Annotated in this window: 45 protein-coding genes, 8 pseudogenes and 1 riboswitch (2 of these 54 running past the window's edge); of the genes and pseudogenes, 32 read left to right on the top strand and 21 right to left on the bottom strand. The window is 59.9% G+C overall.

From position 1 onward, the window contains the following. The 3 genes in view from AC1RZR_RS34945 to AC1RZR_RS34955 are tightly spaced (each overlapping or abutting the next) and all read right to left on the bottom strand, a layout consistent with a single transcriptional unit that may run on beyond the window. Positions 1 to 300: the start of a tyrosine-type recombinase/integrase gene (locus AC1RZR_RS34945; protein ID WP_481829240.1), read on the bottom strand. Its footprint begins 702 nt before the window's first position; only the first 300 of its 1,002 coding nucleotides appear in the window; it begins with the start codon at positions 298 to 300; the stop codon falls past the left edge of the window. Beyond that, on the bottom strand, positions 297 to 1,220 hold the full coding sequence (locus AC1RZR_RS34950) for a tyrosine-type recombinase/integrase (RefSeq protein ID WP_481829241.1): 924 nt from the start codon (positions 1,218 to 1,220) through the stop codon (positions 297 to 299). The genes AC1RZR_RS34945 and AC1RZR_RS34950 overlap by 4 nt, the downstream gene beginning before the upstream one ends. Beyond that, a complete protein-coding gene (locus AC1RZR_RS34955) occupies positions 1,217 to 2,458 on the bottom strand; it encodes a site-specific integrase (RefSeq protein ID WP_481829242.1) in 1,242 nt (413 codons plus the stop codon). The genes AC1RZR_RS34950 and AC1RZR_RS34955 overlap by 4 nt, the downstream gene beginning before the upstream one ends. Positions 2,459 to 2,582: 124 nt before the next feature. Between AC1RZR_RS34955 and AC1RZR_RS34960 the strand changes: the two are divergent. Then, positions 2,583 to 2,723: pseudogene (locus tag AC1RZR_RS34960) on the top strand (transposase domain-containing protein); the annotation flags it as partial. 84 nt (positions 2,724 to 2,807) lie between these two features. On the opposite strand, the gene AC1RZR_RS34965 reads toward AC1RZR_RS34960, so the two are convergent. The 4 genes from AC1RZR_RS34965 to AC1RZR_RS34980 form a co-directional block, all read right to left on the bottom strand. Continuing rightward, entirely contained in the window at positions 2,808 to 3,233 is a 426-nt protein-coding gene (locus AC1RZR_RS34965; protein ID WP_481829243.1) for a hypothetical protein, read from the bottom strand. Between the two features lie 395 nt (positions 3,234 to 3,628). Beyond that, a complete protein-coding gene (locus AC1RZR_RS34970) occupies positions 3,629 to 4,597 on the bottom strand; it encodes a GDP-L-fucose synthase family protein (protein WP_027033168.1) in 969 nt (322 codons plus the stop codon). A gap of 72 nt (positions 4,598 to 4,669) precedes the next feature. Continuing rightward, complete coding sequence (gene gmd, locus AC1RZR_RS34975) at positions 4,670 to 5,770, bottom strand: GDP-mannose 4,6-dehydratase (protein ID WP_069091038.1); 1,101 nt, start codon at positions 5,768 to 5,770, stop codon at positions 4,670 to 4,672. Positions 5,771 to 5,912: 142 nt separating this feature from the next. Further along, positions 5,913 to 6,902, bottom strand: a complete 990-nt coding sequence (locus tag AC1RZR_RS34980; RefSeq protein WP_096453585.1) for a nodulation protein NodZ — start codon at positions 6,900 to 6,902, stop codon at positions 5,913 to 5,915. A 461-nt stretch (positions 6,903 to 7,363) separates the two neighbouring features. Here AC1RZR_RS34980 and AC1RZR_RS34985 point away from each other — a divergent pair. Then, positions 7,364 to 7,758: pseudogene (locus AC1RZR_RS34985) on the top strand (transposase family protein); the annotation flags it as partial. A 73-nt stretch (positions 7,759 to 7,831) separates the two neighbouring features. On the opposite strand, the gene AC1RZR_RS34990 reads toward AC1RZR_RS34985, so the two are convergent. From AC1RZR_RS34990 to AC1RZR_RS35010, 5 genes and pseudogenes are all read right to left on the bottom strand, one after another. Next, positions 7,832 to 8,998: an NAD(P)/FAD-dependent oxidoreductase gene (locus tag AC1RZR_RS34990; RefSeq protein ID WP_477344073.1), complete on the bottom strand. Its 1,167-nt coding sequence runs from the start codon at positions 8,996 to 8,998 to the stop codon at positions 7,832 to 7,834. Positions 8,999 to 9,130: 132 nt separating this feature from the next. Then, positions 9,131 to 9,323 (bottom strand): annotated as a pseudogene (locus AC1RZR_RS34995) (methionine adenosyltransferase domain-containing protein); the annotation flags it as partial. Between the two features lie 469 nt (positions 9,324 to 9,792). Next, a pseudogene (locus AC1RZR_RS35000) lies at positions 9,793 to 10,336 on the bottom strand (IS3 family transposase); the annotation flags it as partial. A gap of 83 nt (positions 10,337 to 10,419) precedes the next feature. After that, the gene (locus AC1RZR_RS35005) at positions 10,420 to 11,787 is read right to left on the bottom strand and encodes a sigma-54-dependent transcriptional regulator (protein WP_481829244.1); all 1,368 of its coding nucleotides are present in this window, start codon (positions 11,785 to 11,787) and stop codon (positions 10,420 to 10,422) included. Continuing rightward, a complete protein-coding gene (locus AC1RZR_RS35010; RefSeq protein WP_481829592.1) occupies positions 11,784 to 13,637 on the bottom strand; it encodes a sensor histidine kinase in 1,854 nt (617 codons plus the stop codon). The genes AC1RZR_RS35005 and AC1RZR_RS35010 overlap by 4 nt, the downstream gene beginning before the upstream one ends. Positions 13,638 to 13,911: 274 nt before the next feature. Between AC1RZR_RS35010 and AC1RZR_RS35015 the strand changes: the two genes are divergently transcribed. The 14 genes from AC1RZR_RS35015 (at position 13,912) to panD (ending at position 30,096) form a co-directional block, all read left to right on the top strand. Continuing rightward, a complete protein-coding gene (locus tag AC1RZR_RS35015) occupies positions 13,912 to 15,345 on the top strand; it encodes a dicarboxylate/amino acid:cation symporter (RefSeq protein WP_481829593.1) in 1,434 nt (477 codons plus the stop codon). A 315-nt stretch (positions 15,346 to 15,660) separates the two neighbouring features. Continuing rightward, on the top strand, positions 15,661 to 16,692 hold the full coding sequence (locus tag AC1RZR_RS35020) for a LacI family DNA-binding transcriptional regulator (protein ID WP_010913552.1): 1,032 nt from the start codon (positions 15,661 to 15,663) through the stop codon (positions 16,690 to 16,692). 654 nt (positions 16,693 to 17,346) lie between these two features. Next, entirely contained in the window at positions 17,347 to 19,062 is a 1,716-nt protein-coding gene (nifA, locus tag AC1RZR_RS35025; protein ID WP_481829594.1) for a nif-specific transcriptional activator NifA, read from the top strand. A 576-nt stretch (positions 19,063 to 19,638) separates the two neighbouring features. Continuing rightward, on the top strand, positions 19,639 to 20,598 hold the full coding sequence (locus tag AC1RZR_RS35030) for an NUDIX hydrolase (protein ID WP_481829245.1): 960 nt from the start codon (positions 19,639 to 19,641) through the stop codon (positions 20,596 to 20,598). Between the two features lie 64 nt (positions 20,599 to 20,662). Further along, positions 20,663 to 21,637, top strand: a complete 975-nt coding sequence (nadA, locus tag AC1RZR_RS35035) for a quinolinate synthase NadA (RefSeq protein ID WP_481829246.1) — start codon at positions 20,663 to 20,665, stop codon at positions 21,635 to 21,637. Next, positions 21,634 to 23,175, top strand: a complete 1,542-nt coding sequence (locus tag AC1RZR_RS35040; RefSeq protein WP_481829247.1) for an L-aspartate oxidase — start codon at positions 21,634 to 21,636, stop codon at positions 23,173 to 23,175. The genes nadA and AC1RZR_RS35040 overlap by 4 nt, the downstream gene beginning before the upstream one ends. A gap of 1 nt (position 23,176) precedes the next feature. Beyond that, positions 23,177 to 24,058 (top strand): carboxylating nicotinate-nucleotide diphosphorylase, encoded by an 882-nt coding sequence (gene nadC, locus AC1RZR_RS35045; protein ID WP_006333929.1) that lies wholly within the window; start codon positions 23,177 to 23,179, stop codon positions 24,056 to 24,058. A 10-nt stretch (positions 24,059 to 24,068) separates the two neighbouring features. Then, positions 24,069 to 24,416, top strand: coding sequence for a hypothetical protein (locus AC1RZR_RS35050; RefSeq protein WP_481829248.1), 348 nt, complete (start codon positions 24,069 to 24,071; stop codon positions 24,414 to 24,416). Between the two features lie 145 nt (positions 24,417 to 24,561). Next, positions 24,562 to 25,557 carry a biotin synthase BioB gene (gene bioB, locus AC1RZR_RS35055; RefSeq protein ID WP_481829249.1) on the top strand — a complete coding sequence of 332 codons (996 nt, stop codon included), beginning with the start codon at positions 24,562 to 24,564 and terminating at the stop codon, positions 25,555 to 25,557. Then, the gene (locus AC1RZR_RS35060; protein WP_481829250.1) at positions 25,554 to 26,693 is read left to right on the top strand and encodes an 8-amino-7-oxononanoate synthase; all 1,140 of its coding nucleotides are present in this window, start codon (positions 25,554 to 25,556) and stop codon (positions 26,691 to 26,693) included. The genes bioB and AC1RZR_RS35060 overlap by 4 nt, the downstream gene beginning before the upstream one ends. Before the next feature lie 11 nt (positions 26,694 to 26,704). Next, positions 26,705 to 27,340: a dethiobiotin synthase gene (gene bioD, locus AC1RZR_RS35065; RefSeq protein ID WP_481829251.1), complete on the top strand. Its 636-nt coding sequence runs from the start codon at positions 26,705 to 26,707 to the stop codon at positions 27,338 to 27,340. After that, positions 27,340 to 28,605, top strand: coding sequence for an adenosylmethionine--8-amino-7-oxononanoate transaminase (locus AC1RZR_RS35070; RefSeq protein WP_481829252.1), 1,266 nt, complete (start codon positions 27,340 to 27,342; stop codon positions 28,603 to 28,605). The genes bioD and AC1RZR_RS35070 overlap by 1 nt, the downstream gene beginning before the upstream one ends. After that, positions 28,602 to 29,585: a 3-oxopimeloyl-[acyl-carrier-protein] synthase BioZ gene (locus tag AC1RZR_RS35075; protein ID WP_481829253.1), complete on the top strand. Its 984-nt coding sequence runs from the start codon at positions 28,602 to 28,604 to the stop codon at positions 29,583 to 29,585. The genes AC1RZR_RS35070 and AC1RZR_RS35075 overlap by 4 nt, the downstream gene beginning before the upstream one ends. Positions 29,586 to 29,643: 58 nt before the next feature. Then, positions 29,644 to 30,096, top strand: coding sequence for an aspartate 1-decarboxylase (panD, locus tag AC1RZR_RS35080; RefSeq protein ID WP_006333949.1), 453 nt, complete (start codon positions 29,644 to 29,646; stop codon positions 30,094 to 30,096). 183 nt (positions 30,097 to 30,279) lie between these two features. Here panD and AC1RZR_RS35085 read toward each other — a convergent pair whose 3' ends face one another. Continuing rightward, on the bottom strand, positions 30,280 to 30,459 hold the full coding sequence (locus AC1RZR_RS35085) for a hypothetical protein (RefSeq protein WP_481829254.1): 180 nt from the start codon (positions 30,457 to 30,459) through the stop codon (positions 30,280 to 30,282). A gap of 1,087 nt (positions 30,460 to 31,546) precedes the next feature. Here AC1RZR_RS35085 and groES point away from each other — a divergent pair. The 3 genes from groES (at position 31,547) to AC1RZR_RS35100 (ending at position 35,612) form a co-directional block, all read left to right on the top strand. Then, positions 31,547 to 31,843, top strand: a complete 297-nt coding sequence (groES, locus tag AC1RZR_RS35090) for a co-chaperone GroES (protein ID WP_481829255.1) — start codon at positions 31,547 to 31,549, stop codon at positions 31,841 to 31,843. Between the two features lie 65 nt (positions 31,844 to 31,908). Continuing rightward, a complete protein-coding gene (groL, locus tag AC1RZR_RS35095) occupies positions 31,909 to 33,567 on the top strand; it encodes a chaperonin GroEL (protein WP_481829256.1) in 1,659 nt (552 codons plus the stop codon). Positions 33,568 to 34,118: 551 nt separating this feature from the next. Further along, positions 34,119 to 35,612 (top strand): NAD-dependent succinate-semialdehyde dehydrogenase, encoded by a 1,494-nt coding sequence (locus AC1RZR_RS35100; RefSeq protein WP_481829257.1) that lies wholly within the window; start codon positions 34,119 to 34,121, stop codon positions 35,610 to 35,612. Positions 35,613 to 36,143: 531 nt separating this feature from the next. Next, positions 36,144 to 36,260: riboswitch (TPP riboswitch) on the top strand. A 182-nt stretch (positions 36,261 to 36,442) separates the two neighbouring features. Here the strand turns inward: AC1RZR_RS35100 and AC1RZR_RS35105 are convergent. Then, positions 36,443 to 37,129 (bottom strand): transposase, encoded by a 687-nt coding sequence (locus AC1RZR_RS35105; RefSeq protein ID WP_481829258.1) that lies wholly within the window; start codon positions 37,127 to 37,129, stop codon positions 36,443 to 36,445. A gap of 88 nt (positions 37,130 to 37,217) precedes the next feature. Between AC1RZR_RS35105 and AC1RZR_RS35110 the strand changes: the two genes are divergently transcribed. Next, entirely contained in the window at positions 37,218 to 37,385 is a 168-nt protein-coding gene (locus AC1RZR_RS35110) for a hypothetical protein (RefSeq protein ID WP_481829259.1), read from the top strand. Positions 37,386 to 37,741: 356 nt separating this feature from the next. Here AC1RZR_RS35110 and AC1RZR_RS35115 read toward each other — a convergent pair whose 3' ends face one another. Next, a complete protein-coding gene (locus AC1RZR_RS35115) occupies positions 37,742 to 38,827 on the bottom strand; it encodes a cytochrome-c peroxidase (RefSeq protein WP_136617721.1) in 1,086 nt (361 codons plus the stop codon). Between the two features lie 679 nt (positions 38,828 to 39,506). On the opposite strand from AC1RZR_RS35115, the gene AC1RZR_RS35120 reads away from it, so the two are divergent. Further along, the gene (locus tag AC1RZR_RS35120; RefSeq protein ID WP_481829260.1) at positions 39,507 to 39,878 is read left to right on the top strand and encodes a transcriptional regulator; all 372 of its coding nucleotides are present in this window, start codon (positions 39,507 to 39,509) and stop codon (positions 39,876 to 39,878) included. A gap of 59 nt (positions 39,879 to 39,937) precedes the next feature. Here AC1RZR_RS35120 and AC1RZR_RS35125 read toward each other — a convergent pair whose 3' ends face one another. Beyond that, complete coding sequence (locus tag AC1RZR_RS35125) at positions 39,938 to 40,309, bottom strand: hypothetical protein (protein ID WP_481829261.1); 372 nt, start codon at positions 40,307 to 40,309, stop codon at positions 39,938 to 39,940. A 269-nt stretch (positions 40,310 to 40,578) separates the two neighbouring features. On the opposite strand from AC1RZR_RS35125, the pseudogene AC1RZR_RS35130 reads away from it, so the two are divergent. The 6 genes and pseudogenes from AC1RZR_RS35130 to AC1RZR_RS35155 all read left to right on the top strand — a co-directional run bounded on the left by AC1RZR_RS35130 (position 40,579) and on the right by AC1RZR_RS35155 (position 44,560). Further along, positions 40,579 to 41,222: pseudogene (locus AC1RZR_RS35130) on the top strand (peroxiredoxin). A gap of 21 nt (positions 41,223 to 41,243) precedes the next feature. Continuing rightward, complete coding sequence (locus tag AC1RZR_RS35135; protein WP_136617751.1) at positions 41,244 to 41,423, top strand: glutaredoxin domain-containing protein; 180 nt, start codon at positions 41,244 to 41,246, stop codon at positions 41,421 to 41,423. Then, positions 41,344 to 42,165, top strand: coding sequence for a LysE family translocator (locus AC1RZR_RS35140; protein WP_481829595.1), 822 nt, complete (start codon positions 41,344 to 41,346; stop codon positions 42,163 to 42,165). The genes AC1RZR_RS35135 and AC1RZR_RS35140 overlap by 80 nt, the downstream gene beginning before the upstream one ends. A gap of 15 nt (positions 42,166 to 42,180) precedes the next feature. After that, positions 42,181 to 42,981, top strand: coding sequence for a YggS family pyridoxal phosphate-dependent enzyme (locus tag AC1RZR_RS35145; RefSeq protein WP_481829262.1), 801 nt, complete (start codon positions 42,181 to 42,183; stop codon positions 42,979 to 42,981). Between the two features lie 15 nt (positions 42,982 to 42,996). Continuing rightward, a pseudogene (locus tag AC1RZR_RS35150) lies at positions 42,997 to 43,161 on the top strand (dihydrodipicolinate synthase family protein); the annotation flags it as partial. A 163-nt stretch (positions 43,162 to 43,324) separates the two neighbouring features. Next, positions 43,325 to 44,560: pseudogene (locus tag AC1RZR_RS35155) on the top strand (type II toxin-antitoxin system HipA family toxin). A gap of 297 nt (positions 44,561 to 44,857) precedes the next feature. Here AC1RZR_RS35155 and AC1RZR_RS35160 read toward each other — a convergent pair. Together AC1RZR_RS35160 and AC1RZR_RS35165 are read right to left on the bottom strand one after the other, a co-directional pair. After that, positions 44,858 to 45,310, bottom strand: a complete 453-nt coding sequence (locus AC1RZR_RS35160; RefSeq protein ID WP_481829263.1) for an omptin family outer membrane protease — start codon at positions 45,308 to 45,310, stop codon at positions 44,858 to 44,860. A gap of 239 nt (positions 45,311 to 45,549) precedes the next feature. After that, complete coding sequence (locus AC1RZR_RS35165) at positions 45,550 to 47,409, bottom strand: ABC transporter ATP-binding protein (RefSeq protein ID WP_481829264.1); 1,860 nt, start codon at positions 47,407 to 47,409, stop codon at positions 45,550 to 45,552. Positions 47,410 to 48,832: 1,423 nt separating this feature from the next. On the opposite strand from AC1RZR_RS35165, the pseudogene AC1RZR_RS35170 reads away from it, so the two are divergent. Continuing rightward, positions 48,833 to 51,171 (top strand): annotated as a pseudogene (locus AC1RZR_RS35170) (S9 family peptidase). 419 nt (positions 51,172 to 51,590) lie between these two features. On the opposite strand, the gene AC1RZR_RS35175 reads toward AC1RZR_RS35170, so the two are convergent. From AC1RZR_RS35175 to AC1RZR_RS35185, 3 genes are all read right to left on the bottom strand, one after another. Next, positions 51,591 to 53,006 (bottom strand): mannose-1-phosphate guanylyltransferase/mannose-6-phosphate isomerase, encoded by a 1,416-nt coding sequence (locus AC1RZR_RS35175; protein ID WP_006334012.1) that lies wholly within the window; start codon positions 53,004 to 53,006, stop codon positions 51,591 to 51,593. Next, a complete protein-coding gene (locus tag AC1RZR_RS35180; RefSeq protein ID WP_481829265.1) occupies positions 53,006 to 54,439 on the bottom strand; it encodes a phosphomannomutase in 1,434 nt (477 codons plus the stop codon). Before AC1RZR_RS35180 ends, AC1RZR_RS35175 begins: the two co-directional genes overlap by 1 nt. Positions 54,440 to 54,961: 522 nt before the next feature. Further along, positions 54,962 to 55,132, bottom strand: a complete 171-nt coding sequence (locus tag AC1RZR_RS35185) for a hypothetical protein (RefSeq protein WP_481829266.1) — start codon at positions 55,130 to 55,132, stop codon at positions 54,962 to 54,964. Between AC1RZR_RS35185 and AC1RZR_RS35190 the strand changes: the two genes are divergently transcribed. From AC1RZR_RS35190 to queE, 4 genes are all read left to right on the top strand, one after another. Continuing rightward, positions 55,064 to 55,279 (top strand): hypothetical protein, encoded by a 216-nt coding sequence (locus AC1RZR_RS35190; protein ID WP_481829596.1) that lies wholly within the window; start codon positions 55,064 to 55,066, stop codon positions 55,277 to 55,279. The genes AC1RZR_RS35185 and AC1RZR_RS35190 overlap by 69 nt on opposite strands. Before the next feature lie 667 nt (positions 55,280 to 55,946). Further along, entirely contained in the window at positions 55,947 to 56,645 is a 699-nt protein-coding gene (gene queC / locus AC1RZR_RS35195) for a 7-cyano-7-deazaguanine synthase QueC (RefSeq protein WP_481829267.1), read from the top strand. Further along, positions 56,645 to 57,001, top strand: coding sequence for a 6-carboxytetrahydropterin synthase QueD (queD, locus tag AC1RZR_RS35200; protein ID WP_481829268.1), 357 nt, complete (start codon positions 56,645 to 56,647; stop codon positions 56,999 to 57,001). The genes queC and queD overlap by 1 nt, the downstream gene beginning before the upstream one ends. Further along, positions 56,998 to 57,671 carry the 5' portion of a 7-carboxy-7-deazaguanine synthase QueE gene (gene queE / locus AC1RZR_RS35205; RefSeq protein WP_481829269.1) on the top strand. It continues 64 nt past the right edge of the window, so only the first 674 of its 738 coding nucleotides appear in the window; the start codon lies at positions 56,998 to 57,000; its stop codon lies beyond the right edge, outside the window. The genes queD and queE overlap by 4 nt, the downstream gene beginning before the upstream one ends.

Below are 57,671 nucleotides of genomic sequence, written 5' to 3' on the forward strand. Positions count from 1 at the left end.
CTCGAATGACGCATATCTGAAGAAAGACCGAATGGCCGTGAGGCGGAGATTACGGGTCCTCACTGAGGCGGATCGCTGTGTCTCGAGGTCCTCCAGGAATGCGCCGATGAAAGGCGCGTCCAAATCCCGCAGCATCAACTGCGACGGAGACCTGCCAAGGCGTGTCTGCGCAAATGCAAACAGGAGCCGGAAGGTGTCGCGATAGGAGGCGATGGTGTTGGAGCTTACGCCTCGATGTCGCATGAGCCGATCGGTGAACCACCGCTCGATCAGCACGGCCAGATCGTTCGGGGCACTCATGAGCGAGCCTCCCACCGCTTATCCAGCAGTCGCGCGGCATGGGTCATTAGCTCCGGCGCGGCGGATAGATACCAGTAGGTGTCGCGAACATTGGCGTGGCCGAGAAAGGTCGAGAGGACCGGCAGTTCCCGCTCGACTTCTTCGCCCGCACGATACCAGTTGATCAGGGTCTGGACGGCGAAACGGTGACGAAGATCGTGAATCCGCGGACCATTGCGCTGCCCCCGCTGCCGCAGACCGATCTGTCGCGACAGCTGCCAGAACACCCGGTGCACGTATTGGTGCAGCAATCTGCCGCCCTGCTCGGCGACAAAGAAATAGGGGCTACGAGGCGCGACGAGATGCGCGTCGCGTCGCGCGGCATAGTCCGACAGCACGGCGACCGTCGTGGCATGGAGCGGAACCAGCCGCGACTTGCCGAACTTCGTCTCCCAAATGGTGAGGATACCTTGGTCGAGATCGACGTCGTCCCGGCGCAGGTCGAGCGCTTCGGAATGGCGTAGCCCGGCCACCGCTATCAATCCGAACAGGCAATGATATGTCCAGCGACGCAGGGCGTTGGCCGGCGGCAGCGACAGTGCCGCCGCCAGAAGCGCCGTGATCTCAGCATCGGTATAGATGTAGGGCTTTGCCCGCCGCGCCTGCGACACAGCGTCTTGAGGTGGCACTTCCGTCAGGGGGTCGAAATGAGCGAGGTGCTGAGCGAAGCAGCGCACATCGGTCAGGCGGATGGACCAACTCGGTTGTCGGCCGATCAACGTCACCCACTTCATTGCCAGCGCCGTGGTGATGGTCTCGGCGCCGCGAGCCTCCATGAAGGTGACGAAATCCGATAACCGTCGGGCGGGCCCGTGGTACTTGTATCCCAACCCCTGGCGCATGCCTACATAGCGCTCGAGCGCTGTTCGAAGCCGGCTCATTCGGCACCTCCCGGCCACGGCAGGCTCAGTTCGCGCAGCTTCTCGATGTCGAGCTTGGCATAGATCCTTGTGCTGTCGATGCTCCGGTGGCGAAGCAATTGGCCGATCTCGGCAAAGCTGGCCCCCGACCGCAGCAGGTCGGTCGCAAGGCTATGGCGGAAGAGGTGGGCGCCGTGGTGCGCATAGCCGTGAATACCTGCCCGCTCGAGTGCCTGCTTCGCAATCATCGTGATGGCGCAGCCGGAGGCAAAGCCGACCTGCGGAGCAAGCGTTCGCACAAACAGGCGGCGGCACGGTGAAGCTGGTCGCCCATGCCGGATGTAAGCGACGATAGCTGTGCCGACGTCGTGGCGTAGCGGCATCGTCGCTTGTCGCCGCCCCTTGCCATGGACAAGGATCTTGCCTGACCGCCAGTCGATGTCATCAAGGCTGACGGCCGCAACCTCGCTGGCGCGCAAGCCGAGCTTGGCCAGGATCATCAGAACTGCATAGTCCCGATGCCCCATTGCCGTGGTCCGATCGCAGGCATCAAGAACCTGCTGGACCTTCTGTGGCGGCAGGAAGGTTGGCAGGCCCGCGAGCCGCCAGCGGCGGATGGACGGCACGCAATCGGCCAAGGCCACCGAAATGAAGCCCTTCAGATGCAAGTAACGCAGGAGGGCGCGCACCACCCCGCACATCGCCTTGCCGCTGTCGGCGGAGCCAGCGAGAGCATGTCGCTCGACATAACCGATGACGATCTCCGGGGTAAGCGCTGCAAACCCCTCTGCGCCAGCCGGGCAGACCTCCTGCAGAAATCGGTGTGAGAGCAGCTTATGGCTTTCCACCGTCGAGGCGGCGAGCCCTCTCTCATTTGTGAGATAAGCCGCGAACACATCAACAATCTGCTCGTGCTCCGTGCGCTCAATCGGAGGCACGGCTGGTATCAAACCTTCTTGCCGTAATGAAGAAAGCAAGCGTCGGAGCGCCGATCGGTCCCCCGAGTCGAGGCTCCAGTGTTTGGAACGGTGCTCAAGAAACCGGTCAACGTGAACTTCGCTTAAATCGTGAGGATCGTGCCCGTTGCCAACATGCCAATCCATCAGCTCGCGAAACAGGCTCAGCGATCGCCAGGTGCATTGTCGACCAAAGCCTTCGTTCGACAATCTGGCCGCGTAAATGCGGGCGAACTCGCCATACGACCCGTGGATCAGCTTTCGATAAAGTGTGCTGCGTTGCAGATAATCACTTGCGTTCATGTGTCCTCTCCTTCGCATCAATTGCGACGGAGAGAGCCTAGGCTATGCCGATCCTGCTACCGCTACGTTACGGAAAGCATTGGTAAAAACTTGCTCACTCGGCATAGTTCGACGGTCGGCATAAACCGCAAAACTCAACGGCGTCGACCCGTACGCCTACCTCACCGACGTCATCACCCGCATCGTCGCCGGCCATCCGCAAAGCCAACTCGACGACCTGCTGCCCTGGGCCTACGCCCCCGCACCACTCAAGGCCGTGGCCTGAGAACAGCGGTTACGCTCGAACCAGCCGAGCAGAGCATAGTCTGGCGCCAGGGTTGTCGCGGTGAGCGGTCGCAGCTGATCGGCTTCACTTGGCGGTAAAAGCTGTGGCACGGCGCGATGACCAGGGCCGGTTGGGGTCGATGCCAATCGAGCTGAGGCCAAGCGTGCTCACCGCATAGGCGGTCACCTGCCACTGCCATCCCAGAGCGTCAGGATGATCGCGTTGCGCGACAGCTTGGCGCGCCGCAGACGCGAGCGATTCGTTCAGGGCAGCCCGCTTCGCCATCAACGAGACCCGCTGCTGCATGAGTTGTAACGCCCGCACCACGGCGCCGCGAATCCGCGCTTGTGGCGCCATGACCTTGAGGCGAGTGAGTTCGGCGCTAACAACGCAGACTGAACCAATCCGATCAGCCCGGCCCATGCCGGAGAGCACGGCGACCAATGCCGCCAGCTCCACCACGCAGGGGGACACGATCCCGCCTGCGGCTAAGCGCGAGTTGAAAAGCATACGTCGACGCCCGCCATTTCCGCATGCACCGCCTTGGATAAGGCCTGCCTCGAGGCATGATGCGGGCCTGGTTGGCTTTCCTGTCGATGCCAGCTTCGTAAGCAGCGGCTCCCGCGAGGTCGAGCAGTTCTAACTGGCGGCTTGAGTTGACGGCGCTCACGCACAGCCGTTCCAGGTGCGGCCGGTTATGCGGCCTTCCCCTTCCCATTTGGCTTGGGCAAGCTTCTGGGTGATCCTCTGCATCGCCGGTCGCAGAGAGGTCCGGTCTGCAAAGTCAGCACAGGCCACTATTGCGGCCGCCTCGAGATGTATGCGTCCCTCTCATCTGTTTGGCCGGACTGGGCGAGCTTGCACCCGGTCGGACGTGCAGTCCAACCTGGATGCGCGCTTCCACATCAAGCCGCATGTAGGCGAAGAAAATCCTCATACGTCGCTTGCAACCCGGCACCAAGAGACGTTTTGGCTTTCCAGCCAAGGTTACGCAAGCGCGTTACGTCCAGTAGCTTGCGCGGAGTACCGTCTGGCTTCGTCGTGTCGAACACCAAATTGCCCTCCCAGCAGACCGCCGCCTTGACGAGTTCCGCCACCTCGCGAATTGTGACGTCCTCACCAACGCCAACATTAATCAGGGGCGCAGTGTCGGGGGCTGTCAAGGCGTCAAAATCCGAATCTGGCAGGCCAAGCAGGAACGCAATGGCATCGCCTACATCCGACGAATACATAAACTCTCGCCGAGGATTTCCGGATCCCCAGACCCCCACAGAGGAGTCGCCGTTCATTTTAGCTTGATGAAAGCGGCGTATCAGAGCAGGCAGAACGTGACAATTTTCGGGGTGATAGTTATCGCCGGGACCATATAAATTGGTCGGCATCAACGCGAGATAGCGGGCCTTGTACTGCCGGTTGAAAGACCAGCACGATTCGACACCTGCGATTTTTGCCAAAGCGTAGGGACGATTCGTCGCTTCAAGCGGACCGGTGAGAAGGTATTCCTCCCGTATCGGCTGCGGACAGTCGCGTGGATAGATACACGAGGAGCCAAGAAAAATCATCCGTTCGACGCCGGAAGCGTAAGCGGCATCAAAAACACTGACTTGAATCGCGAGGTTGTTATGAAGGAAATCGACAGGGGAGCTAGCGTTCGCCAGTATACCACCAACCTTTGCGGCGCACATAACGACGTAATCTGGCCGCTGCGACATGAAGAACCTGCGCGTCTCGCTCCGGTCAAATAGATCCAGTTCGTCGTGAGTACGTGTTATTATCTCATAGGATCCTAGCGCCTCGAGGGCTCTCATTGTGGCGGATCCAACAAGGCCGCGATGGCCTGCCACATAGACTTTCTTCATCTTTTTGTTTTCCATTGTTAACGCTCTGGGCGCTCCTTAAGAAGGCCACCATAGCACTGACAACAACCCAGCATGGCGCCGCCGTTGTCAGCATAACTCTCGTGGACTGTGTGAATAATAACCCTGCTTCATCAGCACTGCCTCACGCTCTGCCATGCGCAAATCTTCCCGAACCATCTCCCTAACCAATTCGATGAAGGAGATTTTGGGCTCCCACCCAAGTTTTTCTTTCGCCTTGCGGGCATCGCCGAGAAGTGTCTCGACTTCTGCAGGACGAAAATAGCGGGGATCTACTTTTACGATCAGAGCTCCCGTCTTTGCATCGTACCCCTCTTCGTCGACCCCTTCCCCCACCCAACGAACATCGATGCCGAGTTCAGCGGCCGCGACGGTGACGAATTCGCGCACCGAATGTTGCTCACCGCTAGCGATCACAAAGTCTTCAGGTTGCTGCTGCTGCAGCATCAACCACTGCATCTGGACGTAGTCTCGAGCGTGCCCCCAATCGCGACGCGCATTAAGGTTGCCGAGGAATAGAGTGCGCTGCATTCCAAGCTTAATCCGAGTCAAGGCGCGCGTGATTTTGCGAGTTACAAATGTTTCTCCGCGCGCAGGTGACTCATGATTAAATAAAATGCCGTTACATGCATACAAATTGTAAGATTCTCGATAATTTACGGTGATCCAGTGAGCATACAATTTGGCAACAGCGTAGGGGGACCGGGGGTAGAACGGTGTCGTCTCGGTCTGTGGCGTTTCCCGCACCAGCCCGTAGAGCTCAGACGTCGAGGCTTGGTAGTAGCGCGTATGCTTGACGAGCCCCAGGATCCGAATTGCCTCGAGGATACGCAGCGCACCCAAGGCATCGGAGTTCGCGGTGTATTCTGGTTCTTCAAAGGAGACTGCAACGTGGCTCTGAGCTGCCAAATTGTAAATTTCGTCCGGCTGAACCAGTTGGATGACGCGCGTAAGGCTCGACGAGTCTGTCAAGTCCCCGTGGTGAAGTGTAAGATCAACGCCACTTTCATGAGGGTCATGATAGAGATGGTCTATACGGCCCGTATTAAAAAGAGACGATCGTCTCTTTATCCCATGCACAGAATAGCCCTTTTCTAAAAGCAATTCTGCGAGGTAGGAACCGTCTTGTCCCGTAACCCCGGTGATTAAAGCTACTTTTCTCTTTGACAAGCTTGAATCCTTTTGATTTTGACGCGCCCATGAAAACGCTCGCCTGCGGCGGGATTGCGTGGCGAGAAAGGGGCGTATTGGGCAGGGCGAACGGGGGCCTCTGCGCGAAGGCAAGGGAGAGTTCGATCGGGATGCCAGCCTTTCATGGAGCCGGGGAACGTTCGAAAGTGTTGTCGATCAAGATCAAACGACGCGGGTCATTCAAATCGAATTCGACAATTCGTGGCACGAAGAGGCGGGCGTAGCGGGTGAAGGCGCTAGTCGGAGGAAAGCGAATAACAGTGTCGCATCGACCGAGGAGATACATCTCAACGAGCGCGGAAAACCCCCCGTCGGTGCCCAGTGCTGCACTGTGTAAGGGGCCAGCCTGATCCGCCTGGAAGCGTTTTGGGACGGTGAAAAGTTCGGGAAATACGCCCGACAGGTGATCAACAACCTTGGCGCTGTCTGTACACAAGAACACCCTTACAGGTCTTGAATGCGGTTGCGCCTTGGCCATACGAATGGCAGTGCATACCTGCTCTAAGGCAACCTTCGGATCAGCCCAGTAAGGTGCGTGATCCATAATATCTTCGCCGTTGCCGTGGCGGACATGGACTCCAATTATGCTGTGCCCGTCAAAATGTTCCTGGTAGAGCGCTTCAATGCGATCCTCAATTTCGACCCTCGGTGTGATGCTCCTAAATATGGTTCGCTCGGCCTTTTCATCGCAGCGCCACATCAAGCAAGCATCACACACTACCGTGTTGGCTTCACAATCATCTTGGGCCTGGAAAAGATCGTTAAGCTCGTCACGTTCTTGGAAAATCTGTTCATCCGGACGGTACACGCAGTCGATGGATGGCTTGTTCCACCACGACGGGAAGAAGGGACCAGGGAATGAGACGTGGTTGATCTGGTCATCGCAAATGACCCGTACACCACCGATATCCTCAATTGGCTTGAAGAAAGCTGGAAAGGCATTCGCAAACGGGTTGTCAAGGTAACAAGATCCGCGCCAATCTATTGCTAAAGCTCGTCCCGTCCGATGTGCGTAGTCCCAAGCCGACGCGAGAGACCACAGGCAATCACCGAGACCCGTGCGCCGTCGAGAAACAACGAACCGATCGTTCCTTGAGCGATCAACAAGCATCTAAATTGCCTCTCTCCAGAACACCACAAGCCTCAGCTTTGCTGCTGCGTTTGAGGCAAGCGCCCGCGCAATTCGGGGAAGATTGTCGTGCTGTGCCAATGCGATGTAGCTTGCGTCTGTCGCGGAAGTGCCTGGCCGCGATGGACGCGCGCCTGGGCTGGTCTTCCGCGCAGACCAGAAAATGCTCTTCGGAGCCAACGCAAACATCAACCGCTTTCCTTAAGGCTGCTACATTCTTGAATTCTTTCTATGCATCGTGCCGTAACATCGGTAAAATCGTCTGTTTCGATGAAACGCATCCACGCCATGGATGGCAGTGACATGGGTTCCAGAGCGTTGGCTGTGAACCCTCTCGCTGTGCTCGACGCACCGCTAACCCCAGCGGAACCTCACGGTGACAGCACGCAGCATCGACCTAAGTGCGCCGGCCATGAGCGCGGGCCGCGGCCACGAAGCTTCGACTGGGCCAGGTTCTGCATGGGAGCGCCACAAAGAAAGAGGCGATGCGTCGAGCTGTAAGCGAGCCTGAGCTCGCTTTCGAAGCGCTATGCCATCAACCCCAAGACGGTCGCGAAGTGGAGGAGCGGAGTTCGACCGCCGATCTGCCCACCGGCCCCAGGGAGCCGAGATCGAAGGTTCTGTCTGCCGTAGCAGAGGACCGTTGTTGTGGCCTTCCGCCGCAACACACTGCTGCCGCTGGACGATTGCCTCTACGGCCTTGCAGCCGACATCCCGCTTCTGACGCGCTCTTCATTGCACCGATGTCTGCAGCGCAAGCATCGGCTTCTTCCACATTGATATTGCGGAGATCCCAACCGAACAGGGCAAGCTAAACATCAAGGCCTTTGTACCGCGGCACCGCCTATCGCGAACCTTCGCGCCCCTCTGTCCCGCCGGCACCAAAGGAGACCGTCGCGGCGCCGTTGTTGCTAGATCACATTCAATTCCCTAAACGCCCGCCCTTCGGCGACACGGATGTACCCAAACGCGGAGCAATCGACCGTTCGGTAGCCGCCATGCACGAGAAGCTCGGCCAGCGCCTTGCCGACCGCCGGGGCCTGCTGCAGACCGTGGCCTGAAAATCCGTTGGCGAAGAGGAAATTTTTCACCTTGGGGTGCGGCCCGATCACCGCGTTCTGGTCGAGCGTGTTGTAATCGTAGTGCCCGGCCCAGGCGCGGGTGGGCTTGATGGCCTCGAAGGCCGGAATGCGGGTCGCCAGCACCGGCCAAATCACCTCTTCGAACAGCGGCCAGTCGACCTCGAAATCCTGGGGATCGGCCGGGCCGTCGCCCTCTTCCGGCTCGGCGCCGCCGGTGAGATAGACCGAGCCTTCCGGCCTGACATAGATGCCGGAGGGATCGACCAGCAGCGGCATGTCGGCATATTTTTCGCGCGCCTCGAAGACGAAGACATTGCGCTTGCGCGGCTCGACCGGCAGCGCCAGCCCGGCGAGAGCGGCGACCTTGCCGGCATTCGGCCCGGCGGCATTGAGGACGGTGCCGGCTTCGATCGTCTCGCCATTGTCGAGCCTGACGCTGGTGACACGGTGGCCCTGCCGCTCGATGCCGATGACCGAGGCGGTCATAAAGTCCACGTTCTTGCCGCGCAGCGCCTTGCGGAACAGCGTCAGCATCGCATGCGCGTCGAACCAGCCTTCGCCGCTGCGGCCATAGGAGCCGGCGGATATACCTTCGGTCGACAGCCAAGGGAAGCGGCGCGTCAGCTGATCCGCGTCCTCGAGCACGATGTCGGCCCCCTCGGCGACCTGCGCTTCGTGATTGGCATTCAGGATCGGCAGCCCGTTCTCGCTAGCGAGAATGAGAAAGCCGCCCTCGCGAAAACCGATGTCGGCGTCTGCGCCGAATTCTTCCTTCAGCCGCCGGAACAGTTTCATGGTGAACTGCGACAGGCGGATGTTTTGCGGGATCGAGAATTGCTGGCGAATGGAGGCGCAGGACAACGTCGTTGCCGCGTGCGCGAACTGCGGATCGCGCTCGATCAGCGCGATCGAGCCGGAAAACCCTTCCTCGCGCAGATAGTAGGCGATCGAGGAGCCGACGATGGCTCCTCCGATGATAACGATGTCGTAACGCACTTTTTTGTCGCCTTTCCGGTAACCGCCCGTGTCGATCACACAGCCGTCAGCATGATGTCGAAGCGCGTGCCGCGGCGGGCGCGGGCCTAGCGAGTTGAAAAGGGTTGCCGCATGCGCTTGATCCAGCGGCGCTCACGCAGCTGCCGGTCCTGCCTCACGCAGCAAGTCGTCGGCTCTGTCCGTCCTCTCCCAGGTGAACTCAGGCTCTTCACGGCCGAAGTGAGTATGTCGCCGTGTTGCGGTATATCGGGCGTAAGAGATCAAGCATCTTGATGATGCCTTTCGGTCGGAGATCGAAAACATGCGAATCCAAACATGAGGCCCTGATCCCGCCCTTGCTCGAGATCCTGCCATCGTCCTTCATCAACGCCCTGGCTGATGTCGGGCGACTGCCCGGTGAGAGCAGAACGACGGCGCAATTTCGACCATCAAAGCCGATGGCATCGTCGTAGCCAATATCGAGTATCGTATCGCGGGCGACTTGGGTGTAATCGATGTGCGCATGGCTGGTACCCTCGTCCTGCTGGCTTTGTCATTTCGCGCTCTTCGCAAATGCTGTTTGGCGGCGGAACATAAAACGACACCAGATTTCTGCCGCCACTGATCTCGAAAGTTGTGATGAGCGTACCATTGACAGCGATTTGCGCTCGCAACGATTCCATGAATTTCTTTGAAGGATCTGTTGCAACGCTAAACAACAACGCAACGAGATTGGCGGGGGCCTGGTAAGACGGCAAGCTGGAACTGGTTGGCCAAGAGGGAGGCGATCGGCGCACCTTTCCCCAGGCGACGTGCTAACTTGTATCGTGCACCTCATCCGCCATTTGATAAATGTTTAGTCCCGGCATTTGCTGGAGCGGATTGAAAGTGAACGCTCGGGCTGGGAAGCCCAATGCCTTCCAGATGAACTCGCAGGGCGTGAGACCCTTGAGAGTCTTCAGCTTGCGGCCGAAATTGTAGGCCGCGACGAAGTCGGCAAGATGCCGACGCAGTTGGTCGCGATCGTCGTAGTGGAAGCGCTTGACGGTTGCGTCTTGATGGTCCGGTTCATTCTCTCGACTCTTCTCGCCGGCCTGTCGCCGTCGACATCTGGCAATCGGCCGATGCTTGCCTGCAGACAGCGGTGGGAGCGCGTCAGATGCGGGACGTCGGCTGCAACGCGTAGAGGCAATCGTCGAGCGGCAGCAGCCTGTTGCGGCGGAAGGCCACAACAACGGTTATCCTCGACAGACAGAACTGTCGACTCCCTGGAGCCGGTGGACAGATCGGCGGTCGAATTCCGCTTCTCCACTTCGCGACCGTCTTGGGGTTGATGCCATAGCGTTCCGAAAGCGACCTCGCTTCACCTAGCCCATAGTGCATCCTTTGAGTCGGACGAGAATGGCGAAATTTCTTTTCCGCGACATGCAAGCAAGAAGGCTTCAGCCAATGGCGGTTTTTCGATAATCGGCCGTGTCTATCCCATGTCGTTTCAGCTTGTCGTAGAAGGTCTTGCGGGGAACTCCCAGGACTTCGATCGTGCGCCTCACGTCGCCGCCGCATTCCTGCAAGGCATCGCGGATGACAGTCGCCTCATAAAGGCTGACCTTCTCGGACAAGGGGAGGCTTGATACCGCTTGTCCCTTTCGACCTGATGCAATGGGCGTGCCTAGCCTTTCAAGTCCCAATGCAACGCGATCGGCGAAATGCACGAGTTCACGGACATTGCCGGGCCAAATGTGGCTCACGAGGCGATCGCGCACGCCAGCGCTTATGTCCGGAACTGGCCTGCTGAAGCGTTTGGAGGCGCGTTCCAGGAAATGCCCAAAGAGCATCGGGATGTCTTCGCGCCTTTCGCGAAGCGGCGGGATGCGGAGCGTCACCACATTCAGCCGGAAATAAAGGTCTTCCCGGAAATCTCCGCGGGCGGCCGGATCGCCGAGATCGGCCTTGGTAGCCGACACGACACGAAGGTCGATGCTGCGGGTTTCGTTCGTGCCAAGCGGCGTGATCTGCCGGGTCTCAAGCACCCTCAGAAGCTTCGCCTGGAGTGCTGGCGGCATCGACTCGATTTCGTCGAGGAAGAGCGTCCCTCCGTTCGAATGCTCGATGCGACCGGTCCTGCGCCTCTGCGCGCCAGTAAAGGCGCCTGCCTCGTGCCCGAAAAGTTCGCTATCGATGACGCTTTCGGGCAGCGCTCCACAATTCAGGGCAACGAAGGGCTTCGTGCGTCGTCTGCTCCAGCGGTGAAGCAGATCCGCGACCACCTCCTTGCCCGTGCCCGTCTCGCCTTCCACAAGGACATCCACATCAGTATCGGCGATCTGGCGGAGAGTTTCGCGCAATCGAATCATGGTCGGTGCCTCCCCGATCAGCGGGATATCGCCCGCAGATCGGACAACCGCATCCCTAAGACGTCTGTTTTCCAGGACCAGGCGCCGTTTTTCCGAAGCGCGATGCAGCGTCACGAGAAGCCGGTCGTTCGCATATGGCTTCGAGATGAAGTCGTAGGCGCCATCCTTGATGGCGGCAACGGCCAGCTCGACGTCGGCATGCCCGGTGATCAGGACAACCGGAATTTCCGGGTCGATCGCCTTCACTCGCTCGAAGAGCTGAAGTCCGTTCAGCCCGGGCATACGGATGTCACTCACGACAGGGCCATCGAAGTTCCCGTCGATTCTGGCGAGTGCGGCCTCGGCCGAACCGAACACGCTCGGTGAGAACGAGGCAAGCTTCAGCATCTGCGTGGCTGCGCGAAGCACATCCTCGTCATCGTCGATAAAAATGACCGGTCCTGATTCAGCACTCATGCCGCTCGCCTCAGCTCGACCGTGAAGGAAGTCCCTCTCCCGTGGCCGGCATCATCATGCCGCAACGAGCCGCCGAGCTCACGTGCGATCTCTTGCGAAATGACCAGGCCAAGACCAAGACCCTTTTCCTTGTTGGTAACGAACGGCATGAAGAGGCTCCTGCGAATGTCGGGGGCAAGGCCGGGGCCGTTGTCCCGAACGGAAATAGCGACCATTTCCCCGTTTTCGGCGAGCGCTATCTCGACGCGGGGCTCCGGTTGATCCTTCAGAGCGTCAAGCGCGTTCTGGAGAAGGTTGACGAGTATCTGCTCCAGTCGCATGCGGCTTGCCATGACAATTGGAGACGGATCGATCCGCTTCCGTTCAATCGTCACCCCGGAATCGCGAATTCGGCCTGAAAGAAGCGACAGAGCGCCGTCGATCGCGTCGTCCGCCAGTATCGGTCCCATCGATCCGCTGGCGCGGCGGGAAAAGGACCTTAGCGTTTCAGTGATCGTGCCGATCCTGCCGGTCATGGCGACGATCGAGGTCAGATTCTCGGCGGTTTCTTGCGACCGGCCGATCCCTAGAAGACGCGCGGCATTTTCAGCATAGGTGCGGATTGCGGCGACCGGCTGGTTGATCTCGTGGGCGACCCCGGCCGTTATCTGTCCCAGGATTGACAAGCGGTTCGCCTGGGCGAGTTCGTCGCGCAGGCGACGCACTCTTGCTTCAGCGTTCTCTCGCTCGGCGATCTCACCGGCGAGCGCTGCGTTCGAGCTCTGGAGCTCCGCCGTGCGCAGTTCGACGCGATGCTCCAGTTCCGCATTCAGCAACACAAGCACTTCTTGCCGCTGCCGGGCCGCCCGCCGCCGTCGAACAATGATGAAAATGACGAATCCAACGAGAACGAGGGCAAGCAGCGTTGTCACGCGGGCTGTCATGACCGCCGAGGAGATCTCGGTGTCGGCGGGGATGAGCAACGACATGCGCCAGCCCGGAACTGCTTTGCCGAGATCCTGCGAAACCGCAACGAAACCGGCTGATCGACTCTCAGGAGTTGCGGTGACCAGGTTGTCGCCGCGGCGGGAAAGCGGCACCGGCTCGAAAGTCACGCCCGGTAGCTGCAGACGATCGCGAGCGGTTTGCTTCTCCTTTGCGGAAAGCGGTGAGAGAGCGCCAAAACGCCATTGGGGCACGCTCGTGGCAAGAACCACGCCTCGCTCATCGGTCGTGAAGACCACGAAGCCGCTCTCCAGCCAACGCGACTCGACGCGGTCGAGCTCCACCTTCACCACAACCACACCGAGCGGCCCCTCCGGCCCATCGACCCGGCTCGACAGATAGAGACCAGGGCGCGCGCTAACCGTGCCGAGCGCATATTGCATAGCCGCGCCATCCGCCATCGCCTCGGTGAAGTAGTGGCGAAAGCGGTAATCGCTGCCGACGAAACTGGTCGGCTCGCCGGCGTTGCTCGCAGCAACCGCTACGCCCTCAGGATTAATGATGTAGAGTATAGAAGAGCCGGCGTCGCGCGCGATGGCGCGAAGCTTCTCATCAAGCGCGGCTTCGTTGGCAGTGCTCGGACTGCGAAGCATCTCCTGAACGGCACCGTCGCGTGCCAGAACCAGCGGAATCATTCGCTGCTTCTCGATCTCTCCTTTCAAACTGTCGGCTGCAAGGGGGAACGCGGCAAGAGCACGGTCGCGTAGGGCATACTCTGCTCTGGTGCCGGCGATGCGTCCCGTTGCAAAGACAACGAAACAGAGCGCCGCACCAAGAATTGCAAGCAAAACCACAAGCCAGAGAGATCGACCGCCGGATCTACCAGGGAAGACCAATGGGGCGCGCTGGAAGGCGCCATTACCCATGTCTTCTTCTTCTGCCATCGTATTCTTAAAACCGATCATTGACGAACCATAGTGCGGGGTTCCGCCAGAAGGGAAGGCGATCCGTGCGGAAAACCGCACAATCTTGCTGCGCGATTTGTTGAAGATACCTGAGGCTCCGGCGATTTCCGCGCTCTCTTGGCTTGGCACGGCTATTGCGGTCAACAACGCAGCAGCGTTCGACCGGGGCGCCGCGATGGGAGAAGCCGCGGGGAGGAACGGCCCGCCCCAAACCGGTCAGGGAGAGAAAACTTACATGTTGACCCCACTGGCTCCAAGCGTAAAGCGCGCACCCCGCAAGACCCTTTTTGCCAAGCCTTACGTGCAGGTGCTTGTCGCAATCCTGCTCGGAGTCGCGGTTGGCCATTTTTATCCGCAAATCGGAGAAAACCTGAAGCCGCTCGGCGATGCCTTCATCAAGCTCGTCAAGATGATCATCGCGCCCGTTATCTTTCTGACCGTGTCGACTGGAATTGCCGGCATGAGCGATCTTCAGAAGGTCGGCCGTGTTGCCGGCAAGGCGATGGTCTATTTCTTCACCTTCTCGACGCTCGCGCTTATCGTCGGCCTCATCGTCGGCAATGTCATTCAGCCTGGCGCCGGCCTCAACATCGATCTGACCTCGCTCGACGTCCAAGCCGTCAATGGCTATGCCTCAAAGGCCCATGAGCAGTCCGTGACCGGCTTCCTCATGAACATGATCCCGACCACGATTGTCGGCGCCTTTGTGGAAGGCGACATTCTACAGGTGTTGTTCTTCTCCGTCCTCTTCGGCATCGCGCTGGCGATGGTCGGAGAATCGGGCAAATCGGTTCTTTCCTTCCTTCAGGACCTCACTGCACCCGTTTTCAAATTGGTCGGCATCCTGATGAAAGCCGCGCCGATCGGTGCTTTCGGAGCAATGGCCTTCACGATTGGCAAATATGGCATCGGTTCGGTAGCCAACCTTGCGATGCTGGTCGGGACCTTCTATCTCACGGCCTTCCTCTTCGTATTCGGGGTTCTCGGTGCAGTCTGTCGCTACAATGGCTTCTCGATCTTTTCTCTTATCCGCTACATAAAGGAAGAGCTGCTGTTGGTCCTCGGAACGTCCTCCTCCGAGGCTGCGCTGCCCTCTCTCATGGAGAAAATGGAAAAAGCCGGCGCCAAGCGCTCGGTCGTGGGCCTGGTTATCCCGACCGGATATTCCTTCAATCTGGATGGCACCAATATCTACATGACCCTCGCGGCCCTTTTCATCGCGCAGGCGACGAATACGGATTTGTCAGTTGGCGATCAGGTCCTGCTGCTGCTCGTCGCGATGCTTTCCTCCAAGGGTGCAGCAGGTGTCACAGGTGCCGGCTTCGTCACGTTGGCCGCTACGCTCTCCGTAGTGCCGGCAGTTCCCGTTGCTGGAATGGCGCTGATCCTTGGTGTCGACCGCTTCATGTCGGAATGCAGGGCTCTGACGAATTTGGTCGGTAACGCGGTGGCATCGCTCGTCGTCGCCCGCTGGGAAGGCGAACTGGATCAGGCACAATTGAAAGCTGCATTCTGCGGCCACCAGCCTGCCGAGACATCAACCGGCCAGCCACTGACAACGCCCGCGCCGAGCAACTCGGCAGCATCGCTGCCGGTTGAATCGCCTGGCTGGGCCCAAACGCCGGACGATCGGGCCGCGGGTTCCAAACAAACTCTCGCGGGCCGATGAAATCAAGAATCCCGAAATGCAGTGGGTGCAAAATCATCTGCGCCTTGCGAAGGTCTTGCACCGGTCACGACACACAAGCCATCGATGATGCGCTTAATGCCTCCGAAGTTTGCGACGGTTCGTGGAACCGGGCGTGGAGCTCGATCGGAGCCGTCGGCACGGCTGAACAATTCGCCCACGCTCTACGTCTCGGCTTCTACCTCGCACCATGCCACGACAAGAATTCGGTAGCGAACAGGATCAATGCAGGAATGACAGATTTTACTGAATCGACCTTTGCCGGGACTCTTGATGTCGTTTAATCATAGTCGAACAATGGCGAAGCGACCCATAATTGCTGATATCGCCCGGGAAGCCGGGGTTAGTGTTGCCACCGTTGACCGAGTTCTGAATGCCCGTCATCCGGTGCGGAAGGAGACTGCGCAGCGGGTCTTAGCGGCGGCACAGGCCATCGGATATCACGCCGCAGGTCTTATCAAGCAGCGCCTGCAGCCGGACCTGCCGCAATATCGGCTTGGCTTCATCTTGAGAAAACCGACTCACCACTTCTACCAGGGCTTCGCGCGTGAGGTCGAAGCGGCGGTCAACGCGGCGAAGTGCTTCCATGGCACTTCGCTCATCGAATTCGCGCCGTCGCACATGCCATGCGACCTTATTCCATTGCTCAAGGAATTCGGCGCGCGCTGCCACGCGATCGCCATGGTGGCGCCGGACCATCCGGCGATCACGGCAGCCGTCCAAGAACTCAAGGCAAAAGGCATCCCCGTTTTCTCGCTGCTTTCCGATTTCGCCGAAGGTGTTCGTGAGGGTTATATCGGCCTCGACAACCGCAAGGTCGGGCGGACGACAGCGTGGATGCTTTCTAAGGTCGCAAGACGGCCGGGCAAGGTGGCGGTTTTTGTCGGCAGCCACCGTTTTCAGGGGCAGGAGCTGCGGGAGGTCGGCTTTCGCTCCTATTTCCGTGAGAATGCACCGGCATTCGAGCTGCTCGATCCGCTCGTGAACCTTGAGGCACGGCAGATCACCTACGAGGCCACGCTGGATCTCATGCAACGGGAACCCGAACTCACCGGCTTCTATGTGGCCGGCGGAGGTATGGAGGGAGCGATCTCCGCGCTCCGTGAAGAAGGCGAAAGCCGGGGTCTCGTCGCGATCGTTAACGAGATCACGCCGGAGTCACGGGCTGCACTCGCAGATGGCATGATCACGATGTCGGTCGCCACGCCCCAGCGCCTGCTTTGCCAGGAACTGATGACGCTGATGGCCCAGGCCATCAAGGTCGGCACTTCGGAGACGCTTGGGCAGACTTTTCTGCCGTTTGAGATATATCTGCCGGAAAACATCTGAAAAACTGATAAAATACTATCATGAGAGCCTAATTTCCTTTCATTCATGAAAGAAAAGCAGCGGGAGTTTGATTGACTCACCTGCCTCATTCCGGTCTCGTTTAACAACGAATGATTGCTGCGCGGCGGAAGCCAGTCAGCCGAGAACGACGACCCGCACTTCATGAAGAGAGAGGAAAGCCATGCGTCAAGCATCGCTCCGCTTTGCGATCGACCGCATGACGCCGCCCCATCTTGCCAGGGCCGCACTTGCTCGCGGCCCGGGCCTGACTGGCATCGACATTAGCTATCATCTCGATGGCAATTTCATTGCGCGCGAAAAGCCGGCTGCAGACGCCCGTCTTGCTGACGGATCAATCGTCACGACTATCTTCATCAACGCCTTTTCGTGTTTCAATGAATCCCCGCGTGCAAGGGCGAGGCGAGCAAACTCGTCGATTGGGCAGCGGCCTGCTGAGCGAAGACGCCGACGAATGCGATTCGCCAAGGACATCCACGCGCTGGACAATAGGCGCACTTGCCTCGGGCAGCGATTTCATGGCGCGAGATGGATGATCACATGCACGATACTCGCAACTCCGAGCAAAGTGCCAGGCAGATCTCGTCACGCTGCATATCGCTTCCAAAAATGAAAAGCCCTAATTCAAAGTCCGAGATGAATAACGTGGTCCCTATTGTGCCGTTGCACGAGAGGGCGCCGGACATCTTTGAAACGTCGACAGCGCTCACCGCTCCCTCTGGGCTGGAAGCCACGTTGGCCAACGTCGTCGACCTCCTGCCATCGTTGGTGCAGGTGCGGCACGGCATCATCTCGCTCTGCGACGGTGCCGGCATACCGGACATGACCGTCGGCGTCGGCTGGAGCGAAGGCAGCGATGAGCGCTACCGCAAGCATCTGCCACGGGCGGCGGTCGACCAGATCATAACGACGGGCATGGCGCTCGTCGCCGAGAACATAGCGTTGGATCCGGCTTTCAACGCCGCCGACAAGGAGGTGCTCGGGGCGTCCGACAACATGAAAGTGTCGTTCATCGGCGTACCCATTCGCGTCGATGCGAACGTCGTGGGCACGCTGACCATCGACCGCATCCTGGACAACAAATCAGTCTCCCTCCTCGATTACGACCTGCGCCTCCTTACCACAATCGCTAATCTGGTTGGACAGACAGTGAAGCTGCATCGCCTGTTCGCCTCCGACCGCGAGCGACTGATGGCCGAAAAAATCCGGATGCAAAAGCAATTCGGCGAACTCAAGCTGCCTGGGCATGAGGGCAAAAGGGCTCATGTCAAGGGGATCATTGGCGACAGCCCGGCGCTGCGCGGGCTGCTTGAGAAGGTCGCGTTGGTAGCCAGGTCCAACAGCACCGTTTTGCTGCGCGGGGAATCGGGGACCGGCAAGGAGCTGGTCGCCAAGGCCGTTCACGAGATGTCGGGACGCGCCAAGCGGCCGTTCATCAAGCTCAATTGCGCAGCGCTCCCTGAGACAGTCCTGGAATCCGAACTGTTCGGTCACGAAAAGGGTGCCTTTACCAGTGCATTCAACTCGCGCAAGGGGCGCTTTGAGCTCGCCGACAAGGGAACGTTGTTTCTGGACGAGATCGGTGAGATTTCGGCCTCGTTCCAGGCAAAGCTGCTGCGCGTGCTGCAGGAGCAGGAGTTCGAGCGCGTCGGCAGCAACCAGACGATTAAGGTCGACGTTCGCGTGATTGCCGCCACGAACAGGAACCTGGAAGACGCGGTTGCAAGGAACGAGTTTCGCGCCGACCTTTATTATCGCATCAGCGTTGTTCCCCTGCTGGTGCCGCCACTGCGCGAAAGGCGCGGTGATATTCCGCTCCTTGCCGCTGAGTTTCTCAAGAATTTCAACAGCGAGAACGGCCGTACGATGGTCTTCGATGCGAGTGCGACTGAAGTGCTGATGAACTGTGCTTTTCCCGGAAATGTCCGCGAGCTTGAAAATTGCGTGCAGCGGACAGCGACCCTGGCAGCGGGAGCGTCAATCGGCAGAAACGACTTTGACTGCTGCCATGGCCGATGCCTTTCCGCGATGCTATGGAAGCACGCATCGAAGGAGACTGCGCCGAAATCGGAGCCGATCGCACCATCGCCACTGAACCCGGCCATGCAATCGTCAGGTGCTTTTGCTTCGGCCGCCATTGGGGTCCCGCATGACGACAGCGAGCAGGCACTGCCAGCGCCTGTTCGGCTAGGCCTCGTAAGCGACGCGAAGATGACCGATCGCGAGCGTCTCATCGCGGCCATGGAAAGATCCGGCTGGGTACAGGCAAAGGCAGCGCGCCTGCTTGGACTGACGCCGCGCCAGATTGGTTACGCGCTGAGGAAATACGGTATCGAGATCAAGAATCTCTGAACCTGCTGTCGGACTTCAAGCGGGGCCGCGAGATAGCGCGCGAGGCGAATAGCTGGGACAAATTAGCGTTGATTGGTACGGCTCGGACCTCCGTCGGTGAAGCGTTGCAGCCCTCCTGTTGGCGCCGGCCGCAATCCACGGCCCGCTCGACCGCACGGCGCTTGGTATCCCAGTCAAGTTGGCGCAAACGCAGCGCCGTCATGGTCGGTCCGATGGCCATGTCGCTCCGCCGGCCCCGTACCGGATGTCTCGCCATTGAAACGGAGAATAGTACGCCGTCAACCAACCTTACCGGAGTGGTGTAGGTCGTCAGGCAGATAAGCGCCGTGCTGCCTTTCGCGCATGGATATCCGGCGGCGTGATCGCCTTTGACGACACCTCCGACGCTCAATCGACGTCTCTCCTCACCCAGCGTCACCCACGGCGAGTGTCGCGTTTGGCATATTTTTGTGCAGGTTCGAAGAGGTAAAGTCGCCACAGCGTATGGTGTTGACGCGACGATTGGTATGATAAAGAACAGAACTAAATCGGTTTAGACAGTTCGCGCGGAGGTCTAACCCAAATGGCTCAGGAACCATGGATCAGGCCAAAGGACCAAGGAAAGGCAGAACCATAGGCAAGACCAACAATGTCAACGCCGACCTGATCGCAGTCGTGGTCGCCGTGAACGAGGCTGGACCATGTTTTCTGACCATCGAACAGGGCGCCGCTCTTCCCTCGGGCCCGTTTGAGCTCGCTCATCGTTCGCTCCAGTCGGGGCTCAGGGCATGGGTGGAACTGCAGACTGGTCAGCCTCTCGGTTATATCGAGCAGCTCTACACCTTTGCCGATCGCGATCGGGTCGGCGCCAACCAGCGCGTGATCTCGATCAGCTATCTCGCACTCACCCGCGAAGAAGATGCGGGCACCTCGGGCAGGCGCAGTTGGGCCAGCTGGTACGACTATTTCCCGTGGGAGGATCATCGCTCCGGCAGGCCCCCGATAGTGCTGGAAGAATTGCGGCCGCGCCTTATCGAATGGGCGGACGGCGCGGACGACGGCGCGACGCGCTTCGATCGCCGACGGCGAGCGGCGGTTGCCTTTGCCTTGGACGGCCGGGCATGGAACGAAGAGCTCGCGCTGCAGCGCTACGAGCTGCTCTACGAAGCCGCCCTGGTGGAGGAAGCAAAGCACGGCGGAGTTTCGGCCATCCTCGCTTCGGTGCCGGGCAGATCGATGATCGCCGATCACCGCCGCATTCTGGCAACGGCTATTGCGCGACTGCGCTCCAAAATCAAATACCGGCCTGTTGTGTTCGAACTGATGCCGCCGCTCTTCACGCTTTTGCAGCTACAGCGAACTGTGGAGGCGCTCTCCGGCAGGCTCATTAACAAGCCGAACTTTCGCAGGCTGATCGAGCAGCAGGAACTGGTTGAGAAGACCGGGGCGACGACCGCCGAGACCGGCGGCCGGCCGGCGCAGCTCTACCGCTTCCACCATACTATTCTCGACGAGAGGCCTGTGGCCGGCACAAAATTACCGCTCGCACGGGCTTGACACCCCTTATAGTCACAACGATTATATACATCTTATATTCAAGTGGACTATAACTGGAGGCTCGATGAGTGCCGTCCTGCCTTCGAGCGCCTCACTGTACGACCGCGTTCGGCGCGTTATCCCACCGATCGAGTGGCCGTTCTTCGTCGAGGATATCGACGCAATCCTGAAACTAAAGCGACAGCGCAATGCCGTCATTCTGGCGCATAACTACCAGACGCCGGAGATTTTTCACTGCGTGGCTGACATCGTCGGCGACAGCCTGGCGCTGGCCCGCAAGGCGATGACAGTCGAGGCCGATGTGATCGTGATCGCCGGCGTGCATTTCATGGCAGAAACAGCCAAGCTGCTCAATCCCGACAAGACAGTGCTCATCCCGGACCTCAACGCCGGCTGCTCGCTGGCGGACTCGATCACCGCCGAAGACGTACGCCTGATGCGGCAGCGCTATCCGTCCGTTCCGGTCGTCACTTACGTCAACACCTCCGCCGCGGTGAAAGCGGAGTCAGACATCTGCTGCACCTCGGGCAACGCGCTCGCAGTGGTGAAGTCGCTCCGGGTGCCGCGCGTGATCATGCTGCCCGACGAATATCTGGCAAGGAACATCGCGGCGCAAACCAAAGTCGAGATCATCGCCTGGAAAGGGCGCTGCGAGGTGCATGAACGCTTCACGGCGGCCGACATCCGCGAGCTGCGTGAGGCCCATCCCGGCATCAGCGTACTTGCCCATCCCGAATGTCCGCCTGAAGTGGTCGCGGAAGCCGACTTCGCCGGCTCGACGGCGGCGATGTCCGACTATGTCGCGCGGCATAAGCCGGCGCGTGTGGTGCTGGTGACGGAATGTTCCATGAGCGACAACGTCGCGGTCGAGCATCCGGAAGTAGATTTCGTGCGCCCATGCAATCTGTGCCCGCATATGAAGCGCATCACGCTCGCCAACATCCGGACCGCGCTCGAGGAGAACCGCCACGTCGTCACGATCGATCCTCATGTCGCTGAACGGGCCCGCTGGGCTGTGGAACGCATGCTCTTTGTATGACGGCGGACATCCATCACATTGGCGGAGCGCCGGTCATCATCGGCGCTGGTATCGCCGGGCTCATGACGGCGCTACACCTGGCGCCGCAACCAGTCGTCCTTCTGTCAAGGACCTCGCTCGGAACCGAAGCCTCGAGCATCCTAGCCCAGGGCGGGCTCGCAGCGAGTCTGGGGGACGACGACAGCCCCGACTTGCACCTCGCCGATACGCTTGCTGCCGGCGATGGGCTTTGCGACGAACAAATGGCCAGGAGGGTGGTAGAGGCCGCACCTCAAGCTGTCGAGAATCTCATTCGTCTTGGTGCTCCTTTCGACCGCTCGCTAGACGGGAAGCTGCAGCTGGGCCTGGAAGCGGCGCATTCGCGTCGCCGCATCGTGCACGCCGCCGGCGACGCAACCGGCCGCGAGTTGTTTCGGGCGCTACTCGGCGTGGCGCGGCGAACCCGTTCGATCACGATCATGGAAGGCATGACAGCGCTTCGCTTGGTTGTCGCGGAAGGCAGCATTGTAGGGGTGGTGGCTGCCCTGCACGGCGGCGTGTTCGCATTGCCCACACGCCGCGTGGTGCTGGCCACCGGTGGGATGGGCGGCCTGTTTTGCGACACAACCAATCCGCTCTCCTCATTCGGGCATGGCCTGGCGCTGGCCGCCTGCGCGGGCGCGGAACTCGCCGATCTCGAATTCGTGCAATTCCACCCGACGGCCCTCGACATTGCGCGCCGGCCAATGCCGCTTGTCAGCGAAGCAGTGCGTGGCGAAGGCGCGGTGCTGATCGATGAGCACGGCCATCGCTTCCTGGCAGACACGCCCGGGGCAGAACTCGCATCGCGCGATGTGGTCGCGCGGGCGATCTCGGATCAGCTCGCAGCCGGGCATGGCGTCTATCTCGATGCCCGACATTGTCTCGGGCAGAAATTCGCAAGACGCTTTCCGGCAATCGACGCTATTTGCAAGCATGCCGGCATCGATCCGGCGGTGGAACCCATTCCCGTGCGGCCCGCTGCTCACTATCACATGGGCGGCGTGGCCGTTGACGCCGAGGGGCGAACTTCCGTTAGCGGCCTGTGGGCCTGTGGCGAAGTCGCATGCACGGGACTGCATGGCGCCAACCGGCTTGCCAGCAACTCGCTGACCGAAGCGGTTGCAACCGCCGCCTGGGTGGCTGAAAGCGTCGCGGCTACCGCTGCCGGTTGGCAGTGGCCTAGGCTTCCGGCAACTGTTCCCATCCGGCCCGACCCTTCACCTATTCGCCCGATTGTGTCCAATGCGCTTGGCATTGTTCGGGATGGGAAATCATTGCGAGACACGGTCGCGACACTGCTGCCGATCTCTGTTTGCGAGACGGCCGCGGCCGATCCGGCCCTGGTGGCATTGTTGATGGCGATCGCCGCCCTTCGGCGCGAGGAGAGCCGCGGCTCCCACTATCGATCCGATTTCCCCGGGCGCGATGCCGCCGCCCTCCCCTCACGACTGACCCTCTGCACAGCTTTTGAGAATGCCGTCACGCTCAGATGGCAAGCATCCGAACGGAGCCGTTGACATGACTTCACTTGCACCACTTCCCCAGATCATCATGGAGCCCATCGTTCGTTGTGCCCTGCTTGAAGACCTGGGCAGAGCCGGCGACATCACGAGCGATGCGATCATCCCCGCCGATTGCAAAGCGACGCTGGCGTTGAATGCCCGGCAGGCAGGCGTTGTTGCCGGGCTCGACTTGGTCATGTTTGCCTTCCTGCTGGTCGATCCCGGGATCAGCATCCAGCTGCGGTGTCCTGAGGGCGGCAAGGTTTCGGCCGGCCAGACCATCGCGATCGTAAACGGGCCGGCGCGCAGCCTGCTGACGGCGGAGCGGACGGCGCTCAATTTCTTATGCAAACTCAGCGGCATCGCGACGGCAACGGCTACGCTCGTAAACGCGGTGAGGGGCCATAACGCAAAAATCGTGTGCACACGCAAAACGACGCCCGGCCTGCGTGTCCTGGAAAAGTATGCGGTACGAGCGGGCGGCGGTGCCAATCACCGCTTCGCGCTCGACGACGCCGTGCTGATCAAGGACAACCACATCGCCATTGCCGGCGATATCCGCACCGCAATCGAGCGGGCGCGTAGCGCCATAGGTCACATGGTCAAGATCGAGGTCGAGGTCGACAGGCTGGACCAGTTGGAGATCGCGCTTACAGCGGGCGTCGACGCCGTGCTCCTCGACAACATGTCGGTCGAGGACCTTGCGCAGGCTGTGGCTATGGTCGGTGGCCGCGCGATCACCGAGGCTTCGGGCCGGGTAACGCGGGCGAGCGCCCCGGCAATTGCGGCGACCGGCGTCGACCTCATATCGGTCGGCTGGCTTACCCACAGCGCGCCCATCCTCGACATTGGTCTCGACATGCCGGCCGACCGAAATTGCAACAGGCATCTGAACTGATGGAGAGGACATGAACCGGGATCGCAGGAACTCCTTTGGTCGCAGGCTAACCTGCGTCAGCACGTCCCCGGTTCCACCAACAGCCGACGCAAGCCTTCTCGGCGCCAGGCGACACGCTTCAACAACGGAGGCGGGAGGGACGGACCAGCAAGGCACAGAAAGCCGCGTCGCAGCCCTTGGCGTCATCATCTGCCAACTCGACGAGATGCGCCAGTTGGCGGCCTCTCACGGGCTGGAACTTCTGGGTTATCTGCTGGACGTCGCCTTCACCGAATCCTGCGACGCGATCAGAAAGGAGCATTCCTGTGCTCAGAGTAAAATAACGGAAACCGTAATCCCCACGGATGACGTCAGTTGAGCCTGCGGGCAGCAGTTGGAGAGTCCGCTCAAGAGCGCCACCAGTCGCGTTTCGATAGAAGACTTCCCGTTGGCATGCGCCTTGTCTTCAGCATCCACTGCAACGCTCCAGGTCAAGGACGGAAGATTATGGAGAACAAGACCTTATGAACGAACTCAGCCCAGACCTGACCTCGGATCCAATCGGTTGGGCGCTTCCCCCTTGGACGCGAGAGGAAGCCCAAGCGCTCCACGACGCGCCATTCAACGACCTTTTGTTTCAGGCGCAGACCGTTCACCGGCAGAATTTCGATCCCAACAAGGTCCAGCTGAGCCGGCTTCTCAGCATCAAGACAGGCGGATGCCCGGAGGATTGCGGCTATTGCAGCCAATCGGCACATCACGAAAGCGGGTTGAAGGCGTCAAAGCTGATGGAGGTCCGGCGCGTCATCGCCGAGGCGACCAAGGCGCGTGACGCCGGCGCCACCCGCTATTGCATGGGCGCTGCCTGGCGAAACCCGAAGGCGCGCGACATGGACGCGGTGGTGGCGATGGTCGAGGGTGTCAAGGCACTCGGCATGGAGACCTGCATGACGCTCGGCATGCTCGACCCTGAGCAGGCCGCTCGTCTGAAACAGGCCGGTCTCGACTACTACAACCACAACATCGACACCTCCGAGCGCTATTACTCAGAGATCATCTCGACCCGCACGTTTGCCGACCGGCTGGATACGCTCGCCAATGTCCGCGACCGCGGCATTAAGGTCTGTTGCGGCGGCATTGTCGGCATGGGCGAAGAGCCGGTGGACCGGATCGACATGCTGGTGACGCTGGCCAACCTGCCGGAGCATCCCGAAAGCGTTCCGATCAACATGCTGATCCCGATCGAGGGCACCCCGCTGGCCGAGGCCAAACCCATCGAGCCGATCGAATTCGTGCGCGTGATCGCGCTGGCGCGCATCATGATGCCGAAATCGCATGTGCGTCTTTCCGCCGGCCGCACCGCCATGACCGACGAGATGCAGGCACTGTGCTTCTTTGCCGGCGCCAATTCGATCTTCGTCGGCGACACGCTGCTGACGGCGGACAATCCCGGCGAAGACAAGGATATTCTGCTGTTCCGGCGCCTCGGCATCGAGCCTATGGAACTTGAGGCGCAATGAACGGGGCACCGCTTGCCCGCTATGACGCGACCTTGCAGGGACTGGCGCGCAAGGACCGGCTGCGGACGCTGTCGCCGCGCGCCGGTCTCGACTTCTCGTCGAACGACTATCTCGGACTTGCCGCTTCCAAACGGCTTGGCGATGCGGTTGCGGCGGCGATTGCGCGGGGCACGCCGGTCGGCGCCACCGGATCGCGGTTGTTGCGAGGCAACGCGCCGGAGCATGAGCAATTGGAGGCGGACGCAGCGGCGTTCTTCGGGACCGACCGCGCGCTGTTCTTCGGCAGCGGCTACATCGCCAACTTCGCTCTCCTGACCGCGCTGCCGCAGAAGGGCGACCTGCTCGTCCTCGACGAACTCGCCCATGCCAGCATGCATGAGGGCGCCCGCGCTGGCCGCGCCGAGTTCAAGCTCGCCGCACATAACGACGTCGATGCTGTCGAAGATGCGATCACCCGCTGGCGCGCCGAAGGCGGCATGGGGCGCGTCTGGATCGCGGTCGAAAGCCTCTACAGCATGGATGGCGACTGCGCGCCGATGGAGAGCCTGGTCGCGCTTGCCGATCGGCACGAGGCATTCCTCGTCGTCGACGAAGCGCATGCCACCGGCATCTGGGGACCCGACGGCCGCGGGCTGGCCGCCGCTTTCGAGGGCCGCGACAACATCGTCGCCCTCCACACATGCGGCAAGGCGCTCGGCGCGTCCGGCGCACTCGTCACCGGGCCGGGAACGCTATGCGACTATCTCGTCAACCGCTGCCGGCCATTCATCTACGCCACCGCGCCGTCGCCTCTGATGGCGGTGGCAGTGCGCGAAGCGCTGGCCATGCTGTCCGACGAGCCCCAACGCCGTGTCCAGCTGCAGGAGCGCGTAGCCTTCGCGGGCCGCCAATTGGCCGAGCGCTGCGGCGTGAAGCCCAGCGGCTCGCAGATCCAGCCCTTTGTCATCGGCGACGTCAGGCGCACCATGGCGGTGGCGGCGGCGCTGCAGACGCGCGGCTTCGACATACGCGGCATTCGTCCGCCCACCGTACCCGAGGGCACATCGCGACTGCGCATTTCGCTGACGCTCAACGTCGACGAAGCCGACATTTCAGCGATGGTCGAGGCGCTCGTTGAGGTGTTGGCCCAAACATGATCGGAGGCGACATGACCAAGCGCATTGTCATCACCGGAACGGATACCGGCATCGGCAAGACGGTGTTTTCGGCGGGATTGGCCGGCCTGCTCGACGGCTTCTACTGGAAGCCGGTGCAATCGGGCCTCGACGGCGAAACCGACAGCGAGGTTGTGGAACGGCTCGCCGGCCTGCCGAAAGGACGCGTGCTGCCCGAAGTGTATCGCCTGAAGGAGCCGCTGTCGCCGCATCGTTCAGCCGAACTCGACGGCGTCGCGATAGACGTCGCAAAACTCTCGCTTCCGGACTTGCCGGGTCCGATCGTCATCGAAGGTGCCGGGGGACTGATGGTGCCGCTCAACCGGCGCACCAAATTCATCGACATATTCGCTCAGTGGCGGATGCCGGTCATCCTATGCGCCCGTACCACGCTCGGCACAATCAACCACACCCTGCTGTCGATCGAGGCGTTGCGAGCCCGCTCCATCCCGCTCATCGGCATCGCCTTCATCGGCGAGGAGGTGGCCGATACGCAGAGAACAATCGTGGAATTCAGCGGCGTGCGCCAGCTTGGAAGACTGCCGCTGCTCGATCCGCTGACGAATGAGACGCTGAGGGAAGCGATGGTTGCCGGCTTCGATCTCACAGCGATCGTAGGAGGCGAATGATGTCGCAGTCCCATGTGTGGCATCCGTTCACCCAGCACGCGCTCGAGCCCGCCATCCCTGAAATCGTCCGGACGGAAGGCGCTTACCTCTACAAGGCCGACGGCACGCGCATTCTGGATGCCATTTCCTCCTGGTGGGTCGTCACCCATGGTCACCGCCATCCCCGCATAATGAAGGCCATCGAGACGACTGCGGCAAGCCTCGATCAGATCATCTTCGCTGGCTTTACCCACGAGCCGGCCGAACGCTTGGCCAGGGCGCTTGTCGGGCTCGCTCCCACCGGTCTCGATTGGGTGTTCTATTCCGACAGCGGCTCGACCTGCGTCGAAGTCGCGCTGAAGATGGCGCTCGGCTATTTCCGCAACATCGGCGCGCCGCGCTCGCGCATCGTCGTCATGGAGCGCAGCTACCATGGCGACACAATCGGCACGATGAGCGTCGGCGCCCGCGGCGTGTTCAACGCCGCCTACGAGCCGCTGCTGTTCGAGGTCGACACCATTCCCTTCCCAGCCGCTGGGCGAGAACAGGAGACGTTGGATCGGTTCGAGGCCGTCAGCCGTGACCGGCGCGCGGCCGCGCTGATCGTCGAGCCGCTCGTGCTTGGCGCCGGCGGCATGCTGATGTATCCGGCCTGGGTTCTCACCGAATTGAAGAAGATCGCCGAGGCCTCTGGCACGCTGCTGATCGCCGACGAGGTGATGACCGGCTGGGGGCGCACCGGAACCATGTTCGCCTGCGAGCAGGCATCGATCTCTCCTGATATCCTGTGCACCTCCAAAGGTCTGACCGGCGGCGTGATCCCGCTAGCCGCCACGCTCGCCACCGATGCCATCTTCCAGGCCCATTATTCCGAAGACCGTAAGAAAACCTTCTTTCATTCGAGCTCATACACCGCCAATCCGATTGCCTGCGCGGCAGCACTCGCCAATGTCGAGATCTGGCGCGACGAGCCGGTGGCCGAACGGATCGCGACCTTGAGCGCGAAGCAGGCCGCCGGGCTGCAACGCTTTCGCGACAATGCCAACTTCACCGACAGTCGGGTGACCGGCACGATCGCGGCCCTCGATCTGCACGCCGGCTCAGCCGGCTATCTGGCCGAGATCGGGCCAAAACTGCGCGCTTTTTTCCTCGAGCGCGGACTGCTGGTGCGCCCGCTCGGCAATGTCCTCTATCTTCTGCCGCCCTATTGCATCACCGGCGAGGAATTGGACGGGCTCCATGACGCCATCGAGGAGGCCGGCGAACGCTTCGGCACAAAGCCATGAGCCGATCGTCGCGCGTCCTCGGGTTTGGTCATCATGCGCCGTCGCGCAAGGTCGAGAACCCGGAAATCGAAAACCGTCTCGGGCTAGAACCCGGCTGGATCGAGCGGCGCACCGGGATACGCTCGCGCTTCTGGGCAACGGACCAAGACACGCTGTCTGGTCTTGCCACGCAGGCTGGCGACATGGCGCTGGCGAACGCCGGTATTGACCGCAGCGACATAGGGCTGCTGTTGCTTGCCACCTCGACGCCCGACCATCTTCTGCCGCCCAGCGCGCCGCTGGTCGCGCATCAGCTGGGACTGAGCCGCGCCGGTGCGGTCGATCTGACCGGCGCCTGCGCCGGCTTCATCTATGCGCTGATGTTCGCGGACGGATTTACCCGCCTGCACGGCAAGGCGGCCCTTGTCATTGCCGCCAATATCCTCAGCCGCCGTATCAATCCGGCCGAACGCGCCAGTTCGGTCCTTTTCGCCGATGCCGCCGGCGCCCTGGTGATTGGTCCGTGCGAGGACCCGGATCGGGGCATTCTCGGTGCCTCGGTGGATTCGGACGGCTCGCGCTACGGGCTGATCCAGATCCCGGCCGGCGGAAGCAGCATCCCATTCCATGACGATCTGGATCTCGGGCAAACTCGGATGACGATGACCGACGGACGCGAAGTGTTCGCCAAAGCTGTTGAGATGATGACCGATTGCTCTACAAGCGCGCTTGCCGTTGCCGGAGTGCGACCACAGGACATCGATCGGTTTGTGCCGCACCAGGCCAATGCCCGCATTTTCGATGCGGTCGGGCGAAACCTCGGCATCGCCGATGAAGCGATCGTCAAGACGATCGCCGAGTATGGCAACTCTTCCGCCGCGACGATCCCGCTCTCGCTGTCGCTCGCCCATCGGGCGGCGCCGTTCCGGCCGGGGGAGAAGGTTCTTCTGGCGGCCGCGGGTGCGGGTCTTAGCGGCGGTGCGATCGTCGTTGGAATTTAGCCGCGCGAACCGAACTGCCAAGACTGACCTTGAACGATGAATACAGGGACAACGACCAATGCGAAAACTAGTCGCCGGCAAGCTGCACGGCATCCACGTCACCGAAGCGAACCTCAACTACCATGGTTCGATAACGCTCGACCCCGACCACTGCGAGGCGGCCGGGATCCTGCCGATGGAATTCGTGGAGATATGGAACAAGAATTCCGGTGCGCGGATTTCGACCTATGTCATCCTCGGCGAGCGCGGTTCACGGTGCTGCATCCTCAACGGAGCGGCGGCTCGCACCTGTCAGCCCGACGACCCAATTATCGTCTGCAACTCCATCTACCTGGACGAAGCGCATATCACCTCGCTGAAGCCGCGCATCGTCACGTTCGACCAGGATAACTACATACTCGACCGCCTGAGCTACTCCGTCGATCTTGACACAGACGGCCGTTACAGTTTCTCGATCCTTGATGAGGCGAATGAAGCTTTGGCAATTCCAGCCTTGGTCTCCGGGGCGTGAGCCGCGCTCCGCAGATGTGCGAGCCTGGGCACTGAAGAGCGTCTGGTCTAAGACTCGACGAAGTTGCTGAAAAAGGCCGATGCCCACTGCGCCTTGGGCACCGTGGGCCTTCGTGGGATGGCGCAATGTCTCGCAGCTGCTGATCCGCGAACAGCGGTTTGCATGTCTGACCCTTGTCTCAGGTTACTTGCGGTGGCGGCTTGCAAATTCTTTCTGCTTTCTCAAGCGCCCCGGCTGGGTCCTTGACACCTGGCTTTCATGATCTTTGCCGCCGTGTCGATCAAGCAGGCCACCGTCTTCCGCATCGGCAGCGGTGCCAACCATCATCGCGAATATGGCTAGCCGAACGGCCGCAAGCAGCATTGAGGTGGGCCTTCGGCAAAGTGTTTCCCGTCGGCGCCAAGGCTCGCCAGCCATCCGACGCCTGATCGCGTTACATATCAGGTTCGTCGATCGGTGGCTTGGCAGCAAGACCGAGCCTGGCTCGTTGGCCATCGGCGTAATTTTCGGCGGGAAACTGTGTCTTGAACCGAAGAACTGTCAGTTTGCCGTCCTCGACAATATGAACAACCCATCCCCCACTACAACGCTTGACCCGCACGTCATTAGGTTCGCCAGCCACCATTGCTGCCCCTCATTTTCGTTGCCCTTGGGCTGAGACTGGAAGTCGTTCCCGCACATCGGAAAACATAGGACCTTACGTAACGTCAAGCCCCGATTTTGGGATAGCCGATGCCTTGTCGATTTCAGGGTGACGGCGATTCTGGTCCGCAACGTCCGTGAGTGCTCAAATCGATTTAGATGCGCAGATTTTGCATGTTAATTCAGCCTTGTTATCCACAACTAACGTGAATGGGAACGCGTATTCAGTCCGAGTACCTCTGCAAAAAATCTGCCGCTCTGGTGAGGGGAGCGGGCGATCAGGGCGTGTGAGGTGCTGACGTCAAACGCGAGATTCCGGAAGATTGATAAAATCGTTTGTTTCGATGAGATAATCCACCCTGTGGATAGAAATACAGTCCGATGAACGGGCAAGCCTCTGGTGCGGGAGATGATGCTAAAGGAGACATCCCGCATGGCCACTCTACGCAAAAGCTCGGCACGTCTCGGCGCTACCAAATGCTCAGCCCCTCACCTCGCTCTCTACGGTGCGACGAAGCGCGCTGGCAGTTCGCGGAAGGCACAATGGTTACCGATCCGCAGGGTGGATTCATCCTGTGGGTCGAGCCTCCGAACACCATCGATTGGCTCGACTCTTTCAGGGCTGCATCGTCCGGAAAATCGTGATCGCCCACCCTCTTGTCTTGACTAGCCCCAGCCTAGGGCTTATCTCGTCGCATTGTTAGCGCTCGCCCTTGGTGAGTGCTAACCGCAGGCCGGCATAGCCGAGCTTTGTAAGTTATCCGGCGTCGCCGGACGCTTTTCTCACGTTCTCATCGAGGAAGAAAAAATGGCAAAGTCGAAGTTCCGGCCGCTTCATGACCGCGTGGTCGTTCGTCGGGTCGAATCCGAATCCAAGACCGCGGGCGGGATCATCATCCCCGATACGGCTAAGGAAAAGCCGCAGGAAGGCGAGATCATCGCTGTCGGCTCGGGCGCCCGCGACGAAGCTGGCAAGCTCGTCCCGCTGGACGTCAAGGCCGGCGACCGCGTCCTGTTCGGCAAGTGGTCGGGCACCGAAGTCAAGCTCAATGGCGAAGACCTTCTGATCATGAAGGAAGCCGACATCATGGGCATCATCGGCTGACACGCCGCCGCCCTTCATCCACACCATCCAATCTGAATTTCGGGCGAAATGCCCAGGAGTTAAACATGGTTGCCAAAGACGTAAAATTCTCCCGTGATGCCCGCGAACGCATGCTTCACGGCATCAACATCCTCGCCGACGCGGTGAAGGTCACGCTCGGCCCCAAGGGCCGCAACGTCGTCATCGACAAGTCGTTCGGCGCCCCGCGCATCACCAAGGACGGCGTCACCGTCGCCAAGGAAATCGAACTTTCCGACAAGTTCGAGAACATGGGCGCGCAAATGATCCGCGAAGTCGCGTCGAAGACCAACGACATCGCCGGCGACGGCACCACGACCGCGACCGTTCTGGCACAGTCGATCGTCCAGGAAGGCCACAAGGCGGTTGCCGCTGGCATGAACCCGATGGACCTGAAGCGCGGCATCGATCTGGCCGTGACCGACGTCGTCGCGACGCTGATCAAGAACGCCAAGAAGATCAAGACCTCGGAAGAGGTTGCCCAGGTCGGCACGATCGCCGGCAATGGCGACGAGTCGGTCGGCAAGATGATCGCGGAAGCGATGCAGAAGGTCGGCAATGAAGGCGTCATCACGGTCGAGGAAGCCAAGACCGCCGAGACGGAACTGGAAGTCGTCGAAGGCATGCAGTTCGACCGCGGCTATCTCTCGCCCTACTTCGTCACCAACGCCGACAAGATGGTTGCCGATCTCGAGGACGTCTACATCCTCCTGCACGAGAAGAAGCTCTCCAACCTCCAGGCCATGCTGCCGGTTCTCGAAGCCGTCGTGCAGACCTCCAAGCCGCTGCTCATCATCTCGGAAGACGTCGAAGGCGAGGCTCTGGCCACGCTGGTCGTCAACAAGCTGCGTGGCGGCCTGAAGATCGCCGCCGTCAAGGCTCCGGGCTTCGGTGATCGCCGCAAGGCCATGCTGGAAGACATCGCCATCCTGACCGGTGGCCAGGTCATCTCCGAAGACCTCGGCATCAAGCTCGAGAACGTCGGCCTCAACATGCTCGGCCGCGCCAAGAAGGTGTCGATCTCCAAGGAGAACACCACCATCGTCGACGGCGCCGGCAAGAAGGAAGAGATCCAGGGCCGCGTTGCCCAGATCAAGCAGCAGATCGAAGAGACCACGTCGGACTACGACAAGGAGAAGCTGCAGGAACGTCTCGCGAAGCTCGCGGGCGGCGTTGCGGTGATCCGCGTCGGCGGTGCGACGGAAGTCGAAGTCAAGGAAAAGAAGGACCGCGTCGATGACGCCCTCAACGCGACCCGTGCGGCCGTCGAAGAAGGCATCGTTCCCGGCGGCGGCGTTGCCCTGCTGCGCGCTTCGCTTAGCATCAACGCTGTCGGCGCCAACTCCGACCAGACCGCCGGCATCAACATCGTGCGTCGCGCTCTGCAGGCTCCGGCCCGCCAGATCGCCTCGAACGCCGGTGCGGAAGCCTCGATCGTTGCCGGCAAGATCCTTGAGAACAAGGGCGCGACCTTCGGTTTCAACGCCCAGACCGGCGAATATGGCGACATGATCGCCATGGGCATCGTCGATCCGGTCAAGGTCGTGCGCACGGCTCTCCAGGACGCGGCCTCGGTCGCCGGCCTGCTCGTCACCACCGAAGCCATGATCGCGGAGGCTCCGAAGAAGGAGTCGGCTGGCGGCGGCGGCATGCCTGGCGGCATGGGCGGCGGCGGCATGGGCGGCATGGGCGGCATGGACTTCTAATCTAGCCTCTATCAGCTTTCGGATACCGAGAGGGCGGCAGCGACGCCGCCCCCTTTTTTTGGGACGGAGCCGGTCGGAAAAGGTTGGGCTCGCGTGATATTGTAGTGCGCGCGCCTACACGGCCACACTGCATCGTCGCAGTGGAGCTTTCGGGTGGCGAACTGAACAAACATGGCTTTGTGCGCGACTATCAAGACTTAGCAGCGCTCAAGCCACTACATCGATGGCACGTTCGACCATGGCGGTCGGTTTTCGATATGCCTGATACGAGCGGCCGTGGAAGCCGCTCAAAGAATGATACCACAGTGCTGTTGCCAACGTCGGCGATTTCGATGATCGACTCCGCCTATGCCAGCTCTTCACGAGCTCTATCCGCGCGCTTGCCTGTTATGGAGCGAAAGCCTTAGCGCGACTCGTGATTGAGGCTGTCATTGCTATGGGCTAATCAGTCGGGAAGCTGCGCTTGCAATGACGGAGGGCCGGAACGATCTCGTCCGATCATCTGGCACAAGGTGTGCTTATTAGTACATTGCGAAGCTAGTAACTTAACCATGAAGGGGGACGACGGTTTGACCGTGACACAGTCGCTGACGAGACGTCTCAAAAATCCCGAGCTATTTGACGATCTGGCCGGTGTGCCTGGTCGGAAGGCGGAGCAATCCACGAGGCGTTTTTCGGTGTTCAATCCCTCAACGGGCGAGCTGTTGGCTGAGCTTCCAGATATGGATGTCCGGGACGTTTCCAAGGCAATCGATAAGGCTGAAGCTGCGCAGGAACATTGGGCGGCGCTCACCGCGCGCGAGCGCTCCGACATCTTATGGGAATGGCACCAACTGATCCTCGACCACAGCGAGGATCTTGCAGCCATTTTGACGGCTGAAATGGGTAAGCCGCTTGCAGAGGCGAAGTCTGAAATCGCCCATGCCGCAGCCTACCTCCAATGGTATGCCGAGGAGGCCAATCGCATCTATGGCGAGACGATTTCGCCGCCTTCTAACGACAGGCGTATGCTGGTAATCAAACAGCCGATCGGTGTTGTCGGCGCCATTACTCCTTGGAATTTTCCCGCCTCGATGGTGGCTCGCAAGATTTCGCCTGCGCTTGCCGCCGGCTGCGCGATTGTTCTGAAACCCGCGGAGCAAACACCGCTTGTCGCGGGTGCTATGTTCATGCTTGCCCGGATGGCAGGTTTTCCCGATGGCGTTCTAAACTTGATCTACGCATCGGAAGGCGATGCGGTTGGGCGTGAACTTTGCTCGAACCCGAAGGTCCGCAAGATCAGCTTCACTGGGTCGACCGAGGTCGGGCGGCTGCTCATGAGGCAGTGTTCGGACCAGATCAAAAGAACCAGCTTCGAACTTGGTGGTAACGCTCCTTTCATTGTTTTTGATGATGCAGACGTCGACGCTGCCGTCGATGGTGCGCTACAGGCAAAGTTTCGGAATGCCGGCCAAACCTGCGTTTCAGCCAATCGGCTTTACGTACAGTCCAGCGTGTATGATGAATTCTGCGACAAATTCACCAAGCGCGTCAGTGCATTGCGCGTCGGTGACGGTTTCGAGCCAGAAGTTTCGATCGGTCCCCTGATCGATAAGTGCGCGCTTGCAAAGATTGAAGATCATATTCGCGATGCTGTGCGGCAGGGTGGGAAGATCCGTTGCGGTGGCAACCGTATCGGCGAATCGGGAACCTTCTTCGAGCCCACGGTGATCACCGACGTCGAAAGGACAATGCGGGTTGCTCAGGAAGAAACCTTCGGACCGCTGGCTCCCATCATCCGCTTCAACGATCCCGACCAGGTAGTGCGCGAGGCGAATGACACGATTTACGGTCTTGCAGCCTACTTCTACGCTTCCAATCTAAAGCGTGTGTGGCGCGTGGCTGAAGCCCTCGAATACGGAATGGTCGGCATCAATACGGGACGCATGTCCTCCGAGGCCGCACCCTTTGGCGGAATGAAGCAATCAGGGATCGGTCGTGAGGGGTCGCGCCACGGCCTCGAGGATTATCTCGAAATGAAGTACCTGTGCATGGGTGGGCTATAATCCCGCAGCATTCCGCATCCCATTGACTTCGCCCTGACAATCCGCCCCGGCCATCGATGGAATGGTGGCCTTCGATCAAGGCCCAGCGTAAAACCGTGATGCTGTCATCCTTGCCTTCGACCGCATTCACCGATCCCTGATTGACACGTGCTTGCCATGTACCGCTTCAATCCGCCGGGAGTGGTTTTTCCTGTCTCGGCCGCGATACTGGACCAGATCAACGAGCACAGGGGCGTGCTCGCCAGCTGTCGAGCCGTGCTTGCAATAAGGAATTCGCCGGGCTGACCAATGACGAGGGAGGGCGGATCGAGGCGATCCACGGGCAAACCTTTGGTGGCGGTTGAAGGCGTGATCATCATAAGGATTGATCTTTAGTCCGACGGCACGGCGGTGCCCTTAATCCGCCCATTGTTTCCGGACCTTGGTTTGTCGCCGACACATGCGCGAGCGTCCCTCGGGTTCGACCGGCCGCCGATGACCGCCGCGAGCCGAATGCGCTTAACAAGATGGCAGATCGCCCGCTCGATTTGGCGCATTCACTAGGGGAGTCCCGGCAAGGGGCTGAGATACTGCTGGCTTTCGCGGCGCAGTGACCCATTGAACCTGATTCAGTTCATACTGGCGTAGGGACGGTGCGAGCGTTGCGCGTCCCATGCCCGAAAACCTTGTAAGTAGGCAGGCCGAAGTGCCCGCCTCGCGGAAAATCCACAAGCCCGGTGCCATCCACCCGCAGATCAGGGTGCTGGTGCGCAAAATCTCCGCCCATCCGACAGCCGGCGAGCCTTCATTACGTTCTACCGTCTGGTCGAATGGCGGCATCTTCTGAAGCCTTATTGCAGCCCTAGCTTCCTCTTCAGTTCCGCGTTCTCTGTGCGCAGGCGTTCCGCGAGCAGGCTCTTCAATCGCTTGTTTTCTTTCTCGAGGGCGACCAGGTCCTTCAGATCGTCGCCATCGGATCTAGGCGCCGCGGCCTTCTTCCAGTGATAATAGGTCTGTTCCGATATACCGGCCTGCTTTACGGCGCTCTTGAGAGTGGTGCCGCCGCTGATCGACGTCTCGACCTGAGCGAGCTTTTGGGCGCGCTCTTTTCCGGAGTAGACCTTCCGGGCGCTCCGCACGGCCGCTACTGTTGCTGTTGCTTCCTTCGCCGGGGACGCCGTATTGGCGCCATCCTTGCGACCAGGCTCAGTCTTTGCCTTCCGCGACGGTGGGGTTTTCTTCTTCGTTTCAGGCGTCCTTCCTTTGGGAGCGTGTTCGGTTGCAGTTTCTACTGATTCAGCGTCTAGGGGATTTGCCATGAGATACTCCGCTCGCGGTTTGTGCGCGTGTTCAGCATCAAGGGCTATGACATTAGAGTCAATCAGCCGACGATTTGGCAGATCCATATCTTTGAGCTCCCTTGTTGTATCGGCTATAGCCGCGGAGAGATCGACATCGCTCCAGATCGAATGGCCCCGTTTTTGATAATTGCGCTTTTGTTTGACCTCCACAGTGAACGGTCGGGTCTGCCGCCTCATAGTTTCTTCCTTGTTAGAACGAATTGCACAGGGGGTCGCGGCTGACGAAGACTGAACAACTAGCGCTTCCTCTGTTGCGCCGAGCTATATGGATGAGATAGCCCGAGAGCAAGCGGCACTTGCGGTGTGCATTGACAAATGCTCGGGCCACGCTGGCTTGTCGCAGCTTTATTTTCATATCGGTGCGTTTGCAGAGCTGGAACAGCTGCTCGCGCATCGCAACGCCATCGAGCACGTTTTGAAGGGGTGGATCTGAAGGCATTCGGTTTCTGCTGAGCGCACGCTAACGTCGCGCGGAATATTGTCCGCGATGGCTCGATCAGGTGGTTACGAGCTTGGCAGCGAATCTAAGGCGGGGGGTGCATGCAGCGACATATCACGACACAGTGGGCTAGTCGGAGCGTCTGATCGACGTGGCCGGCAAGGCGGTCATGCTGTCGTGACGCATGTGGGCGTCGACGGGTCAGGTTTTCACTTAGCGTTTCAATTGAATTCGGAGATGAAAGTCCACCTCGCTGTCCAGTTGGATAGGCCTCGAAATCATGATCGTCTCGTCCCAGTGAAGGTCGCAATCATTCGTGATTGCGACCTTCCCTAGCCAGCTCCGGCCAATCATTGCGGGAGGATATGCAATACAGGTCGAGGCGTTGTCGGCGTTTCGGCGGGTAAGACGGGATAGGCGATCTCCGGTACCTTTCCGGTCAGCGAATTAAGGAAGGCAACGAGCAGGTCGACTTCTTTTTCCGTCAATTCTTGGCCGAGCTGGGTGGTCGCCATAATGGCGACCGCCTGTTTCAGATCCCAAACCTTGCCCGAATGAAAGTATGGCGCGGTGAGTGCTACGTTGCGCAACGGCGCCACGCGGAAAACATAGGAATCGTCGGCTTCATGGGTGACGGCAAATCGGCCTTTGTCGTTTTCCGGCAGGACATCGGTGCTGGGCTTTTCAACGAGGCCGAATGGGTAATAGCCCTCCCCACCCACGTTGATACCGCCGTGGCAGGACGAGCAGCCTTTGTCCATGAAAAGCGTCAGGCCCTGTTTCTGTTCGGAAGTCATAGCGGCGTCATCGCCGTTGAGGAAGGCATCGAAGGGCGCCGGTGTGACCAGTGTCGCCTCAAAGGCTTCGATTGCCCTGGCGACGTTTTCGAAGGTGACGCGATCGGCTTCGCCCGGGAAAGCTGAATTGAACCACTCGACATATTGCGGCATCGACTTGAGCGTGGCGATGAGTTGACCTGGTGTGTTGGCCATTTCGACAGCGGCTTGGATCGGTGCCTTGGCCTGAGCCTTCAGGTCTTCAGCACGACCATCCCAGAACTGCGCGATGTTGAAGACAGCGTTCAGTACCGTCGGCGCGTTGCGCGGTCCCTTCTGCCAACCATGGCCGATCGAGCTTTCATGATTGTCGTCGCCCCCGGTGGCCAAGTTGTGGCACGAATTGCACGACAAGACGCCTGACGCCGAGACGCGTGGATCGAAGAACATTGCCTTGCCCAGGGCTATCTTCTCCGGTGTGATCGGGTTGTTGGCGACTGTCGGCGTGATGGACGGTAGAGCCTTGAAGGTGGCCCGTGCCGTTTCTCTGAGGTATACGGGGATCGTTTGCGCAGCAAAAGCGATGGCCGGCAACGCGACAGCCACCGTAGTGAATAGGATTTTCACAAGTGATCTCCCTGCGTTTTGCACGGAAGCCATTGTTGATATGCGGTTCGTGAACGCCTTGCGCTAAAGGCGGCAATCCTCTTTGCATAAAATCGAATCTGACGCGGACCTGACATATTGTCTTCCTTCGTTGCATTGCGCGCGATGTCACCCACGATGAACGCCAGTCGGTATCTCCTGTCGCCTCTCGAGAAGCATCAAAAGTCGTGCCAACTAAGCAGAAGGAACCTCCGGGGGATTTTCTGGTCATCATTCAATAGGTTGAACGAATTCGCAGCAAAGCGCAGCCCTACTCCGGTGTCGCGGATCTGACAGCCAACAGTCGGGCTGAAACAGAGAGATGTTTGGTCCCTCAGCGTCTTGTCCGATGGGCACCCGGCCTCCCGCATGGGCGGCAGGGGACCACAAGGTATTGAAGCTCAAGATGAACGCCGCCGGCCAGCATCGCTAGGCAGCCCCGCAGATACTTTGACGCTGGTCCGCGAGCTGGTGCGCCTAGTGCCCGACCGCCAGATCGCGCGGCTCCTCAATCGCGCCGTAAGCCGACGGCGTTAAAGCGGCCGCGCAATCATCGATGTGAGCGTGATGACGGCGCTGCGCACTGTGTCGTCGAATTGTGGCCACTGGAGTAATCCTCGTAAAGCGAGCCAAGGTTCTTGATCTAAACGGCGGCGGCCGCCATATTAGCGTAGCGCCTCTCACACGTTCGAGAGTGATCGCATTTTGGATGCCGCCGGCTCGGGCTGTTTCGGCATCCTATTTCAACATCGGCCGCCGCTTGTTTCGAGTTATCGAATGGCCGTTCTCTGCATTTGGAGGCAAAATGACCGCAACGCCTTTCGCGCTGCCCGAGGCAGTGCTTACCGCAATCTCAAACGGAAAACCCGTAATTCAGGCATATCGGGAACATCTTGGCTATTCGACCGAGGACATTGCCGTGACCAGCGGTCTGACAGTCGAGGAGGTCGGGCTGATCGAATCTGGCCATTGTTTCGACAAGGGCTATCGCGATCGGATCGCTCGGGCGCTTGGCTTGGCTGAGAGTATCTTCGATGAAATCTCGGGTATCCCGAACGCTGCCTGACGTCGGCCTCTGAAGATTACCCGCCGCCTGCCAGGTCGGATCAAAATCCAAAGGGTATATCAATACCCATACGGCGGCGGGGCGGTGGCAGAATTCTTATTTCTACGGAATCGATTCGCTCTGCGGAAGTCCAAATAGCAGAAGAATGTCACGATCATCTGACGGCCGGGACGGATGATTCCCAAATCATCTTCTGGCGTCAGCGCATTCTCGCCGCCGGTAGCCTTGCTGCAGAGAAGAGACGATGAGATTGAGCGGATCCGCGGCCGGGTTTGTGCCCGAATGAACTCCCTCGGGGAGCGAATTCTGAGCGCTGGCGCGGTGATGCGGCGATAGCCATAGAAGGACTGCTCGTCGACCAAATGGCGAATGAGCGGCAGCAGCCCTGCATCCTCTGGTTTGAGCCAACGACAAGCGAGATACGCTTTCAATCCGAACCCTCCTGGCCCAAGCAGTTCGCCAGTCTCGCTGCCTGATCAGCACCCCGCCAACCCGCGTGCAGGCGTTGCAACAGATCCTTCAGAGAAATTCATAGACTCTTAGCAACCCCACCGCTGGGAATGGTAAGCAAACATAAATTGGTCGAAACCTGTAGCATCTGCGGAGAACGCCAAACGACAAAGTCAGCAGGAGTGCTCAGTCTTTCAATGTGGCTTCACTTTGAGCGCATGGGAAAGTAATCGCAATGGAGACCCAACCCATGACCAATCCCGAGCACCCCGCCAATCCGTTTTCCCTTCCCGACAACCTGCCACCCCCGGTGGACGATGGCGAGGCCGATCATCTGGCCGGCATGCAAATGCCAAGCGTGACGCTCCGCACGACCTTCGGCGAACTGGTGGACTTGTCCGCCTTGTCGGGTCGCGTCGTCTATGCCTATCCGATGACCGGGGTTCCCGGGGTCGAATTGCCGCCGGGTTGGAACGACATTCCCGGTGCGCGCGGATGCACGCCGCAAACCCTGTCGTTTCAGGCCGAAAAGGATGTGTTCGCCGCCTTCGGCGTCACGATCTACAGATTGAGCACGCAAACCCCAGAATATCAGAAAGAGCTGTCCGATCGGCTCGGCCTGGCCTTCCCGATCGTGAGCGATGCCGAGTTCAAGCTGACTGACGCGCTGCGCCTGCCAACCATGACCGTGGAAGGCATGCGGCTGATCAAGCGGCTGACCCTCGTCATCAAGGACGGGGTGATTGACACGTCTTCTATCCGGTGTTCCCGCCGAACAGGTCGGCGGCCGAAGTCGTCGCTTGGCTGCAAGAAAACACCGCTCCGGCGCAAAGGTCGGGCGTGCTGATCTACACCACCCCGGACTGTCCCCCACTGCCGCGAAGGCGCTCCTGACCGAAAAAGCGCGTTGCGTTCATCGAGCTTGACGTTGAGCGCGATCCGGAAGCGGCGAACGTCATGGTCGCCCGCAGCGGCGGCCGCCGGACGGTCCCGCAGATTTTCATTGGCTCAACCCATGTGGGCGGGGGCGACGAACTGCAAGAACTCGAACGGGCCGGTCGCCTGGACGAACCTCTCGCCGCACGGACGAATTAATAGGGCAGGCAATCGTTGCTCTGGCCCTCGCATATCGCGCTCCTCACGCGAACACCAGGATATCGATCGTGGACGTATCGCCTCTCCATTCCCTGCTCATGGCCTATGCAGCTTACATCCTGGGCGCCTTGAGCCCAGGCCCAGTAATATGGCGATCATGAGCACAGCGATGAGCCGCGGCCGTACGGCAGCGTTCGCACTTGCCGCCGGGGTGATCACCATCTCCTGGACCTGGGCGACACTCGCATCGACAGGGCTGGCCGCATTGCTTCTGACCTATCCTCAAACGCTGTACGCCATCCAGATCGTCGTCGGCGGTTCCTATCTCATCTATCTTGCGGTGATTGCATTGCGGGCGGCCCTCCAGGGGAAGGACCTGGCGAAGCTGGCCGAAACTCAACCCTCCCGCGCGGAGTTTAGGATGTTCAATCGTCGGGGCGTGCTGATCCATGTGGCAAACCCCAAAGCCGTCATGGCCTGGGTCGCTACAATCTCTCTCGGGCTTCAGCCGGGGGCTCCAGCCTATAGGCCCTTCGTCATCCTGCTCGGATATGCGGTGTTGTCTGTCATCATATTCAGCGGATACGCGATCGTTTTCTCCTTTCCGGTCATGTCGAGGCTCTACGCCAACGCGCAACGTTGGATTGACGGTGAACCGGCGCTGTTTTTCGCAGGCGCCGGTCTCACCTTGGTTCAACGCGCAATCACGGAAGCCGGCGGCTATCTGGCCACCGGGCGGTGAAGGGGGCAGATCACAATGGGCACGAACAATCCGCCGCTTTCGCCCGAGGACGTCGAACGCTTCGGGCCTGATCCCCTTACCAGCTTCCGCACCAATCTGGCGTCGGTTGAAGAGCGCATCACGCTTGCTTGCGCACGGGCAAGCCGCGACCGTGCCTCCGTGCGGTTGCTGCCGATCACCAAGACGGTGCCGGCCCATATCCTGCGACATGCCTTCGACGTCGGCATCAGCACCTTCGGCGAGAACAAGATCCAGGAGGCAATGACAAAGTGCGAGGCGCTTCACGATCTCGCCATCGACTGGAGCATCGTCGGACATCTCCAGACCAACAAGGCCAAATATCTGACCCGCTTCGCGCGTGAGTTTCATGCACTCGACAGCCTGCGGCTCGCCGACCTTCTGAACACGAGGCTGGAGCGCGAAGATCGCTTCCTCGACGTCTATGTGCAGGTCAACACGTCTGGCGAGGACAGCAAGTTCGGCCTCCATCCGAACGCACTGCTGCCCTTCGTGGAGACCCTCGATCAGCTTCCCCGTCTCCGGCCATGCGGGTTGATGACACTTGCGCTGTTTTCCTCCGACATGGCCAAGGTGCGGCCTTGCTTCATTCTGCTGCGCCGGCTGCGGGACAAAGCCGTGAAGCACAACGCCGCGCTCACCGGGCTCTCCATGGGTATGACCGGAGACTTCGAGGAAGCCATCGAGGAAGGCGCCACTGTCGTGCGCGTCGGTCAGGCCATCTTCGGCAAGCGGCCGACGCCTGACGGCCACTACTGGCCGGGTTTCGCCCCCACCGATCGAGGAATTGAACCATGATTTTTCGCAAACGGCCTGTCTGCTTTTCCGATCACCCCCGCCGATCGTTCCGGCCGGGTCGACGTTGACGCGCTACGGAAACTGGTCAGCCGGCTGATCGCGGCTGAGGTCGATTCCATCGGCCTGCTCGGCAGCACCGGCATTTATGTGTATCTGACTCGCGACGAACGACGCTGCGCACAGCACTACCCAATGACACGCAATTGCATCGCGCGTCGACGGTCCTGAGGGAGCTCCGCCATCCGCGAAGCCGGATCGCTGCAGGCATTGCGCAATCGTCTCGTTCACGCTGTCAATGTAACGACAGCCGGCCCGAAACCAGCCTATGATCTGGAGGAGGACAATGCCTGATGTATCCGTCCTCAATGTCGCCCTGCATGGAAACAAGATCGGCACGCTCAGGCTCTTGCAAGGAGACCAGATCTTTGCATTCATCCAGGAATACATCGACGAGGCGCGACGGCCGACCTTAACTCTCTCCTTCAAAGACGATCACGGCGGGCTCGTCACCGAGCAACCAGCCACGCATATCCAGGTATCGCCCTTCTTCTCAAACCTGTTGCCGGAAGGTCCATTGCGCAAGTACCTGGCAGATCGGGCTGGCGTGAAGGAGGTGCGCGAGTTTTTCTTGCTGTGGGTGCTGGGGCGCGATCTACCCGGCGCCGTGACCGTCACGCCGACGAATGGAGAGGCCTGGCGGACCGCCGATAACGCTGTCGGCGGCGGCAGACAAAAAGACAAGGCACTGCGGTTTCGCTCGCCGGCGTGCAGCTCAAATTCTCAGCCATCAGAAACAAGCGCAAGAACAGCGGCCTCGTCATTCGGGCCAAGGGCGTCGGCGGCTCCTGGATTGCCAAACTCCCGGCTGAGCGGTTTGATGGCGTCCCCGAGAACGAATTCTCGATGATGACGATCGCCTCTCGCCTCGGCATCAATGTTCCTGGAATCGACTTGGTCCATGTCGACTCTCTGGAAGGCCTTTCCGCGGGGCTGAGGCGGCTGCGGGGGACAAGGCTTTCGCCCTTCGTCGTTTCGATCGAGACGGCGCAAATCTCGTCCACATAGAGGACTTCGCTCAGGTCTTTCGTCGCTATCCCGAACAGAAGTACGAAAGTGCGAGCTACCGCAACATCGCCACGGTCCTCGGGATCGAAACCAACGAAGAGAGCATCGCCGAATTCATCCGGCGGTTGGTTTATTGCACACTGATCGGCAATGCCGACATGCACCTCAAAAACTGGTCGCTGATCTATTACGATCGCAGGACGCCTGCTTTGTCTCCGCCCTACGATCTCATATCGACCATCCCCTACATTCCCGATGAAACGGCAGCGCTGAAATTCGCGCGTACGAACAAGGTCAGCGAATTCAACGAAGACGAGCTCCGATACCTGGCAGCAAAAGCACGCCTGCCTGAGAAGCTGGTTCTCGATTGCGCCTAGGAAACCGTCCAGCGCTTCTCGACGTGTGGAGCGCCGAGAAGAACAACCTATGGCTCGGCAAAGACGTCATCGCCGTGATCGATCGCAACATCGCGATCGTTCCCCTCGCAAGCAAGGTCTATCGGCTAGCGCGTTGATCCCAGAAGATGAAAATGCGGCGAAAGCGATAGCGGACAAGGAAGGCGTGAGCGCAGCGGTTGTCGGGTATGAATGCGTCGCCAGTGCTTGAGGTGAGCGAAGGTGTTATCGATCTTGTGGCGTTGGCGGTAGAGAACCGGATCGTAGTTATGGTTGTGCTTCGCATGAGCCGGAATCAGGGAGTGATGCCGTGCTGGACGAGGGCATCGCGGAAGCCCGATCAAGCTATAGGCACGTTCCGCGAGCAGATGGCGGACTGGCGTCACGTATGTGCTCAGCGTCAGACGCGATTGCACTCAAAACGTCACTTTGAAGCCGGCCGACATGGTGAAGGCATAGAAGTCCATGCCTGCGCCATCTTTGAAGGTCGTGCTGCTTCGTGCGCCCGTCGGGATGTCGTACACTGTCATATCGCCTTTCGCGCGGAAGTACTCATCGAAATTGCCGGCTAGGAAGAGGCTAGCGCGTTCGGTGATTTGATAACCAAGCCTTGGCGCCGAGCGAGATGAAGGGAATGGTACGAAAGTCCTCTTCGTACACCCTGCTCCGCCAGTGATGGTCAATATCGCTTGGGTTAGTCGAAAGGCCGCCGCGGAGCAGACCCGAGAGCGTCCAATTGCCGAATTTTGTGATCGATTCCGCACCAAGGGAAAACGCCCGGAATCAGCAGCGCGCTTTGTGTCCCGCGTCCAATCGTCGACGACAGTGAGGATGTGGAACGGTCGGAGACGAAGTCGAGCGATCACCACTGCTTAAACTCGGCGCTTCCAGCATCGGCACGGCGGCGGACGGTCAGCTTCTCGCGATAGAACCAGCTTCTCGCGATAGAACCGAAGAGCTCCTGTAGCATCTCGTCGCCCGTTCCCACACATTTGCGACGGAGGCGGCGAAAGCCGAGATTTGTCTAACGCGAATATGCCCGCTCTCTACGACAACAGCCAAGCATTGCGAGCAGCGCGGAGCCGTGACGAACGACCTTCCAGTCGGCTTATTTCTCCTCGGAACTGTCGGCAATGTGGCCGCCGGTCTGCCGCCGCCACAGGCGGGCATACAGGCCGTCGCGTTTAAGTAGCTCCGAGGGGGAGCCCTCCTCAACGATGCGCCCTTTGTCGAGCACGACGATCCTGTCCATGCTGGCAATCGTCGACAGGCGGTGGGCAATGGCGATCACCGTCTTGCCCTCCATCATAAGCTCGAGTTTTTCTTGGACCGCCGCCTCGGCTTCACTGTCCAGGGCAGAAGTCGCCTCGTCTAGAAGGAGGATTGGCGCGTCCTTAAGCAGCACCCGAGCGATCGCGACCCGCTGACGCTGGCCGCCAGAAAGCTTCACCCCGCGGTCACCGACGAAAGCATCGTAGCCGGTGCGGTTTTCGCTGTCCTTGAGATCGGCCACGAAACCGTCCGCATCGGCCAGCATTGCGGCGCGTTCGACCTCCTCCGGCGAGGCATCCGGCCGGCCGTAACGGATATTGTCCCCGACAGAGCGATGGAGCAACGAGACATCCTGGGTCACGACCCCGATATTCTGACGCAGGCTTGCCTGCGTCACCGAACGGATATCCTGGCCGTCGACGACGATTGCGCCATCGTTTACGTCGAAGAACCGCAGAAGCAGGCTGACAAGCGTTGACTTGCCGGCCCCCGACATGCCGACGAGCCCGACCTTCTCGCCGGCGCGGACCCTGAGCGATAGATTCTCGATTACCCCTTTTCCTTGCCGGTATTCGAACCGGATATCCCTGAACTCGACCGTGCCGGCGACAACGGCCAGCGGCCTGGCTCCGGAGACATCGGTTACCGTTGGAGGCGTGGTGATGACCGGCATCGCGTCGCGTATCGTGCCCACAGCCTGGAATATCTGCTGTCCTAGCTGGAGAAAGGCCAGGGAGTTGGCATTGAGCCGCTGAACGAGTGCGATTGAAGCAACAAATTGGCCGGTGGTGACAAAACCGGCCACGAGTCCCCAAAGCCCGACGGCGATGTTGGTCAGCGAAAGAAGGACGTTCAGCAGGACGACGCCGGTGTCGGTTGTTAACTGGATGCGCCGCTCAAGCTGTTGCGTCTCGATGGCATCTCCCATGATGGTGCGCATTGCGTCCGCCTCGCTGTCTTCGGCCGCAAACAGCTTGACCACGTGGATGTTGCTGTAGAGGTCGGTCATGGCGCCGACGACGAGGCTGCGCGCGCGGGCAGAGTGGCGGGACCGCACGGCAAAATATGGCACTGCCACAACCGCGACAGCGACGTTCGCCACGATCCAAAAAAAGACCGGAAGCGCCAGCGGCCAGGACAGCGTGGCAAGCAGCGAAAGCGAACCGAGAAACTGCACGAGAAAATACGGTATGCTGGAAGACGCTACGACGATCTGCTGCTGCACGGCGGAGGCGAGTTGCGAAATGCGCGACGCCACCTGGCCGGCGAAGAGATCGTGGAAGAACGCAAGGTCCTGACGTTCGACCGCCTTGTAGCCATGCCATTGCATAGCCGCGGGCATGCATACGGACACTGCCTGGGAACCCAATGTCTTGGCGATGAACATCAGCAGCGGTTGCACGGGGAACATCAGCAGGCCGAGGAACGTGAGCATAGGCCAAGCTTCCTCAAGGAAAACCGCCGCACCATTCGTGCTCACCCCGTCCACAATGATATACATGCCCCAGATCACCGCGAGGTTGATTCCCTCGACCGCCATCATGAAGACGGCGATGGCTGCCAGCGCGCCACGGAACATGCGTGCGAAATGCAGAAGCAGCGCAAACGGACCTGTTGCCGGTAAAGGCGCGTAGGGGATATCCAGCGGGCGGATAAGCGTCTCAAAGGGACGATAGATGAAATGCAAAGGCGACATGGCGGGTCAAACCGGCTGATCAGAAGAATGGGTGCGGCGCATCGGAGGAGTGCGAGAGCGCTCGCGCCCCCTGAACTGCCAAGCGCACGTTCCTCGTCCACACACAATGCGTTCCTGGCGCGCTTCGAGCGGACCACGCAAGGCTGAGGTGCGCACTTGAATGTACATGCGCGCTGTGGCCAGGTTCGAGAGCTGCATAGGGTGGCCCTCGTAGTGCTGGTGGACGGCTTTGCTGAAGGAGGCGCGATCTACGAGGAGGCGCCGCGGCTGGCTATAGCGGTCCAGCTCCCCAGGTGTGGCTGGGTTCATCGTCCTGTTCTGGCCGTCTCATTAGGCATCGAGCACGCTCCTGGTTGATTTCTCAATCCTCCCCGACGCCCTGCCGACGTCTCACTTACGAGATCAAAGCAATTTGCGTGCCGGATTTGCGCTCCGTTTCGTTCAACCGCTTGCTCGCCAGCCGGTGCCTGGCTGTACGGCCAGCGGGGGGCTCTGACATTCTTGTTCAGTTTCGGACACAGGAAGGTCGCCATAGACACTATCGGGAAGACCGAATAGAGCCTTGAGCATGTAATCGTCGCACCCGGTTGGGCCAGCGCCTTGTAGCTCGGGCGCTGCACGCTCGCCCGCGCAAAGCGGCGCAGGATCGATTCCGCATCGGCCGTGCGGTGCTGCAGGGCCGCCGCGATGGAGTGGGAGGCGCATCGCGTCCGACCATCCGTGGAATCGGCAGCCTTGATTAACGTCTGCGACGTCTGACCAAAGCCATCCATGGCGGAGTGCTCTCGCTGAGGTTAAAGGCAGCCTCTTCGGCCTCGTACCGGGTCAGCCCGGTGAGCGGCCGACCGTATCTCTCGGCGGGAAGCCCTGTCAGGCTATCGATCACACACCACAGCCCTGATTCCGACGGCAACGGAAGGCGAAGGCGGCTTACGCGCAGCCGAGTCGAATGAAGGGCGTTGTCCGAGCTGTCGGAGATGCGACGTTAATGTCGGTCATCCGACACAGCCGGTCCGATCGATCGCCTTGATCTAAAGGCATTTCCTTTGGCGCACATATTGCATCGTTCATCCGGACACGGATCAACGGACTGACGACAGCCATGCAGAGAATGTCGATAGCCAACGCTTTGTGCCGGGCCAAATTCCGGCCCTTCCAGGTGTGATTGCAAGCGTCATGGGGCTTTGAACATTCCCTCATTGTGGACATGGAAAATACCCTGCTGGCTCGGATGCCAACTCTTCAGTCTGGTTCACTCGGCCAGTTCCTGGATCCGCGTAGGGCGCACGGGTCATGGTGACTGCCGTCTTGGCTGCACCCGCGTGCTGACTGCTTCGAGCAACGCTCAACGCTGCTGCATGCCGGCGATGAAAAGCCAGACTCCAACAATGCGTCTTCCGAAAACCGAAAGAGGTGAACAGATATGTTCAAGATCGGCGCTTTGGCGCTCGCGTTATCAATTCAAGGGGCATCGGGATCGGCGACCGCTCGGGCGCTGGCCAACGGTTCGAAACGATGCGCCATCCATCGCTAGCGCTGAGCGATTTGGAGCGGGCACTGACGATCAACAATCGCTATCGCGGGCTCGTGAATGTCCCCGAGCGGCCGTTCTGGCTGACTGGAGCCAACGCGTTCGCATACCGCCGGACTAGCCACGGCGAGCAGCAGTTCATGCGGGTCGATGCTGCCACGGGTTTGAAACGGGCCGCCTTCGATCAGGCCCGTCTGGCGACGGGGCTAAATGAAGCGAGCCATAAGAGCTATCAGGCCGGCGATCTTCCCTTCGAGCGTTTCGAACTGACCGAGGATGGTCGCAGGCTCGACTTCCTGATTGAGCAGGTCCGGTGGAGCTGCGACGTTGCAAGCTATGCCTGCACCAGCACAAAATTGGATGTGGAGGCCCCGAAGTTTCAGCTCAGCCACTACTACACGCCACCGGCTGAGAATAACCCCGACCAGAGGAGCGTCTCGCCCGACGGCAAATGGATCGTCTATATAAAAAACTACAATGTTTTCCTGCGCAGCAAGGACGGATTGCAGGATGTTGCGCTGAGTCGGGATGGATCCGAGGGCAATTGCTACGTCTTTTCGACGCTGAATTGGTCGCCGGACTCGCGCCATCTCGCGGCCTACCGCGTTCGCCCCGGCTATAAGCGGGAGGTCCCCTACCTCGATTCGTCGACGGACCGGTTGCAGCGCGAACATTCAACCCTGGTCTACCCCAAGCCGGGTGATGTCCTTCCGCTACCCCAGCCGGTTCTGTTCGAGATTGCCAGCCAGCGCCAAGTCGCGATTGACGACGCCCTGTTCTCGAACCCCTTCGAACTTTCACCTCTCCGGTGGTGGGCGGACGGTCGCGGCTTTACTTTCGAATATAACCAGCGCGGGCATCAGCTCTATCGGCTGGTCGAGGTAGACGCCGCCACGGCCCGTGCGCGCTCGATCATCGACGAGACCAGCAAGACATTTGTTGATTACCAGCCTCTGGTGATGGATCAGGAGGGTACCGGGAAAATCTTTCGTTACGATGTCGACGACGGGAAGGAGATCATCTGGGCGTCCGAGCGCGATGGGCACGAGCACCTGTACCTGTTCGACGGCCGGACCGGCGCGCTCAAGAACCAGATCACCAGCGGTGAGTGGGTCGTCCGGGGGGTCAACCATGTCGATCCGGTCAAGCGCCAGATCTGGTTCGAGGCGAGCGGGATGAACCCGGGGGAGGACCCTTATTTCGTCCATGCGTACCGCATCGGCTTCGACGGTGAGGGGCTGACTGAGCTCACGCCCGAGCCGGCCAACCACCATGTCGAGTTCTCTCCCGACGGCCGCTATTATGTCGATATCTGGTCACGCATCGATCTGCCGCCCCGCATGACGCTCTACCGCGCCATCGATAATGCCAAGCTCATGCAGGTGGAGACCGCCGACACGTCCGAGCTCGTCGCCGCCGGCTGGCAGCCGCCACTCAGCTTCCACGCCAAGGGGCGCGACGGCAAGACTGACATCTGGGGCGTGATTCACCTGCCCGCCAATTTCGATCCGAAGAAGAAGTACCCGGTCGTGGAGAATATCTATGCCGGGCCGCAGGGCTCTTTTGCCCCAAAATCCTTCTCAAGGCGGACAGAGCCGCTCACGCAACTGGGCTTCGTCGTTGTGCAGATCGATGGCATGGGTACCAACAACCGCCCGCGCGCCTTTCATGACGTTGCCTGGAAAAATCTGAAGGACGCAGGCTTTCCCGATCGCATCCTATGGCACAAGGCGGCCGCCGCGAGGTATCCGTGGTACGATATCTCCAATGTCGGCATTTTCGGCTGGTCCGCAGGCGGCCAGAGCGCGGTGGGCGCGCTGCTCTTCCATCCCGAATTCTATAAGGTCGCGGTCGCCAACAGTGGCTGCTACGACAACCGGATAGACAAGATCTGGTGGAACGAACAGTGGATGGGGTGGCCAGTCGGCATTGAATATTCCCAATCCTCCGCCATCGACAATGCCTACAGGCTGCGGGGCAAGCTGATGATCGTCGTCGGCGAAATGGACCACAATGTCGACCCGTCCTCCTCGCTCCAGCTTGCCGACCGCCTCATCAAGGCGGGAAAAGATTTCGACATGGTCTATGTGCCTGGTGCCGATCACGGCGCGCCAGGCATCTATACTGAGCGCAAACTCCTGGACTTCTTCGTTCGCAACATTCTCGGTCAGACCCCACCCGACTGGCACGCTAAACGAACCGAGCTGCAAAAGAGCAAATCGTCACGATGATGGCTTGGGCAGCTTCTGCCTGTGGCAATCCTCGCGCCGTTTTGTTGGCTTGATCGAGGCGGCGAGCGAGCGGAGAACCGCTCGGACGAGGCCTGTGCCGATTCCTTCAACGGGCAAGACGGAAACAGGAGCGATTCCGACGCTCGACGGCCCCCCGAAGCGGGACGGAAGCGGGGGTGGGCGGCGAGTTGCGACCGGAAGGGCCGCCGTTCAGGCGGACTGCATCCGAAGGGCCGAAACGAAGAGAAGGAGCCGAAGCGACAGCGAAGGATACGGGACGCCGCGGCGGGCCTAGAAGGGAGTGCCGCCTTACCCTGCGCCGCCGGGAGGCACAACAGAGAAGAGATGCGCCGACCTGCGACCCATGCCGACGCAGGTTCGGTCTGCCAAGCCAACGTAGGGCATGTGACGTTGAACTGTCAGGTTCGACCGTATACGTCCTCAAGCCGCACGATGTCATCTTCGCCGAGATACTCGCCGCTTTGGACCTCGATCATCACCAGTCCGATATTGCCGGGGTTTTCGAGCCGGTGTTTGTGGCCGCAAGGGATATAGGTGGATTGATTGGTGGTCAGGAGTAGCTCCTGGTCGCCGTTGACTATTTTCGCAGTGCCGCTGACCACGACCCAGTGCTCGGAGCGGTGATGGTGCATCTGCAGGCTCAAGCGTCCGCCCGGCTTCACCTCGATGCGCTTGATTTTGAAGCGCTCGCTTTCCTCCAGAACCGTGTAGGTGCCCCAGGGCCGGTGCACGGTACTGTGAAGCAAGTGCGCTTCATGTCCCGCAGCCTTGAGGCCCTCGAAGAGTTTCTTGACGTCCTGGACGCGATCGCGGGATGCAACAAGCAATGCATCGGGGGAATCCACGATCACCAGGTCGCTGATGCCGACGGTGCCGATGACGCGTTTGTCCGAGCTTATGTAACTGCCCACGGTGTCGACCACGTGGACATCGCCGCGAATCCTATTGCCGCTCCCGTCAGCGGCGACCAGTTCGGCCATTGCGTTCCAAGATCCAATGTCGTTCCACCCCATTTCGCAGGGAACGACAGCGAGATTGTGGGTTTTTTCCATCACCGCATGGTCGAGTGAAATACGCGGCGCCATGGCGAAGTGCTCAGATGAGAGTTCGACGCTGGCAACATGTTCGCCGTGGCTGACGCGAGCGTTATCATAGCTATCGAGAACGGCATCGATCACCTGCGGGCAATGCGCAGCCATTTCGTCGAGCATGACCTGCGCCTTGAAGCAGAAGATGCCGGCGTTCCAGAAGAAACGTTTGGACGCGACATAAGATTTGGCAGTCTCGGCGTTCGGTTTCTCGACGAACCGGACAACTTTCTCACCGTCGGCCTCGATGTAGCCGAATGCGGTGTCTGGCCTATCCGGGGTTATGCCCAAGGTTGCAATACGCCCCTGCTGCGCCTGTTCGATTGCCCGGTTCATGGCGGTTTGAAATGCGGGCAGATCACCAATCATATGGTCGGCAGGAAAAACACACAGAACAGCATCGGGACCCTGTGTTGCCTTGGCATGGACGGTTGCCGCAGCGACGGCGGCGGCGGTATCCCGACCCTCAGGCTCAAGCAGAAAGGTGCGTGGCAAAACAACGGAATCCAGCTCGTCGAAAACGTCTTTCGTAAGGAAGAGGTGCCCCGTGGACGTAACGGTAACAAGCTCCACGACATGCTGCATCGAAGCGGCGCGCAACACGGTGTGCTGGATGAGCGAAAGTCCATCCGCCACCTTGAGGAAAGGTTTGGGGTGCGATTGCCTTGAGGCGGGCCAGAGCCGCGAACCAGCTCCACCGCTGATGATGACCGGTACCACTTTCATCAAAGGTCCTCTATCTCGTCTGTAAGCGCGAACGCATGTGCCCCTTGCAGCGTCGAGGCGACGATCGCCATGGCCCTGCTCTCGGTCGAAGCTTCCGAGTAGCAGCGCAGTTCCGGGGCATTGCCGGAAGGCCGCAGATGTATGATCTCACCTGAAAGCATCCGCGCCCTGAGGCCATCGGTTTCGTCAATTTCGGCGACGGTCCCGAACGAGGCAAGAAAGTGCTGCAGTGCCTTCCGGCTTGCGAGATGATCCATCAATCTGCGCGAACTTTCCGCGGGGAAGTTCTGAAGCCGGTCACTGGCGCACACAGGAAGATTCCAAAGCCCGCGCAGTCGCGACAGCTTCTTTTTTGTCGACGCCATGGTACTGAGGACGGCCAAAATCGGGAGGAATGAGTCCCGCGTCGGCAGTGCAGTCAATGTCTTCCCATTCACCACACAATCCGAGCCCAGCAGAACACCACCATTGGCCTCAAAGCCGACGATGACGCCGCCGGCGCCGTGTAATGCTTCCATTGCTTCAATGACAAATGGAGACCCGACTTTCGTCCTCAGGACCGCGAAACCAAAGGCCTTCGAAATTCCCGAATTGGAGGTCACCGGCGTCACGATCGTGTCTGCCTTCAGGAAAAGAGCCGTTGCAAGCCCACCCAGGTCGCCGCGAAGAAGATCGCCATTTTCATCAGCGATGAGAGGCCGATCAGCGTCCGCATCGGTCGACACGATGGCATCGAGACCGAATTCGCGGACCCACTTCTTCAATTTCGCGATTGTTGCTGCGTCCACGGCCTCGGTATCGACAGGTACGAAGGTCCCGGTTTTCCCGACGGCGACCACGCTGGCACCGAGCGATCGAAGAACCTGTACCAACAGTTCCGCCGCGACCGAACTGTGCTGATAGACACCAAGTCTCATGCCGGAAAGTGAGCCCGGCTCCAGCATATCATGGGCGCGCTCTCGATACGAGGCGATCGCTTCTTCACGGTGCATAGGCCACGTCGTTCCCAGACAAGCCGTTGGTGAGCAATACGCAACTGATCTTTCGGCTACAAAGCGCGTAATCGCGGCCTCATCCGCCTTGCTGATTTCACCATTCGGGCCATAGAATTTGATGCCATTGCGATCGGCTGGAATGTGCGACCCGGTGACCATAAGAGCCGCCGCGCCGTGTTTGCATGCATATAGTGCCAGCGCAGGCGTAGGTATGGTGCCGCAATCGATCGGCTGGAAACCATTTGCGGCCAACGCCGCCATGCAATTGTTGGCTATCGCCTGACTGCTGTCACGTAGGTCGCGGCCTATGAAGACCGAACTATTCGGCTGAACCCGGCTGGAAATCAAACGCCAAGCGAAAGCTTCGGCATAAAGTCCGCTGGCCTTGCCGACCAATTCCGAAGCCAAACCTCGAACGCCGCTTGACCCGAATTTCATGATTTCGCTTTGCTAGTGGACAGGCAGGGTGGGGTCATGTTGCAATGGGCTAGTACTTTCTATTGCAAGGGCCATCGCTCTCAGCCACCTGTTGTTCAGATATGCGGTCTCTACAACACGGTGTGGCGTAAGGACCCCTCAGAGTTCCGCCGAACAGCAGGGCATCCACTGGCACAGGGGCATCCACAGTTCTCCTTCTATTGGAATCTTTTGGCGCGCTCATCTAATGATCGAGGCAGTAGAGTGATCGATCGGTGCCTGCCGGTATTTCGCTATGCAGCATCATGACAGATCCGTAAACTTGGTTGTTTGGATGGAATGCATCCATGGCATGGATAGGGCTAGAAGGCCGTCTCGATCAGCGCAATGGAACCTGTGATTCTTAGGTATTTGGATTAAGGTCAGCCAGAGCGCTCGCCGACCATGGCGTCGCCTAGGGCGCTAGACCCAAGAAGCAGGAACCGATGCTGGGATCAGCTGGGACAACGATCAGCGCCGACAATGTCTTGCCTTGCGACGCCTTCAGTCTAGGAAAGTTGTTCTGGAATTGCGTTCGATCAAGGCCCAGCGCAAAACCTTGATGCAGTCGTCGCCGCCGCAATCTTCGCCTTCGGCTTTGTCTACATCCATCAGTTCGAGGACGGAAACGGCCGCATTCACCGCTACCTGATCCACCACGTCCTTGCCATGCACCGCTTCAATCGCCGGGAGTGGTGTTCCCGTATCGGCCGCGATCCTGGACCAGATCGACGAGTACAGGCGTATGCTGGAGAGCTATTCGAAGCGCTTCTGCCATTGGTCGAAGGGGAACTGACGCCGCAATTCAAGTCCGGGTGCTGAATGACACCGGGGATTTCTACCGATACTTCGATGCAACCCCGCACGCCGAATTTCTTTATGCCTGCGTTCGGCGGACGATCGAACGGTTCCTTCCCTACGAAACAGCTTTTCTGCAGCGCTACGATCAATTCCGGTAACATGTGAATGCCTTTATCGACACGCCTGAGCGGCTGATCGATCTGCTCTTCCGTTTCCTTAACCAGAATGGTGGCCCCTATCGAGCCGCGCCCTCGGAAAGGAATTTCCCGCTCTGACCAATGACAAAGCGCGGGCGGCTCGAGGCGATCTATGCGCAGACCAGAAAACGGCAAAGCACGCGGCAGAAGCCTTTCACTGGGACTGCCGGTCGACCCTTGCGTTATCGCCGAACTCGGGACGTCAAGTTCTGGAGCAAACCGGACAAGCCGAAGGTGTGTCGGGAATGCTGCTGCGCCACGGCAGTGATTTCTGCATCGTCTATACGCCTACATACGCAGTGGCGGATTAAGCCCCCCAGCGGTCGAAGATGCGCGACAAGTCGCGTGCAAAGTCATCTTGGGGACCCTGACAACAAGGTACGTGCGCTCAATCGCGTCCACCCCATTCACAAAACCGGCTCGGTGGAGTAGTGGGAACGCAGAGAAATCTCCGGTCGCAGCCTTACCCGGTCAAAACAAGGACTCAAACTATGAATGCCCTCGTCATCTGCTCCGGCGGATTGGACTCTGTTTCGCTCGCTCACAAGGTGGCGACCGAGCAGAAACTCATTGGCCTGCTTTCGTTCGATTACGGCCAGAGGCACAAAAAGGAACTCGGCTTTGCCGCCATCTGTGCCAAACGGCTGGGTGTTCCGCACCAGATCGTCGATATCCGCGATGTTGGCCGGAACCTGAGCGGCTCGGCGCTGACTGATGATGTGGACGTGCCCGACGGGCACTATGCCGAAGACTCCATGAGGATCACGGTGGTGCCGAACAGGAACGCCATCATGCTGGCTATCGCCTTCGGGGTTGCCGCCGCGCAGAAGGCCGATGCGGTGGCCACTGCCGTCCATGGCGGAGATCATTTCATCTATCCCGATTGCCGACCCGCTTTTATCGACGCCTTTCAGACGATGCAGAACCATGCGCTCGCAGGCTACGCCGATATCCGCCTTTACGCTCCCTATGTGAATATGTCGAAGGCCGACATCGTCAGCGAGGGGGCAAAGTACGCCACACCGTTCGAGGCGACGTGGTCCTGCTACAAGGGCGGTGCACGTCACTGCGGTCGCTGTGGGACATGCGTCGAACGGCGCGAAGCATTCGATCTGGCCGACATCACCGACCCGACAGATTATGAGGATGCAGACTTCTGGCTGCACGCTATCCAGACAAGGAGCGCGTGATGTTCCGCATTACCAAAGAGTTCCACTTCTCGGCCTCGCATCAGCTCACCTCCTTGCCACCAGATCATCAGTGCGCGCGTCTACACGGCCACAACTACATCGTCGTAGTGGAGCTTTCAGGTGGCGAACTGAACGAACATGGCTTTGTGCGCGACTACCACGACCTGGCGGCGCTCAAGCACTACATCGACGGGACGTTCGACCATCGGCATCTTAACGACGTTCTAGGGCATGACCGTGTCACGGCGGAATGTCTGGCCAGGCACTTCCACGACTGGTGCAAGGTGCGGCTACCACAAACCTCCGCCGTGCGGGTGAGCGAGACGCCGAAAACCTGGGCGGAATACCGGCCATGACTAACGCAATGCAGCCCGGAATCCGCGTGAGCGAGATTTTTGGGCCGACCATTCAGGGCGAAGGCATGCTGATCGGCTTGCCCACGGTGTTCGTAAGAACAGGCGGGTGCGATTATCGCTGTTCCTGGTGCGACAGCCTGCATGCGGTGGACAGTCGCTTCCGCCATGATTGGGAGATGATGTCAACCGACGCGGTCTGGCAAAAGGTCATTGCGCTTTCCGGCGGTCAGCCCGTGATGGTGTCGCTGTCAGGCGGCAATCCGGCCATCCAGCCGCTTGGCCCGCTGATCGACCGCGGGCATGGTGAGGGCTACCGCTTTGCATTGGAAACCCAGGGCTCGGTGCCTAAGGAATGGTTCGCGGATCTGGACGTGCTGGTGCTCAGCCCCAAGCCACCCTCAAGCGAAATGACGACAGATTGGGCCGCGTTCGACACCTGCGTCGAGGCGGCGCAGGATAAGCCGCGGATGGCGCTCAAGCTCGTCGTCTTCGACGATGAGGACTATGCCTATGCCAAGGACGCCGCGACGCGCTACCCGCAATTACCCGTCTATCTGCAGCCCGGCAATCACACGCCGCCGCGTCCCGGTAACGAAGACGTGCTGATCGACATGGCCGGTGTGATGAAACGCATGGAATGGCTGGTCGAAAAAGTGACCCGTGACAGGTG

This window comes from Mesorhizobium bavaricum, from assembly GCF_056781655.1.

Bases quoted from the DNA above. Each gene is read 5' to 3' on its own strand.
- AC1RZR_RS35060 (WP_481829250.1), top strand. From the start codon at position 25,554: ATGAACGGGGCACCGCTTGCCCGCTATGACGCGACCTTGCAGGGACTG.
- AC1RZR_RS34955 (WP_481829242.1), bottom strand. From the start codon at position 2,458: ATGAACGCAAGTGATTATCTGCAACGCAGCACACTTTATCGAAAGCTG.
- AC1RZR_RS34970 (WP_027033168.1), bottom strand. From the start codon at position 4,597: ATGGAAAACAAAAAGATGAAGAAAGTCTATGTGGCAGGCCATCGCGGC.
- bioB (WP_481829249.1), top strand. From the start codon at position 24,562: ATGAACGAACTCAGCCCAGACCTGACCTCGGATCCAATCGGTTGGGCG.
- AC1RZR_RS35145 (WP_481829262.1), top strand. From the start codon at position 42,181: ATGGGCACGAACAATCCGCCGCTTTCGCCCGAGGACGTCGAACGCTTC.
- queD (WP_481829268.1), top strand. From the start codon at position 56,645: ATGTTCCGCATTACCAAAGAGTTCCACTTCTCGGCCTCGCATCAGCTC.
- AC1RZR_RS35075 (WP_481829253.1), top strand. From the start codon at position 28,602: ATGAGCCGATCGTCGCGCGTCCTCGGGTTTGGTCATCATGCGCCGTCG.
- AC1RZR_RS35005 (WP_481829244.1), bottom strand. From the start codon at position 11,787: ATGAGTGCTGAATCAGGACCGGTCATTTTTATCGACGATGACGAGGAT.
- AC1RZR_RS35085 (WP_481829254.1), bottom strand. From the start codon at position 30,459: ATGCTGCTTGCGGCCGTTCGGCTAGCCATATTCGCGATGATGGTTGGC.
- AC1RZR_RS35010 (WP_481829592.1), bottom strand. From the start codon at position 13,637: ATGGGTAATGGCGCCTTCCAGCGCGCCCCATTGGTCTTCCCTGGTAGA.
- AC1RZR_RS34965 (WP_481829243.1), bottom strand. From the start codon at position 3,233: ATGCTTTTCAACTCGCGCTTAGCCGCAGGCGGGATCGTGTCCCCCTGC.
- AC1RZR_RS35050 (WP_481829248.1), top strand. From the start codon at position 24,069: ATGAACCGGGATCGCAGGAACTCCTTTGGTCGCAGGCTAACCTGCGTC.
- AC1RZR_RS35110 (WP_481829259.1), top strand. From the start codon at position 37,218: ATGGATGAGATAGCCCGAGAGCAAGCGGCACTTGCGGTGTGCATTGAC.
- AC1RZR_RS35015 (WP_481829593.1), top strand. From the start codon at position 13,912: ATGTTGACCCCACTGGCTCCAAGCGTAAAGCGCGCACCCCGCAAGACC.
- AC1RZR_RS35100 (WP_481829257.1), top strand. From the start codon at position 34,119: ATGAAGGGGGACGACGGTTTGACCGTGACACAGTCGCTGACGAGACGT.
- groES (WP_481829255.1), top strand. From the start codon at position 31,547: ATGGCAAAGTCGAAGTTCCGGCCGCTTCATGACCGCGTGGTCGTTCGT.
- AC1RZR_RS35030 (WP_481829245.1), top strand. From the start codon at position 19,639: ATGGATCAGGCCAAAGGACCAAGGAAAGGCAGAACCATAGGCAAGACC.
- AC1RZR_RS35140 (WP_481829595.1), top strand. From the start codon at position 41,344: ATGTGGGCGGGGGCGACGAACTGCAAGAACTCGAACGGGCCGGTCGCC.
- AC1RZR_RS35105 (WP_481829258.1), bottom strand. From the start codon at position 37,129: ATGAGGCGGCAGACCCGACCGTTCACTGTGGAGGTCAAACAAAAGCGC.
- groL (WP_481829256.1), top strand. From the start codon at position 31,909: ATGGTTGCCAAAGACGTAAAATTCTCCCGTGATGCCCGCGAACGCATG.
- AC1RZR_RS35180 (WP_481829265.1), bottom strand. From the start codon at position 54,439: ATGAAATTCGGGTCAAGCGGCGTTCGAGGTTTGGCTTCGGAATTGGTC.
- AC1RZR_RS35070 (WP_481829252.1), top strand. From the start codon at position 27,340: ATGTCGCAGTCCCATGTGTGGCATCCGTTCACCCAGCACGCGCTCGAG.
- nadA (WP_481829246.1), top strand. From the start codon at position 20,663: ATGAGTGCCGTCCTGCCTTCGAGCGCCTCACTGTACGACCGCGTTCGG.
- AC1RZR_RS34950 (WP_481829241.1), bottom strand. From the start codon at position 1,220: ATGAGCCGGCTTCGAACAGCGCTCGAGCGCTATGTAGGCATGCGCCAG.
- AC1RZR_RS35040 (WP_481829247.1), top strand. From the start codon at position 21,634: ATGACGGCGGACATCCATCACATTGGCGGAGCGCCGGTCATCATCGGC.
- nifA (WP_481829594.1), top strand. From the start codon at position 17,347: ATGAATAACGTGGTCCCTATTGTGCCGTTGCACGAGAGGGCGCCGGAC.
- panD (WP_006333949.1), top strand. From the start codon at position 29,644: ATGCGAAAACTAGTCGCCGGCAAGCTGCACGGCATCCACGTCACCGAA.
- AC1RZR_RS35165 (WP_481829264.1), bottom strand. From the start codon at position 47,409: ATGTCGCCTTTGCATTTCATCTATCGTCCCTTTGAGACGCTTATCCGC.
- AC1RZR_RS34980 (WP_096453585.1), bottom strand. From the start codon at position 6,902: ATGCTTGTTGATCGCTCAAGGAACGATCGGTTCGTTGTTTCTCGACGG.
- bioD (WP_481829251.1), top strand. From the start codon at position 26,705: ATGACCAAGCGCATTGTCATCACCGGAACGGATACCGGCATCGGCAAG.
- nadC (WP_006333929.1), top strand. From the start codon at position 23,177: ATGACTTCACTTGCACCACTTCCCCAGATCATCATGGAGCCCATCGTT.
- AC1RZR_RS35115 (WP_136617721.1), bottom strand. From the start codon at position 38,827: ATGGCTTCCGTGCAAAACGCAGGGAGATCACTTGTGAAAATCCTATTC.
- queC (WP_481829267.1), top strand. From the start codon at position 55,947: ATGAATGCCCTCGTCATCTGCTCCGGCGGATTGGACTCTGTTTCGCTC.
- AC1RZR_RS35175 (WP_006334012.1), bottom strand. From the start codon at position 53,006: ATGAAAGTGGTACCGGTCATCATCAGCGGTGGAGCTGGTTCGCGGCTC.
- AC1RZR_RS35020 (WP_010913552.1), top strand. From the start codon at position 15,661: ATGGCGAAGCGACCCATAATTGCTGATATCGCCCGGGAAGCCGGGGTT.